The organism is Endozoicomonas sp. NE40 (assembly GCF_040549045.1).
GTDB lineage: Bacteria > Pseudomonadota > Gammaproteobacteria > Pseudomonadales > Endozoicomonadaceae > Endozoicomonas_A > Endozoicomonas_A lisbonensis.
Map to the genome: position 1 here is coordinate 4,613,206 of NZ_JBEWTB010000002.1, position 57,671 is coordinate 4,670,876.

Below are 57,671 nucleotides of genomic sequence, written 5' to 3' on the forward strand. Positions count from 1 at the left end.
CCACTCTGATTCCAGCCAGTATGATTGCTGCGATTCTGGTCATGTCACTGGTGGGTATAGGCCTTGACCAGATTTCATTGGCGGCGCTGATTATTGCCCTGGGAATGCTGGTGGACAATGGCATTGTGATGGCTGAGAACACCATGGTTCAGATGCAGGCGGGGAAGCAGCCGGTTCAGGCTGCGGTTGACTCGGCAGGGGAATTAAAAATTCCACTGCTGACGTCTTCATTAACGACAGCGGCTGCATTTTTGCCGATTTATCTGGCAGAGTCTGCAGTGGGTGAGTTTACCGCCTCCCTGTTCCTGGTGGTGACCATCACGCTGCTGTGTTCCTGGGTGTTGTCACTGAGTCTGATCCCTTTGTTATGTGTAATGTTCCTGGAGGTTAAGCCGCAGCAGGCGGATTATACGAAGGGTATTTATGACTATTACCGTCGTCTGCTGGAAAAATTACTAGCTCACCGTCTGCTCACCCTCAGTGCGGTGATTCTGGTGTTTACAGTCGTGATAAATGCGTTTCAGTATGTGCCGAAAATTTTCTTTCCCGCCTCGGACCGCCTGTACTTTAAAACCGAGTTGCAGCTTCCTCCGGGAACCCGCATTGACAGGACGCTGGCAGTAGTGAATGAGCTGGATCGCTATATTGCTGATGAGCTGGCCGTTTCCGGGGAACGACATGAAGGAGTCACCAGCTGGGTCAGTCACATTGGTTCCGGCGGTTCACGTTTTGTCCTTCAGCACAGCCCGGAGCCAGCCCGCTCCAACTACGCCCTTATGATCCTGAATACCAGTTCAGACTGGGTTATTGATGAGATGATGCAAAAACTGGACGCATTTGGTTTTGAACAGTTTCCAGACCTGCAGGTTAACAGCCGCAGGGTAGAAAGCGGCGTTTCCATTAAAAACCCGGTGGAAGTGCGTCTCTATGGGCGGGAAACCGACCAGCTGTTTCGGCTGGTACGGCAGGTTAAAGAACAGATGTCTGAAATTCCGGGTCTGAAGGCAATAGGTGATGACTGGGGGCCGCGTATTAAAAAACTGCAGGTGGTCATAAACCAGCCCAGAGCATTGCGGGCAGGCGTTACGAGCCAGGATGTTGCCATGTCTCTGCAAACCGGTCTGAGCGGTCTGGAGCTGACCCAGTTCCGTGATGGAAACGAGGTCATTCCTGTTATCTTACGAAGTACTGAAGGTGACAGTCAGGATATTGGTAAGCTGGAATCGTTATCTGTCTTTGTTCAGTCAACGGGGAAAACGGTGCCGCTGAAGCAGGTGGCAGATATTAAAATGGTGTGGCAGCCGGGCGAAATTCTTCGCCGGGATGGTCTCAAGACAGTGTCCGTGTTTGCCCGGCTTGATGGTAGCATGACTGCCGCAGAAGCCTTTGCTGAGTTAATGCCCTGGCTGCAACAGCAGCAGAAAATCTGGCCTGCAGGCTACCGTTTTGAACTGGGAGGTGAAGCTGAGAGTTCCGGAAAAGCCAACGCTGCCATTGCCGCAAAAATGCCTCTGGCGGCTTTTGTCATACTGATTCTGCTGGTGGCGCAGTTCAACTCCGTTCGTAAACCAATCATTATTCTGATGACCATACCCCTGGGAATGATAGGTGTAATTTCCGGTCTGCTGGTTGCCCGGTCATTCTTTAGTTTCATGACATTGCTGGGGGTTATTTCGCTGGCGGGTATTGTTATCAATAATGCCATTGTGCTACTTGAACGTATAAAGTTTGAGCAGGAACAGAACCGGTTACCAATGCAGGAAGCCATTGTCGTCGCCTCCCAGCGTCGTTTAAGGCCCATTTTGCTGACGACCGCCACCACAGTGCTGGGCATGGTTCCGCTTTATCTGGGGGGTGGGTTGATGTGGGAGCCTATGGCTGTGGCAATTATCGCAGGCTTGCTGTTTTCGACGTTGTTGACGCTGGGTGTTGTACCAGTACTGTATTCACTGCTGTTCAGCAAGCCGGAATGGCCCATCAAACTGCCACCAGAGACAACCAGTTCGCAATGAATCAGCTCCGGTTTTAAACGACCGGAGCTGTGCGGCTTCAGTTGCTTTGTTTTCCGGGCAGGAAATCCTGGATTGTTTTTTCATCGACTATTATTGAGGTAATATTCACAACTGCGAACGTATTGAGCCATGACTGAAGTTCTGCTTGCGACTTTTACCGGATTTATTGTTGGGCTTATCTTCAGCTTCTTAAAATTACCCATACCAGCGCCGCCAGTGTTGTCCGGTGTAATGGGTATTGTCGGTGTCTATCTGGGGCATGAGGCTTTTCAGTTGTTGATGAAGCATCTGGCGTCCTGATTTATAAGTACACCTTCTCCCGGGCGGCAAGACCTAAAACGATTGTTTAAAATGGTTCAGCCCATTAAACTGCGCGTTTGGATTTGTTTCGAGCGTTGACAGAATGGCAGAGTCGAACCGGCAGCTCACATCTTGGTTAATTATTCTCGCAGTACTGGCTGTGCATCTGGCACTGGCCTCGGGGCTTCCTCTGGGCGTTGATGAAGCCCACTATACCTTGTACGCCCTGCACCCTGACCTGAGTTACTTTGATCACCCGCCAATGGTTGGCTGGTTGCAGCTGCTGATTGCGCCTCTTGGGTATAGCGAGTTTACCGTTCGACTGATCCCCGCACTGTTGTATGCGCTGTCCAGTATCCTGGTTCTGCGTCTTGGCAAAACGCTGTTTAATGATGAGTCTGGAAGAACAGGGCTGGTTGCCGTCTTTCTGCTGAATACTGCCCCGATTCTTCAACTGATGGGCTGGGGGATGGTGCCTGACCTGCCGTTGATGGTGGTGGCATTGCTGGCGATTGACGTTACCTGGCGGATTTATCAGCGCAATCAGTTGACAGACTGGCTGCTGCTTGGCGTTTTGTACGGTTTTGCCGGTCTGTCAAAGTACACTGCGCTGTTTCTGCCCATTGGGCTGGTCGGCTTTCTGTTCCAGTACCAGGGGTTGCGCTGGTTGCGACAGCCTGGTCCGTGGCTGGCAGCGGTTATTGCGTTTGTCCTGATCTCTCCGGTACTGATCTGGAATGTCCGGCACGACTGGGCATCCTTTGCTTATCAGCTGGACCGGGGTATAGAAGTCAGTGTCTGGTCCCTGAAAGACGCTCTGGGTATGCAGGTTGGCCAGATGCTGTTGTACAGCCTGCTCGCTTATGTAGTCGGCATTGCTGTTGTGATCAGTGTTCTGCGTGGTCGCTTTCCAAAGGAACACAGGGCGGCAGCCTGGCTGATTATCTGGAGTGCCTGGCCCGGTCTGCTGGTGGTGGCTTATTCGGCTGGTGGTGACGCGGTATTACCGAACTGGCCAGCGATGATGTGGACCGTTCTGGCTCCTCTCAGTGCCTTTTGGATCTGTCTGAGCTGGAAGAAACTGTGGGTTAAAATCCTGACGCTGGTATCCAGCGTGCTGTCTGTCGGTATTATTGCTTTCCTTTTTGCCTTTCTTGCCTTTATGCCGCTGTCAACGTTCCCATTTATGAAGGGTGCCATTAAAGACCTGGTTGGCTGGAAACAGGCTGCGGTTCATGCCCGCCAGCTGCTGGAAGAAGTCCGGCAGGAAACGGGCAGCGAAGAACCGGTGCTGCTGGTGGATAACTGGGTGCGTGCCAGTCGCATTGCCTGGTATGCCTGGCCTTTGCCGGTTCAGGTGATCAGTGACAGGGTTTCTCAGTTTGATTTCTGGTACGGTGAGCCTGATTCTGATACCCGGGGTATTCTGATCCGGGATAATCGCCCAGTCCCTGAGGATGGACGCTATGAAAAATCAGGTATCGTCTGCCAGCTTCGGGATGTCCTGAATACCGGTGTGGACGGTGTTGAGGTCAACAGCTTCCAGTTTTACTACTGTGATCCGGCGTTGAAATAGCCATTCGTTTAATGGCATCCAATGAATGTGCCGCCCTTTGCTGCGAGTTATTTACAAAGTACTCTTTACAAAGTGGCGTAATGGCGGCATTTTCCTATTAAACAGAGCGTGAATGCCTATTTATCTATGTCAGACTGGATGGCTGACGGGGGTTTTGATGGCAATTATACTCGTTTGGTACAAGTTCACTTTCTTCAAATAGTACGATTGTTATAATGACGCCCCACTATTTTATGTCCACGAGACAACAAGGGATGCTCCAGTCTTTCTTATCTGATCAAAACCCGTATTTCCGACTGTTGAAATGGGCGACTCTGCTGCTGTTGCCCTTTGCTCTGGTATTTCATTTTGACAGCATCAACCAGTCAACCTTTCTGTGGTTGAACAACCCTGCCAACACCATTGGCAGTGATGCCCTGTGGGTTGTACTCACCAACTTTGGTGACGGCTTCTTTCTCTTTCCTCTGACCATGCTGCTGTTTGTGATGAAGCCCCGGCAGCAGCTGGCCGTTATCCTGACCATATTAACGGGGGCTCTTTTACTGAATGGTGGTAAAGCGATAATTGACTCGCTGCGCCCTGCGGGTGAGCTGGGAAGCGAAATGCTGAATATTATCGGGCCAACCGTCCGCAAGAACTCACTGCCTTCCGGACATACCGGCACTGTTTTTCTTCTGGTAGGACTGGTTCTGGCGCATTTCAAGGGAGCCATTCGCTGGTGGGTGCTGCTGTTTGGCGCGCTGGTTGCGTTTTCGCGAATTGTTGTCGGAGCCCACTGGCCGCAGGATCTGGTCTGGGGTATCTGGGTTGGCATTCTGGCAACGGTCATCGGTTCTACGCTGGCTGACCGAATCGGCTCTGGTTTGAAATCCCGCCTGTTCCTGTTGTTTTTAACAGGCGTCTGTATGGCCTTCCTGCCATTTTACGACAACGGTTTCCCGGAACATTTTCCGTTCCTGGTTTACTGGCAATATGCTCTGGCAGGTCTTTCTCTGGTGCTGGCACTGGCGACGCTGTTTACCCTTTATAAGGATTATGTCGAGGCTGACCTGTTTGTTGAAGGTACACTGGCTAATAAACTCTATAAGCTGGTTCACCGTCTGGTGAAGTTTGGTCTTGTTGGTGCGACCGGGTTTGTTGTGGATATGGGCATTTACTGGTTGATGTCGGTGGCGCTGGGTATTCCTCACCTTGTTGCCCGTGGCGGCTCTTACTGGTTCGCAGCCAGCTGGAACTGGTACTGGAACCGGACGTTTACCTTTAACCATGTTGAGAAAAGCAGGAAAGCGCCTCAGTGGATCAAGTATCTGTCCATGTGTCTGGTCAGCTTCCTGCCAAACTGGGGCTCCTATTACCTGCTGACAGAGTTTGTACCGTTCTTTGCGGACTTCAAGATGCTGGCAATGATTGCCGGTGTTCTGGCGGGTATGCTGTTTAATTTTACGTTTGCGTCTGTGTTTATTTTTGCCACTGGTCGAGATGCCAGTGTAAGGGAAGGGTAGTCCCATGAAAGTAGATACCATGAGGGTAATCGACCACTATGTTGGTGTGCCGTTGTGTTTTCTGTTGAAGCTGGTGTTTAAAGTAAAAGAGCTGTTTTTCAGACCAAAGGAAAAACAGCCTGAGAATGTACTGTTTATTGAACTGTCTGAAATGGGCAGTGCTATCCTGGCTGATCCGGCCATGCGCTGGTTGAAGGATCAGGGTAAAACTCTGCATTTTGTCATTTTTCAAAAAAATGTGGCCAGCCTGAAGCTGTTGAACACGATTCCTGAAGAGCGGATTTTCACTATTCGGCCAGACAGCTTATTTACGCTGGCGTATGACAGTCTGCGATTTCTGGTCTGGTGCCGGCAGCGTAACATCGATACGACTATTGATCTGGAGCTGTTTTCCCGCTTTACGGCGTTGTTGTCACGACTGTCGGGGGCGGTGAACCTCACAGGTTATGATGGCGTGCATGAAGAGGGGCTGTATCGGGGGGATTTCCTGACCCACCCTGTCATGTATAACCCTCATCATCATATTTCCCTTAACTTTATGGCGCTGGTGCAGGCCTGTATGGGGGAGAAAGGGCAGCCTTACCAGAGAAAACTGCTGGACCAGAAGAATATAGAACTGGCACGTGCAGAGGTGGATGAGCAGCTTAAACAATCGGTGCTGAACAAACTGGTGGATTTGAAGCCGGACTTCAGTACTGACAAGTTCAGAGTGATGCTGGTTAATCCGAATGCCAGTGATCTGTTGCCTCAGCGCCGCTGGATGCGGGATCGTTATGCCAGTGTCATTAGCCGGGTCCTGGATGAGTATCAGGATATTCTGGTGGTGATTACCGGCGCGCCTGCGGAAAAGGCGGGGGCTGAAGAGCTTAAACAGATGGTTGGGCATGAACGCTGTGTGAATAGCGCTGGTGTATTTACCTTTGCTGAGCTGGTACCTTTGTATTCGGTTTCTTTTGTTATGCTGTCGAATGACTCAGGGCCTCCACATTTCGCATCGGTGACCGACCTTAAAACCTTTGTTATTTTTGGTCCGGAAACGCCAGAGCTGTACGGTGCATTGGGTAACTCAACGCCTATTTATGCCGGGCTGGCCTGCTCTCCCTGTGTCAGTGCGGGGAACCATCGAAAGACCACCTGTTTTGATAACCAGTGCCTGAAGGCGATCAGTGTGGATGAGGTGATCAATACCATGAAGCCAACACTGGATGGACAGATGATCGCGCAGCAAAGGGCATGATTCATGAAGCAGGGAGCAGTTTATGACTGCTCAATCGCAACATTTCATTACCGGATGATGTGTTACACTGATTTTTAATAAGAGGTTTAATTTTCGTACACGAGAGTTCATGGATGAACCTGACAACACGAATATTGCGAGCGCGTAAGGAAAAACGCTTATCGCAACAGGCTCTGGCTGATTTGATTGGGGTTTCCCGCAGCGCTCTGGCACAGTGGGAAACGGAAATGAGCAGCCCGAGTCTGGAAAATCTGCGTAAGATGGCCGAAATTCTGGAAATCTCTTTTGAATGGATAGCCACAGGGCGGGGCAACCAGTATCTGACATCACCAGTTGATTCGATCTGTGATACGGAAGTCGACAGTGAAATTTTGCGGGCATTAAACCGGATGAACCTGAAGAAAAAAAGAGCCATTCTTAATGTCATGAAGGCTATGGCCTGACCGGCGTGCTTCACTCCCTTTTTACGGTTTATGGACAGGGCAGAATCGTTGTGATTTGCCCTGTTTTTGTGGTTAAGAAAACGCTGTTGGGTATTGTTTAAACACCGCAAAAGTAATGCTCATGATGAAGCAAATAATTTTGATTGGTATTGATAGAAATTCGAACACTTGATTGGTATAAGGCTTGTTGTTTAATGCTTCAATGGACGAATAATTTGAAAGTCAGTAAGAAAAAAGATAAATAAGTGATTCTGTTTACTTAATGGCTTCCTTAAGTTTGTTGCCCGGTTTAAATTGGGGCATTTTACAGGCGGGAATATGAATCTCCTGACCCGTTTGAGGATTTCTTCCTTTTCGGGCTGCCCGGTCCGTCACTGAAAATGTACCAAAACCAATCAGCTGCAGGGCGTTTCCCATAGAAAGGGAGTCCTGAGTTTGATGTATAAAGGTATTGACGACCAGTTCTGCTTTATTTTTTGATAAACCAGACCGGTCGGCTACCTGTTCAACAAGTTCTTTCTTGTTCATGTTCAAGCTCGGATTTATTACCTGTGAGTGGAACAAGAATCCCGGGTTATAAGCAAGAAAGTTATAACCCGGGGACCAGAATTCCTGATTAAGCAGGAATAGAATTAAGTATGTTGATAATAAGTGATCTGACCATCCAGGCTAAGAGCAATCGCAGGGTTATTATCAACGGTATTGATAGTGACCAGAGGATCATTTGTACAATCAGGGTCTTTTATTTTGCAAGGATCCTGAAGTTGAACCTGATTTTCAGTACCTTGCTGCGCTGAGCCTTCGCTCATAAGCTTGAGCAGCTTACCGCTCATATCAGACTCCTGCGTTAGTGTTTTAAGTTCCTCCCGCAGGCCATTCAAGTCTATGATCGAATAATATTTAATATCATAGCCATTGATGACGGTGCCTGGTTCAGTGACAAGATGCCGGTCTTCCAAAATGCAGTTTGGATCGCCTTCAGAAGGAGAGTAAGACTGCTCTTTTCCAACACCAAAACTGATGCCGCTGCCCAATGGGGAAGCTGATGAGTCAAATTTAATGATGCCGTCAGGCATTGAAACGTCTTTACCTGTTACCCTGACAAGATCGGATACTGTACGGTCGAAGTGCAACTCAAACTTATGTGTAGCTTCAGGATCAGCAGGTTTTACCGTCAGTGTTGCAAGGTTTTCAGCACTGACGTGGTCTAACTTGTAAACATTAACATCGCCAGCGACAGACTTATCCAGAGGGTCAAGGTCCGTACCCTTGTACCTAACGGTAAAGCTTGTACCCAGCGAGTTTTTTGAAGCATCAGGCTTGAGTTGCAGGTATAGAGAGCAGTGGGGTGTCAGCCTGGTCTCCATTATATTGTTAATCATAAGGCCAGCAGGAAATTCATCCTTGTAGTAGCAAGGACCTGGATTAGGACAGCCCCAGTGAACATGAGCATAAGCTAATGATTCATAGGGTGTCTCCATTTTGATTGGATAGGCTGTAAAGTTATCCAGAACCGCATCCAGATACTCAACCTGATCAGGACTGTTAGATTTCGTGACACCACCCAGAAGCTCTACGGGATACTCACTGACCGGTGAGCCTAGAATCATCCCATGTATACTTTGTGCCTCTTTGCCTGTAACTGAGCTTCCATCCTTGGAAATATCAGACTGCTTACCATCAATTAACATACGATAAGTCGACGTACTCTGATCCACCAGAGTACGACTGATGCAAACTGAATGCCATTGACCATCTGCAACGACAGGTTCGGCAAAGAGACCACTGTTGTGATCAGCGATGCCAATTTGTCCTTTCTCGTTAAATGCGCCAAACAGATGAGTTTTGGCGCCTGTGTTCGATGTTTCGTCGTAGTACCCGGCAAGGGATGGGAATAGTTGATTGCCTGTCGAGGCTTTTGCTGAAGTTTTAATGTCAAAACAGATCGTATAACTATCGTTAAACAGATCTTTGAAGTCCTGGATTTGTAAAGCTCCCTTGCCAAGTTGCAAACCAGAACCTAAAGACCCCTGTACTTGATTAATAGAACCTGAGATTTTTGCTTGAGCAGGGTAAGTTTGTGAAACAAGAGTATCTTGCCCGGGCCGAATATTATCAAAGGTGTAATGGAGTGATGGTGTTTCTACGCCAATGAAAACTTCTTCATTATGCTCCAGTCCTTCGGCTTTGAATCGAATTGTAGCAAGCTTCATATGCTCACTGGAGAGGTCAATCTTTAAATTGCCTTTTTTTGTATAGTCGAGGGGTTGTTCAAGAATAGCCTTGCCACTGGCATCAAGCTTAATCGTTTTAATGTAAGGTCTGTCTTGAACTTTCCGGGTCTTACCTTTGATGGTGACTATGTCAGAATCGAGAGTAACATGAACCTTGGCATTCGGCTGAACTGGAGAAGTGAGTTCAACTTTCCATGGTGTCAGGCCGTCTTTGTCATTGCATTTGCCGCTGCATTTTGCGGCATACATAACGATGTGGTGACCATAAACGCCGGCACCACTCAGAGCCTTCAGGTTTCCAATATTACTATCTCTGTCGCCATCAACAATCAAATTTTCCTGAAGTTCCGGAACATTGGATAACAGCTTGGCATCTAGTGCTTTTGCTGCATCGTCCATTGCATAAAGGTTGACTTTCACCTCCTGTTTAAGCAAGAGATTGTTAATCTCAAGGCTCCATTCATGGTTTTTTGCTCTACCTGTAATTATGCCGTTGTTTTTATCAATCGTATTAACATGATCACCCGTCAGCTTAAGCTGCACCCTGCCTCTTGGAAGAGGGTGAGTACCTTTTAGCACAATAGACTTGGTGTCCGTGTTTAGAGCAGAGGTCACCGCAAAATCATAAGTATCAGGTGTCGTATAGCTTTCATCCAGAAAGCTGGTGTTTTTCAGTACGTCGGTAGCGGACAGGTGAAGCTGATAGGTTTGGCCGGGCTTCAGGCTATCAATCTGGACACTGAAAATACCGTTGCTGATGATGCCGGTAAAGGGCTTTTGAATACCTGGCACCTGCACGGTCACACTGCCTTTGGGCTCGGGGTGTCCGTCCTGGTCGAGCGCCTTACCGGTCAGGGTGCAGGTACCGGCAGTCAGCTGGAAGCCCGGGTCAATGGTTAGCTCTGGTCCGGTATGGTCGACGGTGATCGCCGTATCGGGCAGTTGCTTGTCCTGGTAGCCTGGCGCGCTGGCTGTGAATGACGCGGTGTACTGGCCTTCGTTCACCGGCTCACTGATGGTGAAGAGACCTTTGCTGTCAGCCTTGACCTGATTAGTGACTGGCTGGCCGGTGGCGGGTGTCAGGGTCAGGGTGACCGTGGCGTCAGCCGTTGCAGAGCCTTTCCATTGCAGAGTGTCTTTGCTGGTGAGGCTGTCAGGCTCCTCAGAGAATTGCAGGTTGGTGACTGGCTGGGACGGTGTGGTGTAACTGGTGTCCAGTGGCTGACCGGTGTTCTTCAGTTCGTCGGTCGCGCTCAGGCTGAGTTTATAGGTCTGAGCGTGCTTCAGGCCATCAATCTGGACATTGAAAATACCGTTGCTGATGGTGCCGGTAAAGGATTGTTGAATAGCTGGCACCTGCACGGTCACACTGCCTTTGGGCTCGGGGTGACCGTCCTGGTCGAGCGCCTTACCGGTCAGGGTGCAGGTACCGGCCGTCAGCTGGAAGCCCGGGTCAATGGTCAGCTCTGGTCCGGTCTGGTCGACGGTGATCGCCGTATCGGGTAGTTGCTTGTCCTGGTAGCCTGGCGCGCTGGCTGTGAATGACGCGGTGTACTGGCCTTCGTTCACCGGCTCACTGATGGTGAAGAGACCTTTGCTGTCAGCCTTGACCTGATTAGTGACTGGCTGGCCGGTGGCGGGTGTCAGGGTCAGGGTGACCGTGGCGTCAGCCGTTGCAGAGCCTTTCCATTGCAGAGTGTCTTTGCTGGTGAGGCTGTCAGGCTCCTCAGAGAATTGCAGGTTGGTGACTGGCTGGGACGGTGTGGTGTAACTGGTGTCCAGTGGCTGACCGGTGTTCTTCAGTTCGTCGGTCGCGCTCAGGCTGAGTTTATAGGTCTGAGCGTGCTTCAGGCCATCAATCTGGACATTGAAAATACCGTTGCTGATGGTGCCGGTAAAGGATTGTTGAATAGCTGGCACCTGCACGTTCACACTGCCTTTGGGCTCGGGGTGACCGTCCTGGTCGAGCGCCTTACCGGTCAGGGTGCAGGTACCGGCAGTCAGCTGGAAGCCCGGGTCAATGGTTAGCTCTGGTCCGGTATGGTCGACGGTGATCGCCGTATCGGGCAGTTGCTTGTCCTGGTAGCCTGGCGCGCTGGCTGTGAATGACGCGGTGTACTGGCCTTCGTTCACCGGCTCACTGATGGTGAAGAGACCTTTGCTGTCAGCCTTGACCTGATTAGTGACTGGCTGGCCGGTGGCGGGTGTCAGGGTCAGGGTGACCGTGGCGTCAGCCGTTGCAGAGCCTTTCCATTGCAGAGTGTCTTTGCTGGTGAGGCTGTCAGGCTCCTCAGAGAATTGCAGGTTGGTGACTGGCTGGGACGGTGTGGTGTAACTGGTGTCCAGTGGCTGACCGGTGTTCTTCAGTTCGTCGGTCGCGCTCAGGCTGAGTTTATAGGTCTGAGCGTGCTTCAGGCCATCAATCTGGACATTGAAAATACCGTTGCTGATGGTGCCGGTAAAGGATTGTTGAATAGCTGGCACCTGCACGGTCACACTGCCTTTGGGCTCGGGGTGACCGTCCTGGTCGAGCGCCTTACCGGTCAGGGTGCAGGTACCGGCCGTCAGCTGGAAGCCCGGGTCAATGGTCAGCTCTGGGCCGGTATGGTCGACGGTGATATCTTTGTCGGGCAGGATATTGGCCTTATGCCCAGGAGCGGAGGCCATGAACCTAACGGTATGGCTGCCTTCGGTCACCTTCTCGCTTAAGGCGAAGAAGCCACTGGTATCGGCCGTGACATCTTTGCTGACATAGTTGCCAGAGGGGGTTTTAATAATCAGGTCGATCGTGGCTCCGGGCGTGGTTTTACCTTCCCATTCCAAGGTGTCGTTGTTGGTGAGACTGTCTGGCTCCTTAGAGAATTGCAGGGCAGTGACCGGCAAGGGAGGAATTGAGAGTACTTCGAGTTGAGTGGTGCCCGCATTACTCAGGTCGTCGCTGCCGGTGATCTCGGCATTATAGGTATGGTTTGGGGCTAGATTGATCAGCTCGACGCTGAAATGACCGCCTTTAATCGAACCGGGATATGACTGTCCACTATCGAGTTTCACAACCACACTGCCCACAGGCTCCGGCTTACCGAGATGATCGGTTGCGGTACCGGTCATGGTGCAGGTGCCTGCCGTGGGCTTGAAGCCGGGGTCGACCTGCAACACAGGGCCGGTGCGATCAACAGTGACATTGCTGCCAGCCAGGCTTGCATCCTGATACCCGCTGGCTGTGGCGGTCAGGGTAGTACTGTAGCTACCTTCAATCAGTTTCAAAGCTATGGTAAAGAAGCCCTGATCATCTGCATCAACGGTTTGCTCAACAAGATCGCCTTTAGTGGTGGCCAGAGTCAGGGTCACCTTGGCATTGGGGGCTGCACCAGAACCTTTCCACTCGGTCAGGATTAGATTTGTACGTTCTCCCGGAGCTTCATCAATGGTCAGTTGCATGTCAGGCATTGCAACTGTAAATGAATCCTGCTCTATCGCTGTGCCTGGCAGCCCGGTCTGGGTTCCTGTGAATGTTACTGTATGTCGTCCGAAGTCGAATACTTCGCTGAACTGATAGCTCCAGGTGTCATCATCCTGAACAGTAATGGTGTCTGTTTTACCAGCAAAGCTGATTTCCAGCTTACCTTCGTGGGGGAAGGTGCCTGTCCATTCCGGATTGGCATTGGTCGATGAATCGTCCGGGCGGTTTTGAATGATCAACTCAGGTTGCAGAGGCTGATATTCGAAAGTGTAGTCCTGAGGATTACTGGCATTACCGGCAACATCAACAGCGCTAACTTCAGCCCGGTACTGGCCTTGCTCGGGTACAGTCGCTGTCGCCTTGAAAACTCCGTTTTCTACTGTTGCAGTTGTGGAAACACTGATCCCTGGTTTGAAAACATTGACGAGTTTGATTGAGACAGTGCTGCCGTTTTCGTCGCATTGACCAGTAAAACTGACGTCAGGGTCTTTATAGATGCTTTGAAGGCGGGTCCAGGCTGATAATTGCAGGCGTGGTATCGAGTGTTATCGTTTCTTCTACTGTGTCGGACTCACCTTCATTGTTGGTATAGATGGTTTTTAGCTGGCAGGTATAGGCATTGTCTCCAGCCAGTGTAATTGGGAACTCTGCCAGGCCGTCCTTATTGACCGTTGATTTAACGTCTATACCCAGAATGGTAAGAACAACCGTTGCATCCGGTTGAGACTTCACGGTAAGCAACAGGTCTTCTGAGCTGGTTATGGTGTCAGAGTCGCTGATGCCGGTATCTGGCTGGATTTTAAAATCATAAGGGGTGGACTGAACCAGCAGTTTTGCTGTTTTATGTACTTCGACACCGGCAACGCTGACCGATGATGCGCTGAATTCTGTTAGTCCATCGTTCAGGTTTGCGACAGCCTGTGACCATGTTCCTTTGTCATCAGCGGTGACTTCCCAGTGGTTATCACCCTGAGTCAGTGTGAATGTCAGGCCGGGGGTTGCTGTACCTGTGATGACTGCTGCTTTGTTATAAGTGACAAAGTTATAGTTGTCATCACTGGCTGGGTTATCGAATTCCAGAGCAGGAGCTCGGGAGTCAACCTCCACAGTAAAGGCGGAAGATGGTGCGCTGGTACCACTGCCACTGGAGGCTGTGGCCGTTAATGTAAAACTGCCGTCTTTCCCGGTATTCCACCGGGTTGACCACTGCCCCTGACTGGATACCTGAATTCCTTCTTTTATCACCGCACCATCGCAGAGCAGAATGACATGAGTACCAGCCGGGGCTGAACCACTGATGGTCAGTTCTTTTTCTAAGGTGATATTGTCATCACCTGAACCTGTATTGGGTGCAAAGGATGTGATATCTGGTGCGGCTGGGGGTAAAGGTGTCTCATCTGGCGCAACCGGTTCATGGCTGTGCTCAAAGGCGACTGTTTCACCGGCAGAGGGTAATAGATCCTCAGTTTCTGTTGTTGAGGCCCTGATGGCGTCACTTCTGGTGGCAACCTCTTCTGCCATTTTGGTCACAATTTCTGTGGCGTCAGGCTGGGGGTTTTCTCCCCTGTCTGCATGCACAATTTCAGGGGGTTCCGATATGCCCTGTTTGGCAGACGTTGGAGAGGGCATCGATGCGTCTGAACGGGCAACAGGCTTTGCCAGTGGCTGCTGGGCAGGCGTTGCCTCAGAGGAGCTGTCAGGGGTGGTTGTGATCTGTTCAGCCGCTTCAACCAGATTTTTTATTCCGGGATCCAGTGTCGCATCAGATGATTCTGTCAGTGCATTGCTGAGGCTGGCTTCACCCTGGCTTTCATACTTCAGGGTCTTGTTTGCCTGCTTAAAGACAATTTGGCCGCCATCACCGACGATAATTCTGGCGTCGGCAGGTATTTTATCGCCTTTCTTAAGCTTAATGTCATTACCGGCCTGATCCTTGATAGTGACATCACCTTTGACGCCAACGAAGAAAACCGGTGCATTTTGTGGATTATAAACTGGGGCCATTTTAAACCTCGACAATCATTAAACTGCTGACAACTTCATGTCAAAATTCTTATCTGGCTGATGAATCAGTATTGTTCATCATGCCTGTTTTTTCTGAAATTTCGTTCAGGCACCCTACCGTTGTACTGATGCAAAGTAGCGATGCAGGTGTATCTGAGCACACTGCATACCTTGACAGGTTGTTGCTCAGATATTGCCCGGATCAGGGTTCCCTCATGGCATTCTTCCTGGCACGAATAATTGGCTTCAGTATGTAGTCCAGCACCGACTTCTTTCCGGTCAGAATATCCACACTGGTCTGCATTCCCGGAATGATCGGCAGTGGTTTTTCGGAGCTGCCAAGGTGGCTTTTTTCCGTTCTGACCCGAACAATATAGAAGCTCTGGCCGTTTTCGTCCTGAATCGTATCGGCGCTGATGTGTTCGACCTGTCCTCTGAGGCTGCCGTAGACCGCAAAATCATAAGCTGTAACCTTGACAATGGCGGGCTGACCCAGTCGCAGAAAAGCAATATCCTTCGGGCGGATCTGCGCTTCGATCAATAGCTGGTCCTGAAGCGGAACCACTTCCATTAACTCCATGCCGGGCTGTACAACACCACCCAGGGTATTGGAGTTGATCTTTTTCACGGTACCTTCGACCGGTGAGCGCACCAGGGTTCGGTTGACCCGGTCTTTCTGAGCCGTCAGATGTTCTTCCAGCTGGGCCATGCGGATACCGTTTTCCTTCAACTCGTGCAGGGCTTTCTGGCGGAAGTTCAGTTGCAGCTCCGGTTCTCGCTGCTGAGCTGCCTGTAACGCCGACTCCAGTCTTGGAATAGCCAGCCTGGCACCGTCAAGGTCACCGGCCAGTTCGTTCACTCTCTGTTCCAGTCGCAGAAGCTCGACTTCTGAAACGGCTCCCTGTCTGGCCAGTGGTCGGGTGAGTTCGAGTTCACGACTGGCCAGCTTCAGGCTGTTTTTCAGGTGTTTTTCCCTGGAGCGCATTTCACTCAGTTCCTGACGGCTCTGATTAACCTTTTCTTCCGCAATCGTCAGTTCAGTCTGCAGAGTTTGCAGACGGTTATTAAACAGGTTGGTTTCCCGGATGATGTCCTTATCCTGATCTTTAACATCGTCGCCAAAAGACAGGTCGGTACCATCGCTTTCACTGCGCAGGCGATAAGCGGTCGCTTTAAGGCTGGAATATTCGACTTCAGATTCCCTGAACACAGACAGAAAGCGCGTGTTGTCCAGTTGCATCAGTGACTGGTCTGCTTTAACCCGGTCGCCTTCACTGACGAAAATATCCGAGATGATGCCGCCTTCCAGGTTTTGAATAACCTGTACCCTTGAAGAAGGCACCACTTTGCCGACACCCCGGGCAATTTCATCCAGTTTGGCAAACCCTGCCCAGATCAGAAAAATCATCACGGTGGCCATGCACAGGTAAATGAGTGCGCGCCCGCCTCTGGGTGACTGGGTCAGGATGGCAGCACTGGTGTCTGGCATGTAGTCCATGGACAACTGTTGCTGACGGTAGTGGCTGATACTTCCCAGAAAACGCTGCCATGCGGTTCTCAGTTTGTTGTTCATAGCGTCACCTTTCCCTGTTCCAGAGCTTCAATGACTTTTTCCTTAGGTCCGTCAGCAATCAGGTGACCGCGATCGAAAACGATGATGCGATCCACCAGATCCAGCATGCTGCTCTTGTAGGTGGTAATGATCAGAGTCTTGTCTTCGGCTAACTCCCTGAGGCGTTCCCGGAACTGATATTCAGTGAGGCTGTCCATGGCACTGCAGGGTTCGTCAAACAGTAAAACACTGGGGTTGCTCAACAGGGCTCTGGCCAGTGCAACGCTCTGGCGCTGGCCGCCGGACAGATTACTGCCCCGTTCGGCAACAGGCATCTGCAGACCGAGGGGGTGAAGGTTGGTAAATTCTGTGACGCCGCATAGCTGTGCGGCTGCCAGAACGGCTTCGTCGTCGACATAACCGGCTCCCAGGGTAATGTTGTCCCTGACGGTACCAAAGTAGAGTTGAGTGTCCTGTGACACATAGGCTATACGATCGCGAAGCTCATGAGGTGAAAGTTGTTGCAGGTCAATCCCGTCAACACGGATATGCCCGCCGGTTGGCGTAAAGAAGCGCATAAGCAGGCGCTGGAAAGTGCTTTTCCCGGAGCCCATACGACCAATAACGGCGACTTTCTCACCCGCCCTGATTTCAAGGTTGATGTTGTTAAGTGCCATTCCATGCTGTTTGGGGTACTGGAAGCTGACTCGCTCCAGAAGGATATTTTCAGAGATATCCGGTGTTTTCAGTGTGCTGTTGTGGTTCTGCTGTTCAGTGGGAAGGTCCATCACTTTATTCAGGCCGGCCAGCGCAGATTTGGCCTGATAGTAGCGGGTTGAAAGAGAGGATAGCTGGGCAATGGGTGCCAGGCTTCTGCCTGAGAGCATGACCGCTGCGATCAGCCCGCCCATGCTCAGACTCTGTTCAACAATCAGATAAACACCGCAGACCACGATGCCAATGGTAACGAGTTGAATGACCAGTGAAGACAGGGTAGCGGCAGAGGTGGTCAGGGAGCGGGTGCGGATATCCCACATGGCAATATGGCCTGTGAGTTTTTCCCAGCGATGCTGAAGCTCCCCTTCCGCACTTTTGGCCTTGATGCCTTCAATACCGCTGAGGGTTTCAACCAGAGCGGCGTGTTTCTGGGCGCTGCTACGCTGAGTGTTTTCAATGGCAGACCGAAGTCCGGGCTGAATAAACCAGCTGTGCAGGGCAATAATCAGAATGCCTGTCAGTGGCACCAGTACCAGAGGGCCTCCAAGCAGGCCGACAACGGCAAGAATCAACAGGGTGAAAGGGAGGTCGACCAGGGTGGCAACCGTCGAGGAAGTAATGAATTCACGGATGTAGTCAAACTCCTGTAAATGCCGGGCGAAGGAACCTACGGATACAGGACGGGCTGAAAACTGTAGCCCTAATGTCTGTTCAAACAGTTGTGCCGACAAGAGGATGTCCGACTTTTTACCGGCAATATCAATAAAGTGTGACCGGGCTGTTTTCAGCAGGTAGTCAAGAAAATAGGCAACGCCTGCACCGATGGCCAGTACCCATAAAGTGTCTGTCGCATTATTGGGTACCACGCGGTCATAGACGTTCATAATGAACAGCGGACTGACAATGACGAACAGGTTGACCACCGCCGAGGCGATGATGACGTCACGATAGATTTTACGCGAGCGCAACAGGGTTCCCCAGAACCAGTGGCGTTCTGGCAGGTTCAGCGTTTCCGGGGTTCTTTCATCGTACTGGTGTTTTTCCTTGACAAAGATAACCTCGCCGGTCATCTGCTGTTCCAGCACGGTACGATCGACGAGTTCACTGCCTCCGGACTCAGTGGTCAGCACCCGGTACTGTTCACCAACCCTGTCGGTAATCAGGCATGCACGATGGTTTTTAAGCAATAAAACAGCAGGCAAAACCAGGGCGCTAAGCTGGTCGAGATGGCTTTTGAGGGGCCTGGCTGACAGTCCGACCCGCTCGGCTGCCCTGATAAACAATGGAATATCCAGCTGTCCGTTTTCAAGGGGCAGACCTGCAATAAGCGTACTGGATGAAGCGTTGATGTGATAATGGCGGCAGAGTTGAATCAGGCATTCCAGTAAAGGGCTGGAATGGCCGGATGTAGCCTGTTTTATATCTTCACTCATAGACAGCTGTTTCCCTCTCACCTGAATCTGGTCAAACGATGAACGCCTGATCTGGTTAAGGCGAAAAGGATCATGTTTATGGCGGCAGTTACAATCCAGTAACTATCTAACAACACGAACCCGTTTGTTCATCAATTGTTTTTTCTGCAGTGGTCGCTATTTTTCAGCAATGGTAGCTATGACCCGAAAATAAACAGATAGTTTCAGAGTACTGTCGTGTTAAGTGGCTTGGTGTTCCCCGAATTTATCCCGAAAACAAAGGAGGTATTTGCTGACCAGTCCAGTTATCAGCAGGCAATGCCCTGGTTACTTAGCCGAATATCCTTATGAGATTCTTATAACGATATGTACTTCTCGGCTTAATAAAGTAGTCGGGATTATGTGGAGTGCAAGGGCAGGGCAGGTAAAGTGAAGACCTCCCGGAACAGAAACGGGAGGTCTGGCAGGGCTATCTTTCCAGTTCCCGTTCCAGTGGAATCATATGATGCCTGGGTTGTACGACAAGCAGGTCGGTATCAATATCCGAAATCAACTGTTCTGCAGTATTGCCCAGGGCAACGGCGGGCAAACCGGTTCTGGCCTGTGTACCCATGACCAGCAGGTCAGCCTGCAGTTCGCGGCTCAGCTCTGGAACCAGGGACTCTGCCGGGCCGGGACGGACATGGATGTCGTCAGGCTGTATGCCGTAATTGCGAGCGTACTCCTGACAGTTGTTGAGATAACGGTCTTTATCCGTTGTGCCATCGCCCTGGTCCTGAATGGCCAGCATTGTGGTAGGGTGTGCTGTTGCCAGATGCAGGGTGGCACCATAAACATCGGCACTGATCCGGGCGTTTTGCAGGATGGCCTGATTCAGCTGGTGATGGTGTTTGTCATCAGGGTCGGCATTGACTGCTGCGAGCATGTGAGAGCCCTGATAACTGCGGTCATGGCGAACCAGCAGAACAGGTACCCGGCACTGGCGCAGAAGGTTCCAGTCATTCGGGGTGGAAAATGCACTAAGCAGGCCGCCTTCCGGCTGGTAATCTTTAATGACCAGGTGGCAGCGTTCCATCTGTCGAACATGAATAATGGTGTCGACCAGACTTTTCGACCATTTTTCCTGGGTGTGGACTTCAACACCCTGATCCCGGATTTTACCGGACAGGACTTCAAGTTTTTCTCTGGAGGCTTCTGATGGTTTTGGATTGGCAGACAGGACGTGGAGCTCTGATCCTGTTGCCTTTACAATATCTACGGCACGATTCAGAGCGATCTGTTTTTTCTTGCGCGTATCAATCACAACAAGAACTTTGGCAACTCCCCGCATGGTTCACACTCCATTTTTATGTTCTTTAATCCTGATCTTACCCAATAAAAAACGAGGTACGTTTGATCTGTGTCAATTAAAATGTCTGTGATTAAGAGTAATGGTATCCTTTGGGTTTTGTTGATTGAATTCGTGTCAACATAAGAATAATTTATGAGCCGGAAATACCCCCATAGAAAAAATATAAGTCGTATGAGTATCCAGCATGCTGAGAGATAACCTGTCTGCCCCGCTGTCCGACCTGTTTCCGGAACTGGCTGCTTTTTTATTGTGCAGAACGCCGGATGTCTGGGTAGAAACAGCTTTAGAACATCAGGATATCTTATTGATAGACCATGCAAACTGTGAAAAAAAAGCGGCTTCCACGGCTCTGAATCTGATGTTCCGGTATATTCACCATGAAGACCTGCTGCACAAAATGTCCCGGCTGGCACGGGAAGAGTTACTGCATTTTGAGCAGGTGATGGCTTTAATGAAAAAGCGAAATGTTCGTTACCGGCAGGTTTCAGCTTCACGTTATCCGGGGCTGATGCGTGAGCAGGTTCGTAAACGCGAACCAGAACAACTGGTGGATATTCTGATTTGTGGAGCGTTTATTGAAGCCCGGTCCTGTGAGCGTTTTCACAAGCTGGCCTTTCATGTGGATGACGAGCTGGCAAAGTTTTATCGCTCTCTGCTGCTGTCTGAAGGGCGGCATTTTATGGACTACCTGACACTGGCGGAAGCAATTGCACAGACGGATATCTCAGACCGGATTGCTGTGTTTGCTGCTATTGATCAGCGTGCCATTGAGTCAGGCGACCAGCAGTTCCGTTTTCACAGTGGCAGACCTTCTTAAACCCCACCGGCTCCGGCGGGGTGAAGGGCAGGAAATCAAAGATTGAAACGTTGCTGGTGCAATCCGTCGGCACTGGAAAGCACCCAGCCAAACCGGTCCCAGTCGCCCAGTACAATGCGTTGACCAGTACCGTTGGATAACGTTACGGCGTGGATGTCGGGACGATGGGTATGGCCATGAATCAGGGTTTTTACCCTGTATTGCTCCATAACCCTGATGACTTCACCACGGTTTACATCCATGATTTCAAGTCTTTTGCCAGACTTTGCTTTCTGGCTGTTGGCGCGAATTCGGCCAGCGAGTTTTTTGCGGTAGCTCAGGGGCAGAAGTCGTAAAAAGCCCAGAACCAGAGGGTGGCGAATACGCCTGCGGTATTTCTGGTATTGCTCATCGTCAGTACACAGCAGATCGCCATGCATCAGCAGGGTCTTTTCACCGTTCAGTTCAATGGTGCAGGGGTCTTGCAGCCACCGGGCACCGGTTTGCCTCAGGAAGCGGCGCCCGACTGCGAAGTCCCGGTTGCCGGGCATAAAGAAGAGTTGATGACCTGCATCGGTGTAGCACCTGAGCTTATCTGCGATTTCCTGGTGGAAAGGCTCCATGGCATCATCTCCCACCCAGTACTCGAAGAAGTCTCCAAGAATGTAAAGGGCATCGCCTTTCGGAGCCTGTTCATCCATAAAGCGCAAAAACGCCCGGGCTATGTCCGGGCGTTCGGGGGTCAGGTGCAGGTCGGAAATGAACTGCGCCTGCATTTACACCAGTTCCGCAGACTCGATCACCACGTCTTCAACCGGTACGTCCTGATGGCCAGCCCGGAAAGTGGTTTTCGCGCCCTTGATCTTGTCAACGATTCCGGTACCTTCAGTGACCTTGCCAAATACGCAGTAGCCCCAGCCGTCCTGCGTTTTGCCGGTGTGGTTCAGGAAACTGTTGTCGGCAACGTTGATGAAAAACTGGGAGGAAGCTGAGTGTGGGTCCATGGTGCGAGCCATGGCAACGGTGTAACGGTCGTTCTTGAGGCCGTTGTCTGCTTCGTTTTCAATGGGGGCATTGGTAGACTTCTGAACCATGCCTGGCTCAAAACCACCACCCTGAATCATAAATCCGTCAATGATGCGATGAAAGATTGTGCCGTCGAAATGACCGCTCTTCACATACTCTTCGAAGTTTGCAGTCGTTTTAGGCGCTTTTTCAGCGTCCAGTTCCAGCTTGATGTCGCCGAAATTGGTATGCAGTACAACCATGTGGTTACCGTCTGTTCAATGGATACTGTACCCTGAGTACCATAAGGACTCCGGGCAGGAGATCAAGGCATTTTAGGTGTTTCTGGCGTCGGTGTAAAAGGGGGGCGGGTATCTGGTTCGACTTCAGCAGCCGTAGAGAGTCGTTTTTCGTTACCAGAAGCCTGGTCTTTGATCTGGCTTTCAAACTCAAGGCCTTTTTTCTTAAGTGTTTCAAAGGCTTGCCCAAAAGGCAGTTTTTCCACTGAGCAGGGTAAGGCTAAATCGGGATACCTTTTCATGATTATCAAGGCCGCATGCTTGTTCGGCAGGTTTCTCCATGCCAGGGAAAACAGTTGTTCATAGAGCGCAGATAATGTCGGACTGACCGGTTGGTGAAATAAAGCCAGTGATCTGTATATCGTTGCACTGCTGAGGCTGTTAACGATCCCGGGGTCATCAAACCCAAAGTGTTCGATATATTGTAGAAATAGTGCGCTTGATATGTACTTGTAGTTATTCAGGTTTAACCCCTCTGTTTTTTTGAAAGGAAAGCAGGTCGAGTCAGACGTACCGTGAGACTCTGGTGAACCGGTTTTTTTAAGTTTCTCTGAAAAACTCTGTGGAATGCGCATAAAATTGAAGTTTCGCTGCTGAGCCCAGTTCTTAAGGGTCTGAAAATATTGGAGTTCATCCTGCACAGTACTTTTGCCGGCATGCTCAACAAGGTCACTCAAGTAGCTGTTTTTTGTGTCATCATGCTCCTTCACAGTGATGCCGTACTGTCTTAAGAGCTGATAAATCATGGGCAGTGTCCAGAGAGACCAGCCCTGTTTTTTGGGGGCGGGCTGGTTGGCTGTGAAAGGTTGCCCCCTGTAACTCTGAGGCGGGGTAATATCCCTGAAATTTTTATCCAGTTTTTTTTTCAGTTTTTTATCTTCGGGTGTATTAAAGTCAATCAGGCCACCGGGTTCCAGCTTTGTCACAGACCTTATGTAATTATCCAGAAAGTATTCATAAAGGGCAGTGGAGGGATCCAGCACCTTCAGACAGTTTTTTAACTGTACGGTATCCAGGTGGTATTCAGGTTTTAAAAGCGTACAGAAAATGTGTATGTGTGCTGCCTGCCACCGGTCAGCCGGTTTGAACACGCCATTGCCAGGAATCGAAAGTGGTTCATTTCTGGCTTTATTGTTCCAGCTGTCAGCAATTCTTTTCGGTTCTACTTTCAGTGAGCTGGCGTAATGGGCAACAGAATTAAAATATTCATTGGATGAACTATTCAGCTTTCGCAATACCGACGGGTTGAGCATTTGTCTGTCTGTCACTCCGGCTTTGTGCAGTGCGTATCGGGCAATCGCAGAAGACCACCCCTGAGCTGAATCCTGCCATTCAGGAATGAGCGGAAGTGGATTTTTTTTGAGTGATCTGGTCACGCTTTGCATGTGACTGGAGTGGCGGTCAAGCAGTTTTCTGGCCTCTTTCCTGTTTCGGAGCTGTGGGGCAAAAAATTTTTGATAGTCGTCGGGAAATTGATCCTGAAAACGCTTCCAGTAATCGGTTCCGTAAGAAACGAACAGCTCTTCCCCCTTATCGATAGGTCGCAACGACTTAATATAGATGCACTGACGTTCGGAAATGGGAACAAAAGTAACGTTTGGGGGAGTGAAAATATTGATTCCATCATTTATAAAACCACCCCCTCCCATTCCCGGCTCGGGTTGTTTTGGAGATTGAATGACAGTGTGCCTGTCAATACCGGCCAGATGGCTCCAGTCTTCATAATGCTCAGACAGTTTTTCACGTTCTTCACTGTCGACGTTAATGACAGGCCCGCCGTACCAGGTGATGAATTCACCTTTATCAATGTCCTGGTCAGCAAACAGTCCGTTGCCGGCACCCGCAATGGTACTCTCTGAAACGGTGAGGCCATGACCAATGGAGTAAAGGTCTTTTTTGTCTGGGAGGCGTCTCTTTTTTTTGGAAGACTGAGGGCCGTTAGGATTTGCAGTGTTGTCCATCAGCTGGCAGGTACGCTTGCGAGCTTTCGGTATTCTGCGAGAGTCAGCTTGTTTACCCCGGACAGATGGTAAGGTTGTACTGGTAGCTTGCACAGGCAATCCTGCGTTGCTCTTTTTGGTGTCAGGTTGTGCAGTACTCACCCGGGCCATCTGGCAGGCAATAGATGTAGGAGGGTTGGATGGGGACATCGTAAAGCTGCTCCTTGCTCTGTTGATAGCATGTTTTAAAGTGAATGCCTGATTGTCTTATGATCGTTTTTTTCCCAATTAGTTCATTGTTAATTCATTGCTAAGAGGGGGGTGGAGCTTTCGGGGGGAGAGGTTTGTGCTGTCTGGTTGAACCGCGAGTGATTATAATGGTAGTCTCGCATGTTTGAAAAAGTTTCATGAATTCGATGTCCGGCACTTTCCTGTAAGCGAGCCTATAGCGAGCGATACTGCGAGAGTACAGTGAAATAGCCGGGCGTCACCCTCCAAGATACTGGTTGCAATGAGCACAACAGACAAACCGAGTAACTTTCTGGAGCAGATCATTGAAAAAGATCTGGCCGAAGGTGTAGTAACTTCTATCCATACACGTTTCCCGCCAGAGCCTAATGGCTTTCTGCACGTGGGCCACGCGACTTCTATCTGTTTGAATTTTGGCCTGGCCGAAAAATTCGGTGGGCAGTGTAATCTGCGTTTTGACGATACCAACCCTGAGAAGGAAGAGCAGAAGTACGTCGACAGCATCCGGGAAGATGTAAAATGGCTTGGTTTCCAGTGGAGTGGCGAGGTTCGTTATGCCTCCAGTTACTTCGACACGTTCTACGAATGGGCTGTTCACCTGATCAGGGAAGGCAAGGCCTACGTTGACCATCAGGATGCAGAGTCCATGGCGCGAAACCGTGGTGACTTTAAAACGCCCGGCGTTGAAACCGAAGATCGCAAACGTTCAGTCGAAGAGAACCTGGCTGAGTTTGAAAAAATGCGTGCCGGTGAATACGAAGAAGGCAGTTGCAGCCTGCGTGCCAAAATCGACCTGCAGCACCCGAACATGAATATGCGTGATCCGGTGCTGTACCGTATCCGCAAACAGAGCCATCACCAGACCGGTGACAAGTGGTGCATCTACCCAAGCTATGACTTTGCCCATGGTCAGGAAGATGCCATTGAGGGCATTACCCACTCCATCTGTACGCTGGAGTTTCAGGACCATCGTCCGCTGTATGAATGGTTTATTGAAAACCTGCCAGTGCCGCACAAGCCGCGGCAGTATGAATTTGCCCGCACCAACCTTAACTACACCATCACTTCCAAGCGCAAGCTGAAGCGTCTGGTGGATGAGAACTTTGTCACCGGCTGGGAAGACCCACGTATGCCAACGGTGTCCGGTATGCGTCGCCGTGGTTACACGCCGGCTTCCATTCGCAAGTTCTCCGATATGGTGGGTGTCAGCCGTACTGATGGTATTGCGGATATTTCCATGCTGGAACACGCTATCCGTGACGACCTGAACCAGAATGCCCCTCGTGGCATGGCAGTGCTGAATCCATTGAAAGTGGTCATTACCAACCTGCCGGAAGGCGAGGTTCAGGAAATGACTGCACCCATGCATCCGAATAAGGAGATGGGTGAGCGTACCCTGCCGTTCACCCGTGAGCTGTATATTGACCGCGCTGACTTTACCGAAGACACCACCCTGTCCCGCAAGAAGTTCAAGCGTCTGGTAAAGGGTGAGTATGTGCGTCTGCGCAGTGCTTACGTGATAAAAAACGATGACGTGATCAAGGATGAGAACGGTGAGATTGTTGAAATTCACTGTTCTTATGTGCCGGGTACCGTGGGTGAAAATCCGCCGGAAGGGGTGAAACCTCGCGGTGTGATCCAGTGGGTGTCCGCGAGCCACGGCAAGCAGGTTGAACTGCGACTGTACGATCGTCTGTTTAACCATCAGGCACCGGACAAGGGCGAAGAAGATTTTATTACCCATCTCAACCCGAACTCTCTGGAAGTGAAGCAGGCATGGGTTGAGCCGGGTCTGGCCAATGCTGAGCCGGAACAGGGTTTCCAGTTTGAACGTGAAGGTTATTTTGTGGCGGATCGTTACGATCATAGCCCGGAACATCCGGTGTTCAATCTGACGATTGGTCTGAAAGATACCTGGGCCAGTAAGGCCTGAGGATAGGATGCACAGCAGCCTTCAGTTTGCTTTAGTAGAGTAGCTGAAGGCTAAGAAACTGCCTGAAAAAAGGGCAACAGGACATTGAAAGTGCTGCAGATTTATAACTCTCTGACTCGAAAGAAAGAGCCGTTTCAGCCTATCGACGAAAACCATGTGCGCATGTACGTGTGTGGTATGACGGTATATGACTTCTGTCATATTGGTCATGCCCGTACTGTGACAGCTTTTGATGTGGTAGCGCGGTATCTGCGTGCGAAAGGTTATAACCTGACCTATGTGCGCAATGTGACCGATATCGACGACAAGATTATCAAGCGCGCTATCGAGAGCAATGAAACCATTGATGTGCTGACCGATCGTATGATCGCTGCCATGCGGGAAGACTTCGCCCGTCTGGGCAACCTGCCGCCGGATCAGGAGCCTCGCGCAACTGAACATGTGCAGGGGATGATTGAGATGATCAGCGGTCTGATCGAAAAAGGTTTTGCCTACGCGCCGGGCAATGGCGATGTGTACTATCGAGTACGCAAGTTTGAAGGCTACGGTAAGCTTTCCGGCAAGGTGCTGGAAGAGCTGGAAGCCGGTGCGCGTATTGATGTCGAAGAGAGCAAGGAAGATCCGATGGACTTTGTACTCTGGAAAGGCGCTAAAGAAGGCGAGCCTTTCTGGGCATCTCCATGGGGCAATGGTCGTCCGGGCTGGCACATTGAGTGCTCGGTGATGGGCAAGTGCTGCCTGGGTGATACCTTCGATATTCACGGTGGTGGTTCTGACCTGAAGTTCCCGCATCATGAAAACGAAATTGCACAGTCTGAAGCGCACAATGACGCAACCTTTGTGAACACCTGGATGCATTCCGGTGCGATTCGCATCGATAATGTGAAAATGTCCAAGAGTCTGGGTAACTTCTTTACCATCCGTGAGGTGCTGGAGCAGTTCCCGGATGAGGTGGTTCGCTACTTCCTGATCTCTTCACACTATCGCAGTCCGGTGAATTACTCTCAGGAAAGCCTGAAAGAAGCGGCTGTTCGTCTTGAGCGTCTTTACACGGCCCTGAAAGGTCTGGAGCTGAATGGTGTTGAAGCAGCGGCTGAGTCCGGGTTCGAACAGCGTTTCTTCGCAGCAATGGACGATGACTTTAATACTCCGGTAGCACTGGCGGTACTGTTTGATCTGGTACGTGAGCTGAACCGTGTTCGTGCAGAGGATGAGCAGCAGGCATTGCCTCTGGCAGCGTTGCTGGTGAAGCTGGGTGGTATTTTGGGTATTGTTCAGGGAGATGCTGAAGCCTTCCTGAAATCAGGCAGTGATCTGGATGAAGCCTGGATCGAAACGATGATTCAGAAGCGTGCTGACGCTAAGAAAGCCCGTGATTTTGCTGAGTGTGACCGTATTCGTGATGAGCTGGCAGCCCAGGGTATCAGTTTGCAGGATGGTCCCCAGGGAACGACCTGGCGTGTTGATCGCTGATTAAGCACTTAGAGTTTTTATCCATTAAAACGCTTGTGGAGTTTTCGCAGGCGTTTTTTTTTGAGTGTTGCAAAGTGGTGCTTAAAGTTTGAAAGAATGTTGATGCGTGGTGGTATTTGTTGGTCTGGGTCAAGAATTTCCACTGTTATGTGTGTTAGGTTCGATGAACAGAACGTAGCACTGCTGACGGGGAGAGCCTGAAGAATAATAAACTGTTATTGCTGTTGCTTTATTGGGGTTCTGGCTATTACAGACTGAATTAAGGAGGAGCGTATGAGTGGAGAGGTGCAGCTGCCGGTTCTTCTGTTCAATAAGACGGACTTTAATTCTACTATTTCTATTCACAATAAGCGCTGGCAGTGTATCGATATTACCCCTGTTACTCACATGCCTTCGGGACTTCTGGTTGTCAGGATGACTTATTGCAATAACTTTAATTTCAAAATATATGCCTATAAGTCATACAGCCTGAATGGTAATGTCCGGCGCTATGAGGTCGGGGCGATTAACGGCCTTGCTGAGTACGAATTTTACCGCCTGACGTCACAGGTGGCGACACGCTGTCCGGTCAATTATGTAATGTCTTATCAGGCACTGCTGGAAGATGAAGGCATGAAAGATTTCCTTAAGTTGTCTGAGCAAACTGAGCATTACTATAAGCTCAGACATATTAATAAGGGGGTTACGATTTTTTTACCGAAAATCGCTATTGATACCGTCATGCGAACAGGAAAAACGGACGGAAAGGATATTTCGACACTTGGCGGGCTGGTGAGTAGCAAGCAGGGGTTGCATCAGCTGGATGCCATGCTTATGGAATATAATACTGCTTACGCGGAATGGAAGAACGGGCTTTCCATGTAATTTACTGATGGCATAGCATAATTGCAGCGATACCTTTTTGGTAATCACTGCAATGTTTGTCAGGGCTGTCGGTCAGTCATGAAGATGTTCGGCAGCGTACAGCGTATTTTCCAGCAGTGTGGCGACGGTCATTGGTCCTACGCCACCGGGTACCGGTGTGATCCAGCCTGCTCGCTGGCTGGCGGTATCGAATTCTATATCGCCGACCAGTCGGCCATCATCCATACGGTTAATGCCGATATCGATCACGATGGCTCCCGGTTTAACCCATTCCCCCTTGATCAGGCCGGGCTTGCCAACACCCACCACAAGAATGTCTGCTTGTGAAACCACTTCTTCCAGGTTTTGGGTAAAGCGGTGGGCGGTGGTGGTGGTACAGCCAGCCAGCAGCAGTTCCATGGTCATCGGACGGCCAACAATATTGGAGGCGCCCACAATCACTGCATTCTTGCCGCGAATAGGTTCGCCCGTGCTTTCCAGCAGGGTCATAACACCTTTTGGGGTACAGGGACGGAGAAGAGGGATGCGCTGTACCAGTCGGCCAATGTTATAAGGGTGGAAGCCGTCCACGTCTTTATCAGGACGGATGTGTTCAATAACCAGGTCGGTGTTGATGTGTTCAGGCAGGGGCAGTTGGACAAGGATGCCGTCAATGGCAGGGTCATCATTCAGGTTGTCGATCAGGCTGAGCAGCTTGCTCTCAGAAGTGGAGGCGGGCAGATCATGGGAAACGGACAGGAATCCTACGTGCGCGCAGTCTTTCCGTTTCTTGCCAACATACACTTTAGAGGCGGGGTCGTCCCCTATCAGGATGACAGCCAGACCAGGGGCTCTGAGGCCTTGTCCGGTTCTGGCCCTGACTCGTTCAGCAATACTGTCGGTCAGGGATTTGGCAATGGCTTTACCATCAATAGTTATCGCGGTCATGTTCGTCATGTTTACCGGGTTTAGTCTTATCAGCAGACAAGTCCATTATCTTAACAGTGCCAGTCGGTGATAGGCATAGCTGTTCATAGAATAATTGTAGTTGTTTACAGTTAAACGACTGTGTTAGATTAGCGCCGTCTTTGCAGGTGATCCAGGCATATGGACAGACGTTTAATTTTCTACTGAATAAGATGTTCTTATTAATCAGATAGTTAATAAATGTTCTGCAAGCAATGTCTGAGTAAAAAGGGCATTGACGGCAAGAACTGATCTGGGTAACATGCGCCGCATCACTGATCAGTGATGGCTTGTTGCTTAACACAGTTGGTTGTTGGTCGGTTGAAGATGCTCTTGTTAGTTTGATTGCTAATAGAGAATTTCGGGGTATAGCGCAGTCTGGTAGCGCGCCTGCTTTGGGAGCAGGATGTCGGGAGTTCGAATCTCTCTACCCCGACCAGATTTTTTGAGTGCTGAAGTTGAGCAGTTGATTAAATTCTCTGTTTCGGTATTGTTGAAAAGCCTTTAAGTTAAAAGGTATGAGTTGTGCGCCCGTAGCTCAGTTGGATAGAGCATCCGCCTTCTAAGCGGATGGTCGCAGGTTCGAATCCTGCCGGGTGCGCCATCTTCTCTTTGAGTTTGAGAATGATGGCAAGATTTGTGGTGGGCATAGCTCAGTTGGTAGAGCTCTGGATTGTGATTCCAGCGGTCGTGGGTTCGAGCCCCATTGTCCACCCCAATTTTTTTCACAGAAATAATCTGTGGTGACAATCAGATGTGTATGTCTATCAGTATGCATCTGTACAGAGTTAGATAGCAGCGCAGTAAGTGCTCTATGCGGATGTGGTGGAATTGGTAGACACGCTGGTTTTAGGTACCAGTGCCGCAAGGCGTGAGAGTTCGAGTCTCTCCATCCGCACCAGTTGACTATACGGGGATAAGCTTGCTTATCCCCTTTTTTTGTATCGGAGAAATGCCCGGTTATCTGACGGGTGGCATGACTGCCGCTAGTCCGTTATTTCGCTATTGAAAGGCCTCAACAGGGAAATGGCGTGAGAGTGTTAAAAGATTGATTGATGCCGGTGATTGCGCTTCTTTTGTGCGTATCTGATGCATCGGTTACGGTCTTTTGCTAGTCTATGCCGCTTTATCGCAAGTTCGGTAATCAGGTTCAGTATTGAGGAACACAAATGCAAGTCTCCCTTGAAACGACTTCCGGCCTGGAACGTCGCCTGTCCATCGTCATTCCAGCTGAGAAAGTAGACGGTGAAGTCGCCAAGCGTCTGAATGATATGTCCCGCCGTGTGCGTCTGGACGGTTTCCGTCCGGGTAAAGTACCTGCCAAGGTAATGAAGCGCCGTTACGGTCTGGGTGCTCGCCAGGAAGTTCTGGGTGAGCAGATGCAGCAGGCATTTGTTGAAGCTGTGACTCAGGAAAAACTGAATCCGGCTGGCGCTCCTACTGTTGAGCCAAAGACTGATGAAGAAGGCAAGGATTTCGAATTCGTAGCAACTTTTGAAGTTTATCCTGAAATTACTCTGGGTGATTTCGCATCCATCGAAGTTGAGCGTCCGGTTGCTGATGTTAAAGACGCTGACATCGACGAAATGGTTGAAACCCTGCGTAACCAGAGCAAGTCTTTTGAAGACGTTGAGCGCGCTGCTGAAACCGGTGACCAGATCGTATTCGACTACGTAGGCACCTTTGCTTCAGGAGAGCGAGGCGGTGAAGAGTTTGAAGGCGGTAAAGCTGAAAACTCTACTCTGGAACTGGGTTCCGGCCGCATGATTCCTGGCTTTGAAGACGGCCTGACCGGTGTTTCTGCCGGTGAAGAAAAGACTCTGGAACTGACTTTCCCTGAAGAGTACCACTCTGAAGAGTTGAAAGGTCAGGCTGTTGAGTTCGCCTGCAAGGTACACAAAGTACAGGCTGCTGTTATGCCAGAACTGAACGACGAATTCTTCGCTCGTTTCGGCGTAACTGAAGGTGGTGAAGAAGCGTTCCGCACTGAAGTTCGCAAGAACATGGAACGTGAACTGCGTCAGGCTGTAAAAGGCAAGGTAAAGAACCAGGTAATGGACGGTCTGCTGTCTACTAACGAGATCGACGTACCTTCTCCTCTGGTGGCTCAGGAAATCGACCGTATGCGCGAGCAGGCGGTTCAGCAGTTCGGTGGAGCCCAGGGTGGTTTCGATCCTAAGCAGCTGCCGGCTGAGCTGTTTGAAACAGACGCCAAGAAGCGTGTTGCTCTGGGTCTGATCGTTGGTGAAGTGGTTAAGCAGCGTGAAGTTAAGGTTGACGACGACCGCGTTCGCGCCATGATCGAAGAGATGGCTTCCGCTTACCAGGAGCCTCAGCAGGTTATCGACTGGTACTACAGCAACGAACAGCAGCTCTCTCAGGTTAAGTACGTAGTACTGGAAGAGCAGGTGGTTGACACCGTTCTGGAAAGCGCCAAGGTATCTGAAGCTGAAGTTAGCTACCAGGACGCTATCAAGCCAGCGGCTCCGGAAGCAGCTGAAGAGCAGGAAACTGCTGAAGAAGCCTGATCAACGGGCTGAGATTTAGGTAACGCCCTGCGGTGGTCTGTAAAAAGCTTTTGAAACAGACCACCGGTTTGAGGCATCCTTAAATCAATACGCGCTGTCCGGAAAGCAAACATGGAGTTTTCAGTTCTGTTTTCTAAGGTTGTTGCGGTGATTGCCGTTTAAACTAAGACAGCGTTATGCGACCCGTATTACGGGTCGCTTCTCTTCGACTTGGCAAGGAGTTACGACAGGATATGTCCAGACTGATTGAACCATCCTCCATGGCCATTACCAATTCTGGCCTGGTACCGATCGTCGTTGAGCAGTCCGCCCGTGGCGAACGTTCATACGACATCTACTCACGTCTGCTCAAGGAACGGGTAATCTTCCTGGTAGGTCAGGTTGAAGACCATATGGCAAACCTGATTGTTGCCCAGATGCTGTTCCTAGAGTCGGAAAATCCGGACAAGGATATTCATCTGTATATCAACTCGCCGGGCGGTTCCGTAACTGCTGGTATGTCCATTTACGACACCATGCAGTTCATCAAGTGTGATGTCTCAACCATGTGTATTGGTCAGGCCTGCAGCATGGGTTCCCTGCTGCTGACAGCGGGTGCCAAAGGCAAGCGTTTTGCGCTGCCACACTCCCGGGTCATGATTCATCAGCCACTGGGTGGTTTCCAGGGACAGGCGTCCGATATCGCCATCCATGCCCAGGAAATGATGACAATTAAGTCCAGGCTGAACCAGGTGCTGTCCAGCCATACTGGCCAGCCTCTGGAAGTGATTGAGCGGGATACCGACCGCGATAACTTCATGAGTGGTGAAGAAGCGGTTGAGTACGGCCTGATCGATAAAGTTCTGACCAACCGGGCTGCGGCTGAGTAAGTCGCGCTCTCACTGGTTGGCAGTTTGTCCAGGCAACATGAAATCAGGCAGGCGTGCTACCTCAGGTGGCATGCCTGTTTTACGTTTAGACAGTCATGAACCAATAGACCATTCGCCTGTTTCCGGGCGTTGGTGACCTAATGACAGCTGGAAGCTGTTTTTTACAGACTTTTCCATGCGGGGACTTGAAAAAGCACCATAATGCCTGCATCTTGTTCCTATTAGGTGCTGTTTCTACATCAGGGTAATCGAATGACCGACGAAACAAGCGGTAAGGGAGAGGACAACGGCAAGCTGCTGTACTGCTCTTTCTGCGGAAAAAGCCAGCATGAAGTGCGTAAGCTGATTGCCGGTCCATCCGTATTTATCTGTGACGAGTGCGTTGACCTGTGCAACGACATTATTCGGGAAGAGATTCAGGACAGTGATACCGAAACCTCTTCTGACAAGCTGCCGACACCTCGCGAAATCAAGGCGATTCTCGACGAGTATGTTATCGGTCAACCGCGGGCCAAGAAGGTACTGTCGGTAGCTGTATACAACCACTACAAGCGTCTGCGCTTTGGTGACGATAAAGCCTCTGAAGGCAAAGACAAAAACAAGAACAGTGTAGAACTTGGCAAGAGTAACATCATGCTGCTGGGGCCAACCGGTAGTGGTAAAACGCTGCTGGCAGAAACACTGGCTCGCCTGCTCAATGTACCATTCACTATGGCTGATGCCACGACGCTGACTGAAGCGGGTTATGTGGGTGAAGACGTTGAGAATATTATTCAGAAGCTGCTGCAGAAATGTGATTACGATGTAGAAAAAGCCCAGATGGGTATTGTCTACATTGACGAGATCGACAAAATTTCCAGAAAGTCTGACAACCCCTCCATCACCCGTGACGTGTCTGGTGAAGGCGTACAGCAGGCATTGCTGAAACTGATTGAAGGTACGGTCGCTTCCGTACCGCCACAGGGTGGGCGCAAGCATCCACAGCAGGAGTTCCTGCAGGTTGATACCTCGAATATCCTGTTTATCTGTGGTGGTGCCTTCGCTGGTCTCGACAAGGTCATCCGTGACCGTACCGATAAGACCAGCATTGGCTTCTCGGCAGAAGTGAAGAGCAAGGACGACAAGAAGGATCTGGGTGAAACCTTTAAAGAGGTTGAGCCGGAAGATCTGGTGAAGTTTGGTCTGATTCCGGAATTCATTGGCCGTCTGCCTGTGATTGCAACACTGGAAGAACTGGATGAAGATGCCCTGGTGCAGATTCTGACCGAGCCTAAGAATGCCCTGACCAAGCAGTATCGCAAGCTGTTTGAGATGGAAAACGTGGACGTTGACTTCCGTGATGACGCACTGCGTGCCGTTGCCAAGAGAGCGATGGAACGCAAGACGGGTGCTCGTGGCCTCCGTTCTATTCTGGAAGGTGTACTGCTGGATACCATGTACGACATCCCTTCAGAAGATACTGTCTCCAAGGTGGTCATTGACGCTTCTGTGATTGAAGGTAAGTCGGAGCCTCTGCTGATTTATGAAAACACGGAAGCGAAGGTTCTGCCTGATAACGGGTAGGGCTGGATTATCCGGTCCGCAGTGAAAGGCGTTTGTTCACTGCCTCTGATCATAGAAAATAAAGCCGAATAGTCGTTTGTTCCTGTGAATAAATGGTCTGTTCGGCTTTTTTCTTTCTGTTCTGTACTCTCCAGTGCCTTTCTATAGTCAAACCAACCACATTCATGATGGTTATTATCAACCCAATAAGCGACGGGTAAATTAAATACTATTCTTGAAGCTTGGCCGCGTTTCGTGTTTTCAGCAGTTCGGAGCTTCTTATGCGTGAGCCTGAGAACCCTTTTCCATCGCTTAAAGTGAATGGTACTCTGGTTGGTGTTCTGCTCTTCACTGCCATTGTTGTGGCTTTTTTGATTGCCTGCTCGCCCCTTACTGATACACCGACGTCTTTCACGGGGCCGCGTTTCGGTCCGGATATTGATGCATCATCGAATACGGCTAACATCTCACATTCCGGAAATATCACCAAAGTCGTTCGTTTTGTTGAGGGGCTGCACTACCGCGACTGGCAGCACGATCCTGTTATCCGTCCAACCGGTGATATTCACCGAACACAGAAAGGTGAGCTGATTGATGGTTCGACCCATCACCGGGTCCGGATTTACTATTCGCCCGATATTGTAAAATGGCTGAAAAAGTGCAGAAACTCAGCCATTAAACCTTCGGTGTCCGAATGCAATGCTGAAATGGATAACAAAGCGCTTCCTGATGGGGCAACCATGGTCAAGGAGATGTACAAAACGGTTACGCCTGAGTACCCGGAAGAGGACCTGGTCATTGGCTGGGCGGTGATGGTCAAGAAAAATGGTGCATCAGCCGACGGTTGGTTCTGGGTAATCCACTTCAAGGAAGCCTTTCGCTCCAAGGGAGTGATTTTAAATGGACACGACCTGATCCGTTCCGAACCACTTAAGTCAGAGTTTACCCAGCAGTGGGATCAAATTCAGCCGCACTGGGAAGTGATTACCCGGGAAGACCAGGTGCAGATTTATGAAGAACGATACCTTAACCAGTACGGGGACAGTTATCTGCTGAATACCAGTTTCCTCGGCATAGGCAAAGTAGTGAAAGAAAACCGGCTGTTCCCCAGGGGCTATCACTATGATCACATCAAGCAGCAATATGACAAGGCGTTAAAAGCTTTGAAAACTGACCAGAAGCCTGGTGTTAAAGAGTTACTTGAAAAGTGGACTTCGTTAATGCCGGTCTGCCTTCTGGGAAAGGTTGAGGATAAGGCTTTACCGGATTCTCTGAGGAAACCATTGCCGGACGGTGCCAGTGACCCGAATGACGATATTAATTTCACCGATGGCGACGGAGCAGATAGTATTTTATATAAAATCCCGTTCAGTCAGATTAAGGGGGCTGCCAGTGCTTTTGTGCAGCTGAACTATCAGAATATGCCACCTTATTATCTGCGTGATCGTTTCAAGCTGGGGAAGGGTGGAGAGCAGACCCAGAGGCTGTATTACCTGCTGGGCCACACTCGCACAGAAAAAACTGCAATAGAGGGATGGAAAATCAGAGTGGCGAAAGATCGTCGGCCTATACAGATAAAAGCTCTGTAGCCAGAAAAGCAGACCCGGGATGGTCAGCTTTTGGCTGAGTCGAGTGGCTGAAGGGGCTGAACCACTTTAAAAAGCCATGGTCTAAATGGAGCGGACTATTGTAATTTCACAAGAAAACCCGCATCTTTGCAGGTAAGAGCCTGCCGATTTGTATAATGGCTCAATCGCTGCAGGTACCTGCTGACTCTTTGTCATACGGCCTGACAACCGTCAGGTGTCGATTAACTCAGGTCAGCCCAAGTTGTGAAGCCGTTATAAGGGGAGCTGAATCATGGATAATAACGATACTGTACACTTGTCAGAACCCTTCGATCTGCCGTTGTTGCCATTGCGGGATGTCGTTGTCTACCCGCACATGGTTATTCCTTTATTTGTAGGGCGTGAAAAATCCATTCTGGCTCTCGATGAGGCAATGTCGAAGGGCAAGAAAATACTTCTGGTGGCCCAGAAAAATGCTCAGGTCGATGACCCGTCAGAATCAGAGCTGTTTTCCGTGGGTACCGTTGCCAGCATTCTCCAGTTACTGAAACTGCCGGATGGCACCGTCAAGGTACTGGTTGAAGGTGAAAAACGAGTTTATGTTGATGATCTGTATGACACCGACGGCTATGTGATGGCCTCCATACAGATGGCGACTACGCCTTATGTCAGTGAGCGGGAAGGTGAAATTCTGGTCCGTTCCCTGATGTCTCAGTTTGAGCAGTATGTTCAGCTCAGCAAAAAAGTCCCCAATGAAGTCCTGACCTCCCTGTCAGGTATTGATGAGCCGTCCAAGCTGGTGGATACCATTGCTGCTCACATGCCCATGAAGATCGAAGACAAGCAGAAAGTGCTGGAAATCGAAGACCTGGGTGATCGCCTTGAATATCTGATTGGTATCATGCAGGGCGAAATGGACTTTATGCAGGTCGAGAAAAAAATCCGTGGCCGCGTAAAAAAACAGATGGAACGCAGCCAGCGTGAGTACTATCTCAACGAACAGATGAAGGCTATTCAGAAAGAGCTGGGCGATATGGACGAAGCGCCCAATGAGCTGGATGAGCTGAAAGAGAAAATCGAATCGGCTGGTATGCCGGCAGAAGCTAAAGAAAAGACTCTGGCCGAACTCAACAAGCTGAAGATGATGTCACCGATGTCCGCCGAGGCAACGGTGGTGCGTGGCTATATCGACTGGATGATCTCTGTACCCTGGAAAAAGCGCAGCAAGGTTCGTCACGATATGAAGCGCGCCCAGGATATCCTTGAAAATGAACACTTTGGCCTGGAAGAGGTGAAAGAACGAATTCTGGAATACCTTGCTGTCCAGAAACGTGTCAGGAAGATCAAGGGTCCGGTCCTGTGTCTGGTAGGTCCTCCGGGTGTGGGTAAAACCTCTCTCGGTGAGTCCATCGCCAGAGCGACCAACCGCAAGTTTGTACGCATGGCGCTGGGTGGTGTTCGGGATGAGGCGGAAATACGCGGTCATCGTCGTACTTACATTGGTTCCATGCCTGGCAAGCTGATCCAGAAAATGTCCAAGGCGGAAGTGCGTAACCCGCTGTTCCTGCTGGACGAGATCGACAAGATGGGTTCCGATATGCGTGGCGATCCCTCTTCCGCCCTGCTGGAAGTGCTGGACCCGGAGCAGAACAACTCGTTCAACGATCATTATCTGGAAGTGGACTACGACCTCTCTGACGTGATGTTTGTCTGTACCTCCAACTCTATGAATATTCCGGCGCCACTGCTGGATCGTATGGAAGTCATTCGCATACCGGGTTACACCGAAGACGAAAAGGTGAATATCGCCACTCGTTATCTGGTACCCAAGCAAATCAAAAACAGCGGCCTGAAGGACAAGGAGCTGTCCTTTGAAGAAACCGCACTGCGTGACATTATTCGTTACTACACCCGTGAAGCGGGTGTGCGTGGCCTGGAGCGGGAGATTGCCAAGATCTGTCGCAAGGCTGTGAAAGATGCCGCCCTGTCGGTTGAAGACCGTAAAGATGTAGTAATACCGGAAGTCCTTGAATATTTCCTGGGTGTGCGCAAGTTCAGTTTCGGGCGTGCAGAAGACCAGGATCAGGTAGGGCAGGTAACCGGACTGGCCTGGACCCAGGTCGGTGGTGAGCTGTTGACCATTGAGTCCATGGCAGTGCCGGGCAAAGGGCAAATTACCAAGACCGGCTCTCTGGGTGATGTGATGCAGGAATCCATTCAGGCAGCGCTGACCGTCGTCAGAAGTCGTGCCAGGGCGCTGGGGATTGATGCGGACTTCCATCAGAAGAACGATCTTCATATCCATGTGCCGGAAGGGGCGACGCCGAAGGATGGCCCAAGTGCCGGTATTGGCATGTGTACCGCACTGGTGTCTGTGTTGACCGGTATTCCGGTTAAGGCCGAAGTGGCCATGACTGGCGAAATCACCCTGCGCGGACAGGTGCTGGCCATCGGTGGTCTGAAGGAGAAACTGCTGGCGGCTCACCGGGGTGGCATTAAAAAAGTGGTCATTCCTGAAGAAAACCGCAGAGATCTTAAGGAAATTCCTGACAACATCAAGGAAGCGCTTGAGATCATTCCTGTGCAATGGATTGATCAGGTGCTGGAAGTGGCGCTGCAATACACGCCAGCGGCCCTGCCAGAGCCATCTGAGTCAGTAAAAGCCGAAATTAAATCCGAAGAACCTGACAAACTGATCAAAACCCATTGATTGATTCTGCACGTCAGCCTCTGTTTTGGGGCTGACGTGCAGTAATGACGCGGGTTTGCTTGTTGACAGAGCCACAACGGCGTTGGTATAAAAAGCCGCTACCTCAAGCCGCAGACCGAGATGTCTTGTGTAAAAGGGTTACAGTAACGATTTAGTCACAGTTACGGGTAACTTTTTGACAAGTTTTTAGTATTTTCAGGCATTTAGCCCCGGAAAACAGGCACAGTCTATTGCGTTGCATCGTTGCATCGTATTAAGGTGGATGTCGGTTTTTTGCAGTCATATTGTCTGCAGTACTGGACTCTCATCTGTTTGGAACAGGGTTCCGGTCGTTCTGCCTGCCGTACTTGTCCATTTTTATCATCAGGTCACGACAGGCAGGACAAAAATGACGGTGAATCGCGCAGTGAGAGGTTTTTGCTGAGTATTGTCAGGTCAGGTTGCTTGTGTTTTCAGCAAAAATCACGCAGCATAGCGAAACACTTATTGGGTCAGGCATTCGGGGCGTTTACGTTTCTGACTGCCTTCTAGCCAAACGGCTACAAAGCATCCTACAAAGAAGGGGAATTCGAGTGAACAAGTCCGAGCTGATTGATTCCATCGCGGCATCTGCAGACATCCCAAAGGCGCAGGCTGGACGTGCGCTGGACGCTATGATCAACACGGTTACCGATGCTCTGAAAAACGGTGAGCAGGTTGTTCTGGTTGGTTTTGGTACTTTCGCTGTCAAGGATCGTGCGGCCCGTACTGGTCGTAACCCTCAGACTGGCGAGCCTATCGAAATCGCTGCTGCCAAAATCCCTAGCTTCAAGGCTGGTAAGGCTCTCAAGGACGCGGTTAACGTTTAATTCGCGCTGGGTAGAAGCCTGGTTGCAGGCTTCGCAGAACCTAAACACCGGATGCTGGCAGAGATTGGCAATGACTCAGTCTTTGAATATAATCTCCGTTACATCCAAAAAGGCGCATCAGTCGATGCGCTTTTTTTTTAACTCGAAGGCCAGTGGTTTACCTGTGCCTGTTCGGGGCGAACAGTAAACTTGGGCGTCTGGCCGCACTTAGCAGCAGTCTCAGACATTAGCCGAGCTTGGAACATGAGGTTGATATGCTCCAAACAATGAGGGAAAAGTCGAAAAGCTGGGTAACCTTTGTGGTTGTCGGCGTGATCGCTTTTATGATGGCCATTACCGGCCTCGAAACACTGGCACCTAATCCTAACAACAGTGATGTTGCCAAAGTTAACGGCGAGGAAATCAGCCGCTTTCAGCTGAGCCAGTCAGTTGACCAGCAGCGTCGCGCCATGATCCAGCAGATGGGAGAGCGTTTTGATCCATCTCTGGTTGACGACAAACTGCTGCAGAACAATGTTCTGGACAGCCTGATCGAGCGTGCCTTGCTCCTGCAAGCTGCCAGGTCCGGGAAAATGGACGTCAGCGATGTCAGCCTGGATCAGTTGATTCTTTCTATTCCAGAATTCCAGCAGGACGGCCAGTTTAATCAGGACCGTTTCCAGATGGTCCTGCGCAGTGTTGGTATGACCCCCCTGCAGTTTCGTTCAGTGCTGCGTGAAGACATTCTCATGAACCAGATGCAATCCGGTATTGCCGGCAGTGAGTTTGTGACAGCAGCTGAAATCAGACAGCTTAACAGCCTGGAGCGCCAGACCCGTGATATCGCCTGGCTGACCCTCGAAGCTGACAAGGTTCGTGACAGCATCCAGCCTTCTGAAGAAGAGATTGTCGCCTACTACGAAACCCACTCTGAACGTTTTATGACCGAAGAGCAGGTCGTCATTCAGTACGTAGAGATGAAAAAGGCAGACCTGAAGAGCGATATCGAAATCAGCGACCAGGAACTGCGTGATGAATATCATCGTTACACCGATCAGCTGAAAGAAACCAGCCGTGATAAACAGCAGGTGTCGACCATTTTGATCGAAACCGGTGATAAGCGTGATCTGGCTGCGGCTGAAGAACGTGCGGCAGAAATCGAAGCCAGGCTGGCAGCCGGAGAGTCCTTTGCTGAACTGGCAAAGACATACTCTGATGATCCGATTACTGCTGATAAAGGCGGTAATATGGGTATGGTTGAAGAGGGTTTCTTTGGTATTGCCTTTGACGACGCTATCAGCAGACTGGAGATCGATGAGGTGTCTGAACCGGTTGAAACCGAGTTTGGCCTGCAGATCCTGACAGTCACTGCCCGTGAAAAAGCGACTCTGCCATCCTTTGACGAAGTGAAAGCACAGCTGTTGAGTGACCTGCAAGCTCAGGAAGTCAACGTTCTGTTCCTGGATCAGAGCCGTCTGCTGGCAGATATCAGTTTTGAAGCGTCTGACCTGACTCAGCCTGCTGAACAGATGGGCCTGGAAATCAAGGTGTCTGAGCCGTTCGGTCGCCAGGGTGGTACGGATGAAATCACTTCCAATCCCCGTGTGATTGCAGAAGCCTTTGACGAGGAAGTACTGGATCTGGGTGCAAACAGTGAACTGATTGAAATCAGCCCGGAAGAGGTGCTGGTTCTGCGTGTGAAAGATCACAGACAGCCTGAACAGAAGCCGCTGGAACAGGTGCGTGACAGCATCGTTCAGTCCCTGAAGGCTGAGAAGACGCGTGACCAGCTGCAGGAGCAGGCTGAGCAATTGATCGTTCAGTTGCAGGAAGGGGTTGACAGTAAGAAAGTGGCAACAGATGCCGGGCTGGAATGGTCCGGGTCAGACAAGGCTGCCCGCAATCAGCCGGGTGTTGCCCGTCAGCTGTTGACGACCGCTTTCAAAATGCCGCATCCGGCTGAAGGCGAGCAGGTTTTTGATCGCACAGAGCTGCCTGGTGGTGATATTGTTGTGATTGCCCTGAGTCAGGTTCATGCAGGTGAAGCTGCGATTGACGATGTCGCCCAGGCTCGTATGATGGCCAGCTACATCGCTGCCGGTAATGGCCGGGTGCTGTTTGACCAGTATGTGCGCAGTCTGAAAGACGACGCCAAAATTAAAATCTATGACGAAGATGAGTGATAAACATCATTCTGATTAGGTAAAAAAGAAGCCGGACATTGTTCCGGCTTCTTTTTGTCTGATATATAGGTCTGAAATAAAGAGTCAGGAGTAAAAAACCATTATTCACGCTCCTCCAGGTCCAGCAGCCAGTCACCAGCCATCCAGTAGTCATCCATATCCAGAGACATCACCGGCGTATCACCTTCCTCTTTCAGTTCCTTACCCTCTCGGAATGACTCCAGGCAATCCTCCTCAATCACCTGCCCGGTCAGCTCTGGCCTGTGTTCTTTGGCAACCGTCTCAAGCATCTGCTCTGCAGAAAGACTGAAGTCGCATTCCCATATTTGTTTCAGTCCTGCTCTGGATGCACCGAAGATGATGCGGGAGATAGTAATGCCGCTGCATCTTGCCCAGACAATAGCGGCCATGGCACCAGGGTCTGGTTCGGCGTTGGTGACCAGGGTCAGGTTCTGTTCAGGCTTGCAGTGATAGTTACCTGCCAGCATATGGATAGCCAGTCCTTCGGCACTGAAAAGGGGGCTGATGTGTATGGCGTTGGCTGCAGTCACCAGAATCTGACCGCATGGGTCTATAATGCAGCAGGCAAAAGGGCTGACCGGGTTGGCGGTAATGCCCAGTTCGATCAGTTCGCCCATCAGCTCTTCATATTCTTGCATGATAGTCCTCCATTAGAGCGTCCATTAAAGAGTCCGCTGAAAGTCAGTGACAAAGATAGTTCAGAAACTTCTGTCGGTATGGGTCAATCGAGCTTTTTACATTCAAAGAAAATAAAGTTCGGATGTGTGGAGAGCCAGGCAAAATCGTCTGGATGGCGATCTTTCATGGCCTCTGCCGGTTTGCCTTCTTCCAGACGAGCAACGTAGAGGCCGGCTTCACTGACAGACCGGAACAGCTCTGTCAGCGAGCGCCGGAAAAACTGAACTTCAACAGGTTTGCCAATGGTGTCCCACTCTTCAGTAATCAGTTCCTTTTTGAAATAATTTCCGGATGGTGACGCGCTGAAATCCACCATAGGATGATGGGTTGAAAAGAAAAAAGAACCATCGTCCTTTAACACTCTGCGAACGTCTGAAAACAACGGCATCAGGTCGTTAAGGTAGTGAATCGTCAATGGGCAGACAATGAGGTCGATGCTCTGGCTGCTTTCTTCTTTCAGTCCATGTGCCAGATCGTGCTGGTAAGCGGAAACCTTTTCCCCAAACTCTCGTTGAACCAGCTCCACCATTTCAGCAGACCGGTCAGTGGCACGAACAATGGCACCCTGTTCAATAAAGTGTCTGCAATAGGCTCCGGGACCGCAACCCAGGTCGAGAATCTTCTTGTCCTGAAGCTCTGGCAGCATGGACAGCATAGAAGGACGTTCAAGTAATCCGTTATAGACATTATCCCGGATGGCCTGTGCATAGTCCTCAGCATGCCGGGTGTACATAGAGTCAATCATGATGTGATGCCTAAATGGCGGTATGCTAATGATTGACCATGACTTTCAAATGAGTGGTTGTACTGATGTATCAGATCGAATCAGGCGATAGGCAGGCGGGTTGATGATTTTATCGAAGACAGGGCCAGTGCCGTTTTAACCTGACAGACACCGGGCAAAGTCATCAGCTCGTTCATAAGAAAGTCCGTCAGTGCCTGACGGTTTGGGGCTATCACTCGCAGCAGGTAGTCACCATCACCGGTGATGGCATGACATTCAAGAATGGCATCAAGGGTATTTACAGCGTTATTGAAGTGCCGGGTGGTCTGTTCATCGTGTTTTTCCAGCTGGATAGTAATAAAAGCTTCAACATCCAGCCCCAGGGCCTGTGGATTCAACAGTGTGACCTGGCTGCGGATATAACCCTGTTCCTTCAGCCTGTTGATCCGCCGTGAGCACTGGGATGCTGACAGTCTGACCTTTTCAGCGACTTCTGCCAGCGAACGGGTTGCTTCGGTCTGTAGTGTATCCAGAAGTCGCAAGTCGTATGAATCGAGCTGTTCAGCCATTGTTCTGCTTATCCTCCCGAAGTGGACATGATTGCACTGGCAGGGCAAAAAATGCGGATTCTTTGCATTATCGTGCTTGACTGCCATCCAGATCGCAACCCTTTTGTATCTTGCTGTGGATATACTGAATGAGTAAATAACCGACAGAAGAGATTCGGTTCACAACAAAAAAAACAGTACCGCAACCGCTCTTAACTATACTGTTATCCCGATATCAGTGAGGGTAATTCATGAAGGAAACGAATCGAAGGCAGTTAATTACTGACAGTAATCCGATGGGTACCGACGGCTTTGAGTTTGTCGAATTTGCTTCAGCCAATCCGCAGGAGCTTCATCAGCTTTTCCGTAGTTTTGGTTTTGTGTCAGCCAGAAAGCATAAATCCAAAGACATTACTCTCTACGAACAGGGAGACATCCGGTTTCTGGTCAATGGAGAGGCGGCTTCATTTGGCCGGTCGTTTTATGAAATTCATGGCCCCTGTGCCTGTTCCTTTGGTATCAGGGTCGCTGATGCCGATTACGCCTTTGATCGTGCGCTGTCTCTGGGGGCCGACGCCGGTGATTCTGAACTTGGCGTTAATGACCGAAAGGTCCCCTGTATTAAAGGCATTGGTCAGAGCCTGCTCTACCTTGTTGACCGCTATGGCGAAGACGGCTCCATTTTTGACGATGAATTTGAAACGTTACCGGCATCAGCGGCTGCGGATAAAGACGGCGTCGGTCTGGAAGTGCTGGACCATCTGACCCACAACGTTGCCATGGGTGATATGGACAAATGGGCAGGCTTTTATGAGCGCCTGTTTAACTTTAAGGAAATTCGCTACTTTGATATCGAAGGCAAACTGACAGGCCTGAGGTCCAGGGCAATGACCAGTCCCTGCGGCAAAGTAAAAATTCCTATCAATGAATCTTCTGATGACAAAAGCCAGATTGCCGAGTATCTGGAACAGTACAATGGAGAGGGCATTCAGCATATCGCCCTGACCGCTCGGAATATCTTCGAAACCGTTGATCGTATGCGCGAGCTGGGAACCGGGTTTATGCCGTCACCTCCAGATACCTATTATGAAATGTTGTCTGAACGGTTGCCCTGGCACGATGAAGATGAAAGTGCATTGCAGAAGAGGGGGATTTTGTTGGATGGTGGGCAGACCAATGCTTCCGGAGATGGCCTGCTGTTGCAGATTTTTACCAAGACGGTAATTGGTCCGATCTTTTTTGAGATTATCCAGCGCAAAGGGGATGAAGGCTTTGGTGAAGGTAACTTCAAGGCTCTGTTTGAGAGTATTGAGCGAGACCAGATTCGCCGCGGAGTTCTCAAGGATGAGTAATTATGAAATCATCAAAATACACGGCTAGAAAACCGGATGAACAGGGTTTTATCCATTATCCGGATGAAGAGCATGAAACCTGGAGCATTCTTTACAATCGACAGATAAAGATTCTCCCGGATCGTGCCTGCGATGAGTTTATTTCCGGTCTGGAACTGCTGGGGCTGTCGCCGGATAATATTCCTCAACTGCCGGATGTTTCCAGGATTCTGGCAAAAGAGACCGGATGGGGCGTTGCCCGGGTTCCGGCGCTGATCTCATTTGACCGTTTCTTTCAGTTACTGGCAGATAAGCAGTTTCCGGTTGCGACGTTTATTCGAACCCGCGATGAGCTGGATTACCTGGAAGAGCCGGATATTTTCCATGAGATATTCGGTCACTGCCCGTTGCTGACCAATCCGGCCTTTGCTTCCCTGACCGAGACCTTTGGCAAGGTGGGGCTGGGAGCCAGTAAGGAAGAACGGGTTTATCTGGCCAGACTGTACTGGTTTACAGTGGAATTCGGATTGCTTGAAACCAGCCAGGGAAAACGCATCTATGGCGGGGGAATTCTTTCCAGCTACAAGGAAACACGGTCCTGCCTTGGCAGCAAACCCACCCATCAACCGTTTGGAGTTAACCGGGCGCTGCGTACGCCGTATCGTATTGATATTGTTCAGCCGGTTTATTTCGTGATTAATGCGCTGGCTGATTTGCAGGTGTTGGGGGAGTCTGACCTGTTGAGTCTGGTCAGGGAAGCCATGAAACAGCCAATGTATGACCCCTTATTCCCACCCTCAACCTGATTCACGCAGTCTGTAATCAGTCCTTTCATCGCCAGCTTCAGCCGGGTTAAGAAGACTTTTTCTGACCCGGTGATTTCCTGACCAAAACGGCCGATAGCTTATACAGCAGGATTTTGCCTGATAATTACAACGGGAAGCAGACTGTGGGAGCTATCATCAAGCTTTTTAGTGGGCTGTTTATTCTTCTGGCCTTATTTTTTGGTGCCATTTTAACGTGGCTTATCGTCTCCCTTGAACCTGAGCCAACTGTTCAGGGTTGGAAAGATTCGACGCCATCTATTGAACGGGCAGAACACTGGATTGCTCAGGTGAAATCCGATGTGGATTCGAACAAGCTATTTCGTGTTGAGATTAACGATCAGGATTTGCGCTCACTGATTTTTTACTGGTCCAGCCGACTGAACCAGCTGGGGCAGGACAGAGTGAAAGTCTACGGCGCTGATACCGCATTTATCGATGATAAGCTGGCGGTGAGAGTCACTACACAGATTCAGCTTGATCAACCCCGGTTTATCAATGTTGAGCTGATGTTTTCAGGTCATGAAGGAGTTCCCAATTGGGATTATGCCACGATGGGGACTGTGACTTTTGCCGGTGAGTGGATAAGCCGGGCCTGGACTGAACTGGTTTTTCCTGCACTTCCTGAAAATCGCGCAAGACTCTGGAAAACCGTTACCGGTGCCGTCAAACGTTTTGATATTTTCCCCGATAAAGCAGTCCTTGTGTATCGCTCCAACAAAGAGTTGCGAGAAACCCTTAAAGCTCAGGCGGAGGAGCTGGTATTGGGTGATAAGGATGAAAAAGCCGCCATAGAGCTTTATCTCAGTGTTCTGGCCGCGGCTGCTTCCCAGCACTCCCTGTCTGACATTCCCATGTCCTGGTTATTGCGAACGATGGTTGGGCTGGCGGTGGCGCGCAGTGAAGAGGGTAGTGCTGTTGATGAGAATCGTCGTATGATCCGGGCTTTCGCGATTCAGGTGGCGGACGATTCGGTACGATCTCTACTGGGTCCTGGCATTAAGCCCAGGTTTTTGGATCGCCCCATTATCCTCAGGGGGCGTTTTGACCTTACCCAGCACTTTCTTGTCAGTGCCGCTCTGGCCCTGACTCTGGATGAACAGACCGCCCTGAATATAGGAATCAGTAAAGAGAAGGCTGATGCCAAAGCGGGAGGCAGTGGTTTCAGCTTTTCTGATTTAACCGCCGATATGGCGGGTATACGCTTTGCGTCGGCACTCACGGGCAGTGAGGAACAGGCCAGAATGGCCCAGCAGTTTTTACTGCAGAACCGGGGTGAACAGACTTTTATGCCGGAAATCGCCTGGTTGCCCCAGGGACTCACAACGGGGGCGTATTCAGACCTGGTGCGTCATCCGCTTTACCCTGCCATGCTGGATCGAATTGTAAAGCGGCTGCAAAACCTGCCTTTGCTGCTGGCGGTTGGTGAATAGTTTTAACGCAACACTCCTTCCTGACATACGGCCTCAGCTGTAATACACTAACGCGCTTTGTTGATTATTAAGAAGGTTAAGCCATTGAAAAATAGGCTGACAGGAGTGTGCTATGCAGCCCAGAGATATTGAGATCAATACAGGGCGAATGGTATTTTCCGGCCTGGAGTGGGGTGATCCGGAGGCAAAACCGGTACTGGCTTTTCACGGTTGGATGGATAATGCCGCCAGTTTTACCCCCGTTGCCCCACTGTTAAAGAATATACGACTGATCGCTGTTGATCTGGCCGGGCATGGACGTTCACAGCATCGTCCGGCGGATATGGATTACTGCGTCTGGAACTATGTTGAAGACATCATTGATATTGCTGATACATTAGAATTGCAGAGCTTCAGTCTGATGGGACATTCGCTGGGTGCTGTGGTTTCTGTTATGGCATCCACCGTTTTAAAGGAACGGGTCGAGCATCTGATCTGTATTGATGGCCTGTATCCCTGGCCTAGAAAACCGGAAGATGCTCCAAGGGTTCTGGCTGACTATATTGAGCAGCGCAGAGCTCACCGTAAAGGTAAAACCCTTAACCGTTTCAAGACCATGGAGCACGCGGTTCGTATCCGTTCTTTTGGGCAGTTCCCGGTCAGCCGGACGTCGTCTGCCTTGCTGGTAGAACGGGCGCTTTATCTGGATGGCGATGCCTGGACCTGGCGAACCGACCCAAGGCTCACGCTGTCTTCACCTTTACGGTTTACGCCGGAACAGGCCATGTCATTTGTTGATGCCCTTGAGTGTGATACCCATATGTTTTATGCCGAAAAAGGAGTGGTTGACTCCATTGTCGGACACAGTACCGAGCGTTTTCCTGATGTGCATTTTCACGCCATAAATGGCACGCATCATTTTCACATGGATGGCTCAACGGAGTTTGTAGCAGAACGAATTAACGGTATCTTGTCATAAATTTAAAATAGCCATAAGCAGTCGGCTTATGGCGTGAATTGGATATCAAACACCAGGGCATTGTGATCACTGTTGAGTGTATGAAACAGGTATTGGCCAGTAAAGCAGACATTACTGTGATTCCGGGGTTTAAGGAACAGGTAATCAATACGTATCAGTGACCAGACCGTTGCGCCGGGGGGAGCAATGCAGGCGTGGTCAAAAGAGTCTGTATAGCCATGCTGTTCGAGCAGTTCCAGCACATGTAAGTCTACTGTTGTATTTCTTGACCGGGCATTCAGTTCAAGTGCAAGACGCTTTCTTTCAGACAGCTGTCTTGCCATCGGAGTGTTGAGGTCGCCGCCAATAAAATGGGTACTGATTTCAGAGTAGTAAGGATTGGCAGTCATCATGTTTAAAGTACCCTCTAGCTGTAACGTTTTAAGCTGGCTGTCATCGGTGTGGTCAAGATGAATATTAACAATCTGTAGTAGCTGATCGGTCCCGTCTGGAATAATGGTATTAATAATGGCGCATCGCCCTTGTAATGATGAGGTGTCAGGTACGACGCCATCACGGAGAGGTAAATCTGTGCCAGTCGCAGTTGGATGATAAAAATAGTAACTGGTATAGAGGTGTTCAGCTTTTTTGCGCACCAGGGTCAGGTTGCCTACAGGAAGAGAATTTTTGAAATTGTCAGGCTCCGGGCAGAAATAATACGCTGTTTCGGGCATTTTGAGCGCCCTGAGCAGGCGATGAATGATATTCTGCTCGAAAACGACCTCCTGCAATAAATAGACATCTGCATTCATTGCTACCATCTCTTTAATCAGTTCATTGGCGACATTCCCTGATGTTGAAAAATACCTAATGCCAGCCTGTTGCCAGAAATGAACATTGTAGGTGACCACTCGCAGGGTCTTTCCGTCTTTATTGTGGGTGGGGATGCCCCGATTTTTTTCCAGGCTTTTAAACTGTAGCTCCTGATAGGCGCGCATCAGTGAGTGTTTCGGACAGGAACCCCGGGAGCAGTCTGCCGGTAGCCGGGGGTTAAGTTCGTAATTATTGTTTCTGGTTTTGTCATTATGGAGGGTGACGGTCTTTGCCAGCCACGGATAGATGCTGCCTGCAGAGAGTGGCAGAGATAACCAGCAGAGACTAAACAGGATCAGCCCGGCAGTAGTATTATAATTCATTCGCATTCGATTATTTTGTCAGGGCTGCGTTGATTGTATTGGAAAATGAACATAGCTCTGATCTTTTTCAATTTCCAAACAGTCATGCGAGAAAAATGCACGATCAGTATCCAGCCAGCTAAAATCAGTCAATCGGTCTCCCTGGCAGGAGTATGATGAAAAAAGACAGTCGAATGAAATGATGGGATAAGATTATGCCAGAGCATTGTCTTGTGCATCCAGAGGTGGCTGGCGCCTTAGCATCAGGAACACCAGTGGTTGCCCTGGAGTCTTCTCTGATTACCAATGGGTTTGGAGCTCCGGCCAATCTGGCCATTGCCAGAGAGCAGGAGCAGATCCTGCGTGATGCAGGGGTTCAGCCTGCCACCACCGCTGTGATTCGAGGCAGAATAAAGGTGGGTCTTATGGATGAAGAGCTGGAGTTTCTGGCTTCAGGGGATGCTTCCATTCACAAAGCCAGCCGACGTGATCTGGCTTACCTCCAGGCTTCTGCCTTATCCACTGGAACAGCTTTATCCGGTGGAACGACGCTTGCCGCTTCGATGCTGATCGCATCAATGTGCGGCATCAGAATTCTGGCTACGGGTGGTATTGGCGGTGTGCATCGTTACGCGGCACAGTCATTTGATATTTCTGCGGATCTTGTAGAGCTTGGTAGAACCCCTGTGGCTGTGGTGTGTGCCGGTGCTAAGTCGATTCTTGATATTCCCGGGACGCTGGAATATCTGGAAACCATGGGTGTTCCCGTGCTCGGCTACCAAACCGGGACAGTGCCGGCATTTTATTCATCAGACTCCGGGTGTTTTGTTGACTATCGTCTTGATAGTCCCGGTCAGGCTGCAGAGGTTATCAGACAGATGGAAAGTATGAAGCTCGATTCCGGGTTAGTGATCTGTAATCCTATCCCAAAGGAATTCGAGATTCCTGCTGAACGGCTTGAGCCCGTTATAGAACAGTCAATCAGTCTGGCCAGGCAAAAAGGTATTTCAGGTAAGCGGGTGACGCCTTTTCTGTTGAGGCAGTTGCATCAAAATAAAGAGCTGAATCTGGTAGAGGCAAATATGGCGTTGATCAGAAACAATGTCCGGCTGGCGGCGCAGATAGCTTGTGCGCTGTGATGGGGCTTTGCTGGTGCTTTGGAATAGAAGGGTTGAGCCACCTTCTGAAGAAGGCGGCTCTGAACGCTGACCGGATTATCGGAGAGCGTCTTTAGGTGTACATCAGCTATCGTAGCGCTGCATCACCAGGCAAGCGTTTGTACCACCGAAGCCGAAGCTGTTAGACAGGATGCGGTTCAGCTTTTGCTCTTTAGAGCCTCCCACCAGAATAGGCAGACCTTCAGCTTCCGGATCGACAGTCTCAACATTAGCTGAGGCGGTGATAAAGTCGTGCTTCATCATCAGCAGGCAGTAAATGGCTTCCTGAACACCAGCTGCCCCCAGGGAGTGACCAGACAGGGACTTGGTGGAACTGATGGTTGGCATATCATTGCCAAACACTTCTTTCAGCGCTTTCAGCTCAGCAACGTCGCCCACAGGTGTTGAGGTACCGTGGGTGTTGATGTAGTCAACAGGACCGTCAACGGTTTCCAGTGCCATCTTCATGCAGCGAATAGCGCCTTCACCGGATGGGGCAACCATGTCATAACCATCAGAGGTGGCACCGTAACCTACGATTTCTGCGTAGATTTTAGCGCCCCGTGCCAGGGCGTGCTCCAGTTCTTCGACAACAACCATGCCGCCACCGCCTGCAATAACAAAGCCATCACGGTCCGCATCGTAAGCCCGGGAAGCCTGGTCTGGTGTGTCATTGTATTTGGTACTCAGAGCGCCCATGGCGTCAAACAGGCCGGTCTGGGTCCAGTGTTCTTCTTCACCGCCACCGGCAAAGACAATATCCTGTTTGCCCAGTTGAATCTGTTCTAGCGCGTTGCCAATACAGTGTGCGCTGGTGGCACAGGCAGATGTAATGGAGTAGTTAACACCCTTAATCTTGAACGGTGTTGCCAGGCAGGCTGAAACGGTACTGCCCATGGTGCGGGTCACACGGTATGGGCCAACACGCTTAACGCCTTTACTGCGCATGATGTCGGCAGACTCAACGATGTTTTCGGAAGAAGCTCCGCCGGAGGCTGCAATCAGACCGGTTCGTGGGTTAGAGACCAGGTCTTCGGCCAGACCAGCGTCTTCAATCGCCTGTTTCATGGCGATGTAGGCATAGGCAGCGGCGCTACCCATAAAGCGAACGGTTTTACGGTCAATGTGTTCGCTCAGGTCAATGTCAACACTGCCAGATACCTGACTGCGGAATCCCTGCTCGGCATAACTTTCGTTGAAGCGAATTCCGGAACGTCCCTGCTTGAGAGAGTCGGCCACTGTGTCCTGAGTGTTACCCAGGCAGGAAGTGATGCCGATCCCTGTAATTACAACTCGTTTCATTTGTGTAAACCTGAATTAGCTGAATGAAATCAGAAAGAGTCTGTGTTCTGGAACAGGCCAACGCGCAGCCCTTCGGCAGTATAAATCTCTCTGCCATCGACGCTGACACTGCCGTCAGCAATGCCCAGTACCAGTTTACGGGCAATAACGCGCTTGATATTGATTCGGTACGTCACTTTCTTGCTGGTCGGCAGAATCTGGCCAGTGAACTTCACTTCGCCACAGCCCAGCGCGCGGCCACGCCCCGGATTGCCCTGCCAGCCCAGGAAGAAGCCAACCAGCTGCCACATGGCGTCAAGCCCAAGGCAGCCAGGCATCACCGGGTCGCCCGGGAAATGGCAGTCAAAAAACCACAGGTCTGGCGTGATGTCCAGTTCTGCAATGATTTCGCCCTTGCCATAGGCGCCGCCTTCGTCGGAGATATGGGCAATACGATCCAGCATCAGCATATTAGGAGCCGGCAGCTGTGCATTGCCCGGGCCAAACAGTTCACCTTGTGAACAGCGGATCAGATCGTCTTTTTCGAAGGATTGTTGCTTCATTCGTTCGTTATTCCATGAAATGTCTGCATCAGCATTCAGTCCGGACGCAGTCAATGGGCAATCGGAAACGCTCTGTGGGTTCCGTCATTCTGTGTGCGTATGATAGCTGCTTTTTTGAACAGCACTGTTTTCATAAAGAGCCGCTCGTGGCTGTTTATGTGCTCATGGCTGCGTGTGCGCTCATGGCTACTTGTGGCTGCACTCTATATTTGTGGCTGAACTATACCATTGCTCTCGTTACACATCATGCCTATTTGGGGGCATTTAACAAAATTACAACAGTGAAGGATTGCCCTCATATTTATGGACAGATTTATGCACTGATTTAGGTGCCAGTGCATTCTCTATGCTGCTGAGTGTCTCGCTATGAGGTATCATTTTGGTTTCAAAGGAAATAATCTGACCGGAAACTGAAACATGACACCGAGCAACGGCAGCAGGCAGTATACCATAGCCATTCTGGGTGGCGGCAGCTTTGGCACGGCTCTGTCTGATATCTCAGCCAACAACGGACATCAAGTGCGCCTGTGGATGCGCAATCCGGAGCAGGTTCAGGGGATCAATGATGATCATGTGAATCATCGCTATCTTCCGGGTTTCTCTATCCACCCGTCAGTCTGGGCTTCAACGGATTTGCAGACGGTGCTTGCGGATGCCGATATCGTACTGATCGCCATCCCCAGCAAGTCCTTCCGTTCAGTGGTGCAACAGGCGGGGGATCTGCTGAAGGGAAAAATTGTGGTGAGTACCACCAAGGGTATTGAACCGGTCACTTTTGACCTGATGAGCGAGATCCTCAAAGAAGAGGTGTCCGATATCCGGATGGGTGTTCTCAGTGGCCCCAACCTGGCTAAGGAGATTGTTGCCAAAGCCGTGACAGCCTCGGTGATTGCCAGTGAAGATGATGACCTGTGTGAAATTGTTCAGAGCGTGCTGCACTGCGATTACTTCCGGGTTTACTCCAACCATGATGTTTATGGGGTTGAGCTGGCAGGCGCCCTGAAGAATATTTACGCCATTGTGACGGGTATGGGAACCGCCATGAAAATGGGCGAAAATACCAAAAGTATGCTGATTACCCGCAGTCTGGCGGAAATGAGCCGTTTTGCTGTTAAGCTGGGGGCGAATCCGCTGACGTTTCTGGGGCTTGCCGGTGTGGGGGACCTGATCGCTACCTGTACTTCCAGCCTGAGTCGTAACTATCAGGTGGGGTATGCCCTGGGACAGGGCAAAACCCTGAAGCAGGCAGAGGAAGCGCTTGGGCAGGTAGCTGAGGGGGTCAATACCCTGTGTCAGGTACACCAGAAGGCTGAAGAGTTAGGTGTTTATATGCCACTGGCGGACGGGCTGCACAAAATTATCTTTGAAGGTTATGATGTACAGCAACTGGTCAAAAGCATGATGATGAAAGAGCTGAAGACTGACGTCGAATTTATGGTGCGATAAGGAGATGGAGGCAACAGAGTATGGACGATAAACTGGTCAATAATCTTAAATCTGAGTCTCGCTGGCTGCGACTGCTGTTCATGGCGTTTTATCTGGTCGCAGGCTATTTTGCCGGGCTTCTGGTGTTTATTGTCGCCCTGGTGCAGACGGTACTGGGGTTTGTCAGTGGGGAACCTAATGCCCGTTTACTGAGCTTTTCTAAAAGCCTCAATCTCTATCTTTTCCAGATTCTGGAATTTCTTACGTTCAACGACGAGAAAAAGCCTTTTCCCTTTTCCGACTGGCCTGAGGGTGAGTCTTTGTCCGATGACTGAGCGGCTCTTCATGAAGATGAGAGTTATAAAGGCAAGCGTTATGAGAGATGATAACAGCGTTTTAAATCCATGAAGTTAATTATTATGAGACATGGGCAGGCATCCTGGTCTGCCCCCAGCGATTCACTGCGACCCTTGACCGGGGCCGGGCGTCAGGAAGTACGGCAGACGGTAGAGCAGTTGCAGGGTGAAGGCATTAACCGGATTGTTGCCAGCCCTTATCTGAGGGCTCAGCAAACGGCGGATATCGCCTCGGAAGTACTGGGTGTGACGGTGGATACCATCAATGGTATTACACCGGACGACTCTCCGGTGGATGCCATAGAACAGTTGCCTGAAGAGGGTAATGTTCTGGTGGTCAGCCATATGCCCCTGGTCAGTGCATTGACCGCATTGCTATGCGATGGGGTACCCTTTGGAGGTCCCGGGTTTGGAACGGCGAATGCAGCTGTACTGAGTCTTGAAATCCCTGCCGCCGGTCTGGCAAGCCTGCAGAAAATGTTACCGGTCTGATCAACCCCCACTCTGAATATTGGTTTAATTTTACTGAATTCAGAGTGCGCTCTGAACTAAGGAGGAGCTCATGGCTGGTTTTCAGTTTGATTTCTTACCGTGTTCTAAATTAAGCGTCCGCCATATAAAGACCGGAAATAAATTCATATTACAGCGTGAAAAATCTACTTCTTTCAACTCGTTGGATTACATCCTTTACACTGAGACCAATCATAAAATTGGTTCAGTTCACGCGGATTATGGAGATAGCCCTTATTGTGAAGAGAATCCATTGCACCAGGCGGTCAGTGAGAAATGGTACACTATAGACAACATCATTGTTAACACGAAATATCAACACTTGTCTCTGGGAGCCTCATTAGTTTATTTGATCGTGAAGGAAGTCCAGATTAATTCAGGCTGTTTTTTGTATGTACCTTTACCTGCACAAACTGCTTTACCTTTCTATTTGGATTGTGGCTTTTTCCCGGACCCGGAAACTGTAAGAGAAATGAAGAAAAATCAACTGAATAAACTGGAAGATCATGTTTACCAGCGACGCAGTTATCCGGTTTGGCGGGGAGCTATCCCAATACTTAATGCGAATTTACACCCTAAGTTTGTAAGAAACCTGGAATTAGATTTGTAAAGACCTTAAAACCTTGGTACGGGTTCGGCAACGGCTGATTGGGAAAGCAGTACAGGGGCTTCAATATGACTGCCAGCACTCAATCTGTTACATCAGGATCTAAGTCTATCCATTCTGTATCATCATTCCGGATCAGGTAGTGCCGGACAGTTAAGATATCTGCGTTGGTTTCTGTTGCGCGACCAAGCCTGTCTACTTCAGTATTGATTACGGCCTGAAGGTTTCCTGTCACAAAAAAATCCCTTAAGTCGTATAGCACCAGAATTCTGATGTAGTGCTGGTTTCTTTGATAGATAGCAATAGGAAGAGTGGGCTGATTGGTGTAAATAATGGATACCATTGCGTCAAAGGTTTCAGTGATATATGTATTCTCTGCTTCCTGAAAAGTAACAATGCGATCACTGATCTCTGAGGTATCAATAGCTAAAGTGTTGTTTCCAAAATTCTGAGTTGTGATTACATTTATTATTGGCTGGCTTCTGACACTTTCAGTGATTTGAATATGGATATTGTCCGAAGTTCCAAGAATCCAGTTTAACCAGAGAATAATGCTCTGCAGGGTATTAAATTGGCGAATCTGCAGATTATAGTCGGAAGCCAGGTTATTTAAGAAAGCTCTGAAACTATCATCCCTTCTGAACACATTTAGAAGGTTATTGAACCAGGTGCCGGGCATATAGCGATAGGCCAACAAGCAACCCAGACAGGGCCAGAAGACAGGTAAGCAAAACATTACCCTTAACACTCTGGCTTCGCGGGTTTGCTGTGTCGAATACAGTATCTCCCTGTCTTCCTGTAACAGATCAAAGCGGCTTTGGGCAAATATGGCTTGCCCGGCAGGGTTGAGCACTTGCTCTGGCCTTACAGGCCTGTTTTGAATAACAGCATCAGGAGCCTGAATGGGCTGAAGACTTCCGGACTCCATGGCTGCAGTGATGTCGGCTATAAAAACTGGCAATAAAAGGCATAGTCTGAAAATTTTTATCAGCATGGGTGCAAATATAAAATTCATAAAGTCAATGTTGCCAGCCTGGGTTATTTTGTAATGGCTTTATGTTTGTCAGTCAGACCTTTTCGGGTGGCAGGGCATAAAGCCAAGCGTAACAAGATTAGGAGCAGGAACTGAAAAAACAAGTCGCGTGGGAGAATGACATACCCCTTTTATGCAGGTATCCTTTTCTGCCATTCCTCTGGAGAGCTGCTGCTCTCCCTGTCTATTGATAAATGGTTCTCAAGGCAATGCCGCTACTTCGATTAGATAACATCAGTCTGGCGTATGGTGACCAGCCGCTGCTGGACGGCGCAGATTTTCAGATTCGTAAAGGTGAGCGGGTATGTCTGCTCGGTCGTAACGGTGCGGGTAAATCGACACTGATGAAGCTGGTATCGGAACAGATTATTGCCGATGACGGCAGTATCTGGCGCAAACCCGGCCTTAAAATCGGCATGCTGAATCAGGATCTACCGGGTCAGGATGACCAGAAAGTGTATGACGTGGTTGCTTCCGGACTGGAGCAGGTGGGTACACTGATCAGTGATTTTCACCGACTCTCCATGACCATTGAATCCGATGCAGATATGAAAGCCCTGGAGCGGGTTCAGCAACAGCTGGAAGCGGTTGATGGCTGGAGTCTGCAGCAAAAAATTGAAACGGTTATCAAGAAGCTGGGGCTGCCTGCTGAGAAGCAGATGAAAGAACTGTCCGGTGGCTGGCGTCGTCGTGTTGAACTGGCTCGTGCGCTGGTGTGTGAGCCTGACCTGCTGTTACTGGATGAGCCGACTAACCATCTGGATATTGTTGCCATTGACTGGCTGGAAAAGCAGCTTAAGGATTTCAACGGAGCGTTGCTGTTTATAACCCACGACCGTTCCTTCCTGCAGAGTCTGGCCAACCGTATTATTGAGCTGGACCGGGGTAAGCTAACCAGCTGGGACTGCGACTACAACACTTATCTGGAGCGCAAAGCTCATGCTCTGGAAGTTGAAGCGGAACAGAATGCGCTGTTCGATAAACAGCTGGCACAGGAAGAAGCCTGGATTCGTCAGGGGATCAAGGCGCGCCGCACCCGTAATGAAGGACGGGTGCGAGCACTGAAATCCCTGCGCGAAGAACGTCAGGAGCGACGGGAAGTACAGGGCAAAGCCAGCTTCAGTCTGGAGCAGAGTGGCAGCTCCGGCAAGCTGGTAATGGAGGTGAAGAATATCTCTCAGGCTTTTGATAACCATAAAGTTATTGAAGATTTCAGCCTGAGGGTCATGCGTGGTGACAAGGTGGGCCTGATTGGCGCTAACGGTGCAGGCAAGTCAACGCTGCTGCGTATTCTGCTGGGACAGATGGCACCTCAAAAAGGCAAGGTCAAGTCCGGCACCAAGCTGGAAGTGGCGTATTTTGACCAGATGCGTAATCAGCTTGATCTGGAAAAAACGGTGATTGATAACGTGGCTGAAGGGCGCGAAACCATCACCATTAATGGCAGTAACCGTCATGTTATCGGGTACCTGGGGGATTTCCTGTTCCCGCCGGGACGCTGTCGTGTTCCCGTAAAAGCACTGTCTGGTGGTGAGCG

At 50.1% G+C, this 57,671-nt stretch carries 44 protein-coding genes and 4 tRNA genes (2 of these 48 only partly in view); 31 read left to right on the plus strand and 17 right to left on the minus strand.

The features are described 5' to 3' along the window. From V5J35_RS21845 to V5J35_RS21870, 6 genes are all read left to right on the plus strand, one after another. A protein-coding gene (locus tag V5J35_RS21845) for an efflux RND transporter permease subunit (RefSeq protein ID WP_354016496.1) crosses the window boundary here: on the plus strand, positions 1-2,012 show its 3' portion. Its footprint begins 1,087 nt before the window's first position; the window shows 2,012 of its 3,099 coding nt (coding positions 1,088-3,099); its start codon lies off the left edge, out of view; the stop codon is at positions 2,010-2,012. 129 nt (positions 2,013-2,141) lie between these two features. Continuing rightward, the gene (locus tag V5J35_RS21850; protein ID WP_354009163.1) at positions 2,142-2,312 is read left to right on the plus strand and encodes a XapX domain-containing protein; all 171 of its coding nucleotides are present in this window, start codon (positions 2,142-2,144) and stop codon (positions 2,310-2,312) included. 103 nt (positions 2,313-2,415) lie between these two features. Next, on the plus strand, positions 2,416-3,888 hold the full coding sequence (locus V5J35_RS21855) for an ArnT family glycosyltransferase (RefSeq protein ID WP_354009164.1): 1,473 nt from the start codon (positions 2,416-2,418) through the stop codon (positions 3,886-3,888). A gap of 254 nt (positions 3,889-4,142) precedes the next feature. Next, positions 4,143-5,390 carry a GtrA family protein gene (locus V5J35_RS21860; RefSeq protein ID WP_354009165.1) on the plus strand — a complete coding sequence of 416 codons (1,248 nt, stop codon included), beginning with the start codon at positions 4,143-4,145 and terminating at the stop codon, positions 5,388-5,390. Positions 5,391-5,394: 4 nt separating this feature from the next. Beyond that, positions 5,395-6,627 (plus strand): glycosyltransferase family 9 protein, encoded by a 1,233-nt coding sequence (locus V5J35_RS21865; protein ID WP_354009166.1) that lies wholly within the window; start codon positions 5,395-5,397, stop codon positions 6,625-6,627. A gap of 113 nt (positions 6,628-6,740) precedes the next feature. Then, positions 6,741-7,070, plus strand: a complete 330-nt coding sequence (locus V5J35_RS21870; protein WP_354009167.1) for a helix-turn-helix transcriptional regulator — start codon at positions 6,741-6,743, stop codon at positions 7,068-7,070. A 255-nt stretch (positions 7,071-7,325) separates the two neighbouring features. Here V5J35_RS21870 and V5J35_RS21875 read toward each other — a convergent pair whose 3' ends face one another. The 6 genes from V5J35_RS21875 to V5J35_RS21900 form a co-directional block, all read right to left on the minus strand. Then, complete coding sequence (locus V5J35_RS21875) at positions 7,326-7,634, minus strand: HU family DNA-binding protein (RefSeq protein ID WP_472924784.1); 309 nt, start codon at positions 7,632-7,634, stop codon at positions 7,326-7,328. 68 nt (positions 7,635-7,702) lie between these two features. Continuing rightward, positions 7,703-13,003, minus strand: coding sequence for a hypothetical protein (locus V5J35_RS21880; RefSeq protein WP_354016497.1), 5,301 nt, complete (start codon positions 13,001-13,003; stop codon positions 7,703-7,705). A gap of 250 nt (positions 13,004-13,253) precedes the next feature. Further along, a complete protein-coding gene (locus V5J35_RS21885; protein WP_354016498.1) occupies positions 13,254-14,768 on the minus strand; it encodes an Ig-like domain-containing protein in 1,515 nt (504 codons plus the stop codon). Between the two features lie 202 nt (positions 14,769-14,970). Beyond that, a complete protein-coding gene (locus V5J35_RS21890; protein ID WP_354009170.1) occupies positions 14,971-16,341 on the minus strand; it encodes an HlyD family type I secretion periplasmic adaptor subunit in 1,371 nt (456 codons plus the stop codon). Next, positions 16,338-18,470 carry a type I secretion system permease/ATPase gene (locus tag V5J35_RS21895; RefSeq protein WP_354009171.1) on the minus strand — a complete coding sequence of 711 codons (2,133 nt, stop codon included), beginning with the start codon at positions 18,468-18,470 and terminating at the stop codon, positions 16,338-16,340. The genes V5J35_RS21890 and V5J35_RS21895 overlap by 4 nt, the downstream gene beginning before the upstream one ends. A 448-nt stretch (positions 18,471-18,918) precedes the next feature. Further along, a complete protein-coding gene (locus V5J35_RS21900; protein ID WP_354009172.1) occupies positions 18,919-19,779 on the minus strand; it encodes a universal stress protein in 861 nt (286 codons plus the stop codon). Positions 19,780-19,984: 205 nt separating this feature from the next. On the opposite strand from V5J35_RS21900, the gene V5J35_RS21905 reads away from it, so the two are divergent. After that, positions 19,985-20,617 (plus strand): MiaE family protein, encoded by a 633-nt coding sequence (locus tag V5J35_RS21905; RefSeq protein ID WP_354009173.1) that lies wholly within the window; start codon positions 19,985-19,987, stop codon positions 20,615-20,617. A 35-nt stretch (positions 20,618-20,652) separates the two neighbouring features. Here V5J35_RS21905 and V5J35_RS21910 read toward each other — a convergent pair whose 3' ends face one another. The 3 genes from V5J35_RS21910 to V5J35_RS21920 form a co-directional block, all read right to left on the minus strand. Further along, the gene (locus V5J35_RS21910; RefSeq protein WP_354009174.1) at positions 20,653-21,372 is read right to left on the minus strand and encodes a UDP-2,3-diacylglucosamine diphosphatase; all 720 of its coding nucleotides are present in this window, start codon (positions 21,370-21,372) and stop codon (positions 20,653-20,655) included. Beyond that, positions 21,373-21,864, minus strand: a complete 492-nt coding sequence (locus tag V5J35_RS21915; RefSeq protein WP_354009175.1) for a peptidylprolyl isomerase — start codon at positions 21,862-21,864, stop codon at positions 21,373-21,375. It abuts the gene before it with no gap. Positions 21,865-21,926: 62 nt separating this feature from the next. Beyond that, positions 21,927-24,050 carry an SET domain-containing protein gene (locus V5J35_RS21920; RefSeq protein WP_354009176.1) on the minus strand — a complete coding sequence of 708 codons (2,124 nt, stop codon included), beginning with the start codon at positions 24,048-24,050 and terminating at the stop codon, positions 21,927-21,929. Positions 24,051-24,351: 301 nt separating this feature from the next. Here V5J35_RS21920 and V5J35_RS21925 point away from each other — a divergent pair, with 301 nt between their 5' ends. The 3 genes from V5J35_RS21925 to V5J35_RS21935 all read left to right on the plus strand — a co-directional run bounded on the left by V5J35_RS21925 (position 24,352) and on the right by V5J35_RS21935 (position 28,359). After that, positions 24,352-26,022 (plus strand): glutamine--tRNA ligase/YqeY domain fusion protein, encoded by a 1,671-nt coding sequence (locus tag V5J35_RS21925; RefSeq protein ID WP_354009177.1) that lies wholly within the window; start codon positions 24,352-24,354, stop codon positions 26,020-26,022. 93 nt (positions 26,023-26,115) lie between these two features. Beyond that, on the plus strand, positions 26,116-27,495 hold the full coding sequence (gene cysS, locus V5J35_RS21930; protein WP_354011336.1) for a cysteine--tRNA ligase: 1,380 nt from the start codon (positions 26,116-26,118) through the stop codon (positions 27,493-27,495). Between the two features lie 273 nt (positions 27,496-27,768). Beyond that, the gene (locus V5J35_RS21935) at positions 27,769-28,359 is read left to right on the plus strand and encodes a hypothetical protein (RefSeq protein ID WP_354009178.1); all 591 of its coding nucleotides are present in this window, start codon (positions 27,769-27,771) and stop codon (positions 28,357-28,359) included. 72 nt (positions 28,360-28,431) lie between these two features. Here the strand turns inward: V5J35_RS21935 and folD are convergent, their stop codons facing one another. After that, positions 28,432-29,286 carry a bifunctional methylenetetrahydrofolate dehydrogenase/methenyltetrahydrofolate cyclohydrolase FolD gene (folD, locus tag V5J35_RS21940; protein WP_354009179.1) on the minus strand — a complete coding sequence of 285 codons (855 nt, stop codon included), beginning with the start codon at positions 29,284-29,286 and terminating at the stop codon, positions 28,432-28,434. A gap of 380 nt (positions 29,287-29,666) precedes the next feature. Here folD and V5J35_RS21945 point away from each other — a divergent pair. The 11 genes from V5J35_RS21945 to V5J35_RS21995 all read left to right on the plus strand — a co-directional run bounded on the left by V5J35_RS21945 (position 29,667) and on the right by V5J35_RS21995 (position 41,531). Next, positions 29,667-29,743: transfer RNA gene (locus V5J35_RS21945), tRNA-Pro, on the plus strand. 88 nt (positions 29,744-29,831) lie between these two features. Further along, a tRNA-Arg gene (locus V5J35_RS21950) sits at positions 29,832-29,908 on the plus strand. A 38-nt stretch (positions 29,909-29,946) separates the two neighbouring features. Next, a tRNA-His gene (locus V5J35_RS21955) sits at positions 29,947-30,022 on the plus strand. 98 nt (positions 30,023-30,120) lie between these two features. Further along, positions 30,121-30,205, plus strand: a tRNA-Leu gene (locus tag V5J35_RS21960). A gap of 268 nt (positions 30,206-30,473) precedes the next feature. Continuing rightward, entirely contained in the window at positions 30,474-31,832 is a 1,359-nt protein-coding gene (gene tig, locus V5J35_RS21965; protein ID WP_354009180.1) for a trigger factor, read from the plus strand. A gap of 233 nt (positions 31,833-32,065) precedes the next feature. Further along, on the plus strand, positions 32,066-32,701 hold the full coding sequence (gene clpP / locus V5J35_RS21970; RefSeq protein WP_262567943.1) for an ATP-dependent Clp endopeptidase proteolytic subunit ClpP: 636 nt from the start codon (positions 32,066-32,068) through the stop codon (positions 32,699-32,701). 252 nt (positions 32,702-32,953) lie between these two features. Further along, positions 32,954-34,264, plus strand: coding sequence for an ATP-dependent protease ATP-binding subunit ClpX (gene clpX / locus V5J35_RS21975; protein WP_354009181.1), 1,311 nt, complete (start codon positions 32,954-32,956; stop codon positions 34,262-34,264). 260 nt (positions 34,265-34,524) lie between these two features. Next, entirely contained in the window at positions 34,525-35,832 is a 1,308-nt protein-coding gene (locus V5J35_RS21980; protein WP_354009182.1) for a hypothetical protein, read from the plus strand. 271 nt (positions 35,833-36,103) lie between these two features. Beyond that, the gene (gene lon, locus V5J35_RS21985) at positions 36,104-38,521 is read left to right on the plus strand and encodes an endopeptidase La (protein ID WP_354009183.1); all 2,418 of its coding nucleotides are present in this window, start codon (positions 36,104-36,106) and stop codon (positions 38,519-38,521) included. A 572-nt stretch (positions 38,522-39,093) separates the two neighbouring features. After that, positions 39,094-39,369 carry an HU family DNA-binding protein gene (locus V5J35_RS21990; protein ID WP_034873233.1) on the plus strand — a complete coding sequence of 92 codons (276 nt, stop codon included), beginning with the start codon at positions 39,094-39,096 and terminating at the stop codon, positions 39,367-39,369. Positions 39,370-39,623: 254 nt separating this feature from the next. Further along, a complete protein-coding gene (locus V5J35_RS21995) occupies positions 39,624-41,531 on the plus strand; it encodes a SurA N-terminal domain-containing protein (protein ID WP_354009184.1) in 1,908 nt (635 codons plus the stop codon). Positions 41,532-41,632: 101 nt separating this feature from the next. Here V5J35_RS21995 and V5J35_RS22000 read toward each other — a convergent pair whose 3' ends face one another. The 3 genes from V5J35_RS22000 to V5J35_RS22010 all read right to left on the minus strand — a co-directional run bounded on the left by V5J35_RS22000 (position 41,633) and on the right by V5J35_RS22010 (position 43,523). After that, positions 41,633-42,190, minus strand: coding sequence for a cytidine/deoxycytidylate deaminase family protein (locus V5J35_RS22000; protein WP_354009185.1), 558 nt, complete (start codon positions 42,188-42,190; stop codon positions 41,633-41,635). A gap of 83 nt (positions 42,191-42,273) precedes the next feature. Next, a complete protein-coding gene (locus tag V5J35_RS22005; RefSeq protein WP_354009186.1) occupies positions 42,274-42,975 on the minus strand; it encodes a class I SAM-dependent methyltransferase in 702 nt (233 codons plus the stop codon). A gap of 80 nt (positions 42,976-43,055) precedes the next feature. Next, a complete protein-coding gene (locus V5J35_RS22010) occupies positions 43,056-43,523 on the minus strand; it encodes an Lrp/AsnC family transcriptional regulator (protein ID WP_354009187.1) in 468 nt (155 codons plus the stop codon). A 230-nt stretch (positions 43,524-43,753) separates the two neighbouring features. Here V5J35_RS22010 and hppD point away from each other — a divergent pair, with 230 nt between their 5' ends. The 4 genes from hppD to V5J35_RS22030 all read left to right on the plus strand — a co-directional run bounded on the left by hppD (position 43,754) and on the right by V5J35_RS22030 (position 48,048). Then, positions 43,754-44,854, plus strand: a complete 1,101-nt coding sequence (hppD, locus tag V5J35_RS22015; RefSeq protein WP_354009188.1) for a 4-hydroxyphenylpyruvate dioxygenase — start codon at positions 43,754-43,756, stop codon at positions 44,852-44,854. Between the two features lie 2 nt (positions 44,855-44,856). Continuing rightward, on the plus strand, positions 44,857-45,639 hold the full coding sequence (gene phhA / locus V5J35_RS22020) for a phenylalanine 4-monooxygenase (protein WP_354009189.1): 783 nt from the start codon (positions 44,857-44,859) through the stop codon (positions 45,637-45,639). Positions 45,640-45,782: 143 nt separating this feature from the next. Then, positions 45,783-47,090: a hypothetical protein gene (locus tag V5J35_RS22025; RefSeq protein WP_354009190.1), complete on the plus strand. Its 1,308-nt coding sequence runs from the start codon at positions 45,783-45,785 to the stop codon at positions 47,088-47,090. A gap of 112 nt (positions 47,091-47,202) precedes the next feature. Next, positions 47,203-48,048 (plus strand): alpha/beta fold hydrolase, encoded by an 846-nt coding sequence (locus V5J35_RS22030; protein WP_354009191.1) that lies wholly within the window; start codon positions 47,203-47,205, stop codon positions 48,046-48,048. Positions 48,049-48,074: 26 nt separating this feature from the next. Here V5J35_RS22030 and V5J35_RS22035 read toward each other — a convergent pair whose 3' ends face one another. Continuing rightward, entirely contained in the window at positions 48,075-49,229 is a 1,155-nt protein-coding gene (locus tag V5J35_RS22035) for an exonuclease/endonuclease/phosphatase family protein (protein ID WP_354016499.1), read from the minus strand. 188 nt (positions 49,230-49,417) lie between these two features. Between V5J35_RS22035 and V5J35_RS22040 the strand changes: the two genes are divergently transcribed. Continuing rightward, positions 49,418-50,341 (plus strand): pseudouridine-5'-phosphate glycosidase, encoded by a 924-nt coding sequence (locus V5J35_RS22040; RefSeq protein ID WP_354009193.1) that lies wholly within the window; start codon positions 49,418-49,420, stop codon positions 50,339-50,341. A 102-nt stretch (positions 50,342-50,443) separates the two neighbouring features. Here V5J35_RS22040 and fabB read toward each other — a convergent pair whose 3' ends face one another. Continuing rightward, entirely contained in the window at positions 50,444-51,661 is a 1,218-nt protein-coding gene (gene fabB / locus V5J35_RS22045) for a beta-ketoacyl-ACP synthase I (protein ID WP_354009194.1), read from the minus strand. Positions 51,662-51,690: 29 nt separating this feature from the next. Beyond that, a complete protein-coding gene (fabA, locus tag V5J35_RS22050; protein ID WP_354009195.1) occupies positions 51,691-52,203 on the minus strand; it encodes a 3-hydroxyacyl-[acyl-carrier-protein] dehydratase FabA in 513 nt (170 codons plus the stop codon). Positions 52,204-52,620: 417 nt separating this feature from the next. On the opposite strand from fabA, the gene V5J35_RS22055 reads away from it, so the two are divergent. From V5J35_RS22055 to V5J35_RS22070, 4 genes are all read left to right on the plus strand, one after another. Further along, positions 52,621-53,649, plus strand: a complete 1,029-nt coding sequence (locus V5J35_RS22055) for an NAD(P)H-dependent glycerol-3-phosphate dehydrogenase (protein ID WP_354009196.1) — start codon at positions 52,621-52,623, stop codon at positions 53,647-53,649. 20 nt (positions 53,650-53,669) lie between these two features. Next, positions 53,670-53,963 (plus strand): DUF4389 domain-containing protein, encoded by a 294-nt coding sequence (locus V5J35_RS22060; protein ID WP_354009197.1) that lies wholly within the window; start codon positions 53,670-53,672, stop codon positions 53,961-53,963. Between the two features lie 69 nt (positions 53,964-54,032). After that, positions 54,033-54,476, plus strand: coding sequence for a phosphohistidine phosphatase SixA (gene sixA / locus V5J35_RS22065; RefSeq protein ID WP_354009198.1), 444 nt, complete (start codon positions 54,033-54,035; stop codon positions 54,474-54,476). A gap of 70 nt (positions 54,477-54,546) precedes the next feature. Next, complete coding sequence (locus V5J35_RS22070; RefSeq protein ID WP_354009199.1) at positions 54,547-55,104, plus strand: GNAT family N-acetyltransferase; 558 nt, start codon at positions 54,547-54,549, stop codon at positions 55,102-55,104. A gap of 79 nt (positions 55,105-55,183) precedes the next feature. Here the strand turns inward: V5J35_RS22070 and V5J35_RS22075 are convergent, their stop codons facing one another. Further along, the gene (locus V5J35_RS22075; RefSeq protein WP_354009200.1) at positions 55,184-56,116 is read right to left on the minus strand and encodes a hypothetical protein; all 933 of its coding nucleotides are present in this window, start codon (positions 56,114-56,116) and stop codon (positions 55,184-55,186) included. 227 nt (positions 56,117-56,343) lie between these two features. Here V5J35_RS22075 and uup point away from each other — a divergent pair, with 227 nt between their 5' ends. Beyond that, a protein-coding gene (uup, locus tag V5J35_RS22080) for an ATP-binding cassette ATPase Uup (RefSeq protein WP_354009201.1) crosses the window boundary here: on the plus strand, positions 56,344-57,671 show its 5' portion. It continues 568 nt past the right edge of the window; the window shows 1,328 of its 1,896 coding nt (coding positions 1-1,328); it begins with the start codon at positions 56,344-56,346; the stop codon falls past the right edge of the window.

What these genes read in the sequence shown, in the direction of transcription:
- V5J35_RS21980 (WP_354009182.1), top strand. Translation starts at nt 34,525, where the DNA reads ATGCGTGAGCCTGAGAACCCTTTTCCATCGCTTAAAGTGAATGGTACT.
- V5J35_RS22055 (WP_354009196.1), top strand. Translation starts at nt 52,621, where the DNA reads ATGACACCGAGCAACGGCAGCAGGCAGTATACCATAGCCATTCTGGGT.
- sixA (WP_354009198.1), top strand. Translation starts at nt 54,033, where the DNA reads ATGAAGTTAATTATTATGAGACATGGGCAGGCATCCTGGTCTGCCCCC.
- V5J35_RS21920 (WP_354009176.1), bottom strand. Translation starts at nt 24,050, where the DNA reads ATGTCCCCATCCAACCCTCCTACATCTATTGCCTGCCAGATGGCCCGG.
- clpX (WP_354009181.1), top strand. Translation starts at nt 32,954, where the DNA reads ATGACCGACGAAACAAGCGGTAAGGGAGAGGACAACGGCAAGCTGCTG.
- V5J35_RS21865 (WP_354009166.1), top strand. Translation starts at nt 5,395, where the DNA reads ATGAAAGTAGATACCATGAGGGTAATCGACCACTATGTTGGTGTGCCG.
- V5J35_RS21995 (WP_354009184.1), top strand. Translation starts at nt 39,624, where the DNA reads ATGCTCCAAACAATGAGGGAAAAGTCGAAAAGCTGGGTAACCTTTGTG.
- clpP (WP_262567943.1), top strand. Translation starts at nt 32,066, where the DNA reads ATGTCCAGACTGATTGAACCATCCTCCATGGCCATTACCAATTCTGGC.
- hppD (WP_354009188.1), top strand. Translation starts at nt 43,754, where the DNA reads ATGAAGGAAACGAATCGAAGGCAGTTAATTACTGACAGTAATCCGATG.
- V5J35_RS22060 (WP_354009197.1), top strand. Translation starts at nt 53,670, where the DNA reads ATGGACGATAAACTGGTCAATAATCTTAAATCTGAGTCTCGCTGGCTG.
- V5J35_RS21890 (WP_354009170.1), bottom strand. Translation starts at nt 16,341, where the DNA reads ATGAACAACAAACTGAGAACCGCATGGCAGCGTTTTCTGGGAAGTATC.
- V5J35_RS22000 (WP_354009185.1), bottom strand. Translation starts at nt 42,190, where the DNA reads ATGCAAGAATATGAAGAGCTGATGGGCGAACTGATCGAACTGGGCATT.
- V5J35_RS21935 (WP_354009178.1), top strand. Translation starts at nt 27,769, where the DNA reads ATGAGTGGAGAGGTGCAGCTGCCGGTTCTTCTGTTCAATAAGACGGAC.
- tig (WP_354009180.1), top strand. Translation starts at nt 30,474, where the DNA reads ATGCAAGTCTCCCTTGAAACGACTTCCGGCCTGGAACGTCGCCTGTCC.
- V5J35_RS21860 (WP_354009165.1), top strand. Translation starts at nt 4,143, where the DNA reads ATGCTCCAGTCTTTCTTATCTGATCAAAACCCGTATTTCCGACTGTTG.
- V5J35_RS21870 (WP_354009167.1), top strand. Translation starts at nt 6,741, where the DNA reads ATGAACCTGACAACACGAATATTGCGAGCGCGTAAGGAAAAACGCTTA.
- V5J35_RS21900 (WP_354009172.1), bottom strand. Translation starts at nt 19,779, where the DNA reads ATGCGGGGAGTTGCCAAAGTTCTTGTTGTGATTGATACGCGCAAGAAA.
- V5J35_RS22010 (WP_354009187.1), bottom strand. Translation starts at nt 43,523, where the DNA reads ATGGCTGAACAGCTCGATTCATACGACTTGCGACTTCTGGATACACTA.
- V5J35_RS21915 (WP_354009175.1), bottom strand. Translation starts at nt 21,864, where the DNA reads ATGGTTGTACTGCATACCAATTTCGGCGACATCAAGCTGGAACTGGAC.
- V5J35_RS21925 (WP_354009177.1), top strand. Translation starts at nt 24,352, where the DNA reads ATGAGCACAACAGACAAACCGAGTAACTTTCTGGAGCAGATCATTGAA.
- V5J35_RS22040 (WP_354009193.1), top strand. Translation starts at nt 49,418, where the DNA reads ATGCCAGAGCATTGTCTTGTGCATCCAGAGGTGGCTGGCGCCTTAGCA.
- V5J35_RS22035 (WP_354016499.1), bottom strand. Translation starts at nt 49,229, where the DNA reads ATGCGAATGAATTATAATACTACTGCCGGGCTGATCCTGTTTAGTCTC.
- lon (WP_354009183.1), top strand. Translation starts at nt 36,104, where the DNA reads ATGGATAATAACGATACTGTACACTTGTCAGAACCCTTCGATCTGCCG.
- fabB (WP_354009194.1), bottom strand. Translation starts at nt 51,661, where the DNA reads ATGAAACGAGTTGTAATTACAGGGATCGGCATCACTTCCTGCCTGGGT.
- V5J35_RS22070 (WP_354009199.1), top strand. Translation starts at nt 54,547, where the DNA reads ATGGCTGGTTTTCAGTTTGATTTCTTACCGTGTTCTAAATTAAGCGTC.
- V5J35_RS22030 (WP_354009191.1), top strand. Translation starts at nt 47,203, where the DNA reads ATGCAGCCCAGAGATATTGAGATCAATACAGGGCGAATGGTATTTTCC.
- folD (WP_354009179.1), bottom strand. Translation starts at nt 29,286, where the DNA reads ATGACCGCGATAACTATTGATGGTAAAGCCATTGCCAAATCCCTGACC.
- V5J35_RS21905 (WP_354009173.1), top strand. Translation starts at nt 19,985, where the DNA reads ATGCTGAGAGATAACCTGTCTGCCCCGCTGTCCGACCTGTTTCCGGAA.
- V5J35_RS22005 (WP_354009186.1), bottom strand. Translation starts at nt 42,975, where the DNA reads ATGATTGACTCTATGTACACCCGGCATGCTGAGGACTATGCACAGGCC.
- fabA (WP_354009195.1), bottom strand. Translation starts at nt 52,203, where the DNA reads ATGAAGCAACAATCCTTCGAAAAAGACGATCTGATCCGCTGTTCACAA.
- phhA (WP_354009189.1), top strand. Translation starts at nt 44,857, where the DNA reads ATGAAATCATCAAAATACACGGCTAGAAAACCGGATGAACAGGGTTTT.
- V5J35_RS21855 (WP_354009164.1), top strand. Translation starts at nt 2,416, where the DNA reads ATGGCAGAGTCGAACCGGCAGCTCACATCTTGGTTAATTATTCTCGCA.
- V5J35_RS21910 (WP_354009174.1), bottom strand. Translation starts at nt 21,372, where the DNA reads ATGCAGGCGCAGTTCATTTCCGACCTGCACCTGACCCCCGAACGCCCG.
- V5J35_RS21895 (WP_354009171.1), bottom strand. Translation starts at nt 18,470, where the DNA reads ATGAGTGAAGATATAAAACAGGCTACATCCGGCCATTCCAGCCCTTTA.
- V5J35_RS21850 (WP_354009163.1), top strand. Translation starts at nt 2,142, where the DNA reads ATGACTGAAGTTCTGCTTGCGACTTTTACCGGATTTATTGTTGGGCTT.
- V5J35_RS21885 (WP_354016498.1), bottom strand. Translation starts at nt 14,768, where the DNA reads ATGGCCCCAGTTTATAATCCACAAAATGCACCGGTTTTCTTCGTTGGC.
- V5J35_RS22075 (WP_354009200.1), bottom strand. Translation starts at nt 56,116, where the DNA reads ATGAATTTTATATTTGCACCCATGCTGATAAAAATTTTCAGACTATGC.